Raw genomic sequence first — 53,124 nt, forward strand, 5'->3', positions numbered from 1 at the left:
TAGCAGTTTAAGCTACAATGAATGGATGTGGGTGAATAGTTTTATGGAATTTTCGGATAAAAACCTAGATACCGAACAGATGCCAGATGAATATGAGTGGTCGGTAAAAATCAATTGGTCAGAAGAATTCGACAAAAAATCCAAAGCCAGCTCGCTTGAAGCGTATCAACAAATAGATGCCGAGTATAAAAAAATTAAGGAATAAATAATGCCATCTAAATATCAACCGCAAGTGTCATGCTGGCGCGAAGATTTATACAAAGGGGTTTATACAACCCGCCATTATTTAAGTAATAATAAAAAATTACGTTATGCTAATGATGATTATTGTGAATTTTCTCGGCGATTAACGGGGATGGGAAGCTTATTAATTAGATGGATTCTTATTATTCTTTTCTTTATATGTGTATTGATGACAATTTCTGGGGTTGATAATCATCTGATTGATGAATGTTTAACAGCATTTGAAATTAAACGGTTGTAAAGTCGCAAAGGCTGTCCCTATGATAACGCAATTGCAGAAAGCACATTTAAAGCAATGAAAACAGAATTTGTGTCGAATACTATTTTTGATTCACTGACGCAACTTAAATTGGAATTTAATCATTATGTGGATTGCTTTAATTATAATTGACTTCATTTAACATTAAATTACCAGTCGCCGATTGAATACAAAAGAAATCGATGATCTTATCTTTTTGGTACTAAAAAGTGTGGACATACCAGGCTAAGTTGATTAACCAAACGAGCTTTAGCCAAAGGACTTTTACGTGATGTTATTACCCGCGCTATTGCCATTTATAGCGCACAATTTATGGCAAGAAGAGTTGTAATGCTTGGACTTGGCGTTTGGATTGGCTTGATTACTTTAATGATTGAAGGGTTAATCTGGTATATTACCGATAATGATCTCGAAAAATGGTTAAAATATAGTGCATTAGGTACTAAAAATAAGAGTCAAAATGCCTTTAAAAATGTGACTGAGCAAAAAGCCGAATTTAAAAAAACATTAAAAAACATGTTTTGTCTTGATGAATCCATATTATCACAGGTGAATAATCAAAATAATACACAACAAGCAGAACAAACTACTGATAATTCATTTTCTGAATATGATGCTTTATTACTGATTATAGATGATTATAATCGGCAAAAATAGTCTCTAATCACTCTATTAGCCGATGCTGTCACCCAAAAAGCCTTAGCAGAGCAATTTAAAAATCAGTACGAATATATCAATGTCAATGGTTATTCAATTGGTGATATCTTTAGTGGCAAAATGAATTAACAACGAGGTTTATAATGAATAAATATTTTCAAATTATTACTGGCAAAATCACCGAACTGCAAGTGATTGATACCAATTTATCTCTATTTGGTGACAATGCCTTAGCCAGTTTGCCGCTACTTGGGCAACAGTGCCGAAGCCGCTAGTCAACTTGGCATGGCAAGCGGTCAAGAAGAAGCTGTCGATTACTTTAACAGTGTGCAATACTTTCGCTGTAAATTGGGTAAATTAACCATACAAGGGATTTTTTGTCGGGCATTTTTTCGTAATATAGTTTTATTGATCTTGGAATGATGCAAAATTGTGTAATAATTTAGAAGGTGAATTAGGCAATAGTATTGATGGTGTGTTTGCCTGTTTTTAATTATCACAAATAGTGAAAAAAGATTTTAATAAATTGATTTTAAAGGATATATAAGTAATTATTTATCACTAACTCAACACCAATGATTTTTAAAAATCACAGCTATATAACGCTATATTTTATTGCGTATTTTAATATTTGCCTTTATATTATTGCCAATAATCTTATTCCAGTTTTACTCTAATCATTTATAAGCACAATTTATGCATAAAAAACGTCTTTCTTTGATTGTAGCGATCATTGCTGTTATTGCTATGGTTATTATTATATATTTTGCTAATCAACCGAGCACCATTATATTACAAGGAGAAGTTGAATCTAGCAGTGTTGATGTTGCAGCTAGAGTGCAGGGGCGAGTGGTTCAATTTAATTATGATGTTGGAGATAATGTTAAACAAGGTGATGAACTTCTTACCCTTTCAAATCCGGCATTATTAGCGCAGCTTGCAACGGCAGAAGCGCAATTAAAAGTGACAATGGCGAGCCGTGATAATACTTATAGTACTAGACCAGAAACCATTGATGTGCAAAAGGCACAGTTAGATAAAGCAAATTCAGATTTAGTTTTAGCACAAACGAGCTATGAACGTATTAATCGTTTAGCTAAAAATGGAACAGTTTCAAAGCAAAATTATGATGAATCTTTTAATCAATATCAAGCAGCGATTAAGGCCCATGAAGCCGCTAAAGCTAATTTAGAATTAGCCGAAAATGGTAATAGTATAGAACAGAAAAAATTAGCCGATGCGCAGGTGGAACAGTCTGAGGCCGCGTTGTTGCAAGTAAAAACGGATGTGAATGAATTAACTTTAGTTGCCCCTATTAGTGGTCAAATTACGACTCGGGTTGCCGAAACCGGACAATTGTATAATCCGGGCACGCCACTTTATTCTATTATAGATTTAAATGATATTTGGTTTACTTTTAATATTCGCGAGGATTTGCTAGGCAATCTTAAAGTTGGTGATACGTTTCAAGTAAAAGTGCCGGCATTAAATAATCAAGTTATTGATGTTAAAGTCACCGTATTAAATGCCTTAGGCCAATATGCAAATTGGCAAGCGACCAAAGCGACGGGGGACTTTGACCTAAAAACTTTTGAAATGCGTGCAAAACCAATTAATAATGTGGCTGGTCTTCGTCCAGGAATGAGTGTTACCACAAAGTGGCAATCTCACTAACATAAATAATATGGAGATTATACACAAAAGGAAAGGGCACTGATGTCTCAATCGCTATTAGAAGTGATTAGATGGGAACTTCGTAAATTAATTAAACAACGTTTTTTGTTTTTATTAGTTTTCATCTATCCTTTATTATTCATTTTTTTATTTCTTTATATGTATCATGCTGGTGTAATTACCCAGATACCTATCGCAGTTGTTGATCAAGATACAACTAAATCATCTCGTACATTAATTCAACAAGTGGCAGCTTCACCGCAGTTACAGGTCGCTGAACGTTATCAAGATCTTTCTTCAGCCAAACATGCGTTGATTAAGGGAAAAGTTTATGCTGTGCTTTTTATTCAACCCGAATTCGAAAAAGATCTTATCGCAGGGCATCAACCAGAAGTAATCGCTTTTTATAATAATCAGTATATGTCGGCAGGTACGATTATTTTTCGGGCGATGAGTTCTGCATTGAAAACAGCTAATAGCCAAATAGTACTGCAAGGATTATTAGAAAAAGGAATTGCTTCACCGGTAGCACAAAGTCAAATGCAAACTATTCCAGCTAGTTTACATCCTTTATATAATCCTACATTAAATTATCTTTATACCTTAATTAATGGTTTAATCCCCACGATTTTGCAGATCATTATTATGATGGCAATGGTTACTAGTGTTACTCGAGATCGCTTTGCTGCAACGAGTTATCAGCAAATCTTACAACTAGCTAATCAGAATATTTTTATCTTTTTATTAGGGCGTATTCTTCCATATTTTCTTTACTTTTTATTTTGTCTGATTTTATTTGATACAGTTTTAATCGCTTATTTTAATTTACCATTAAATGGGCATTTTATATTGCTGATGCTTGGTGGTATCGGGTTTACACTGACTTGTTGTTTATACGGGATTTTTTTTGGTTTAACTGGCTCAACCCTAGCACAAGCTTATGGCAGTGCAAGCTTAGTGGCATCGCCTAGTTTTGGGTTTACTGGTCTGATTTTTCCACGTCTTGCAATGAATACTTTTGCTTATATTTGGGGCGCTTTATTGCCTGTGACATGGTATATACAGATTCGTCTTGATCAAACATTACGAGCGCCAAATATGATGACTTCGTTAGAACCCTTTGTTTATTTATTGATCCAGTTTAGCGTTATGGCATTACTTATTACTCTTTATTTACGAAAAATCCGTAGGCGGTTAATATGATTAAATCTTTATTATTAATTTCCTATGAAGAACTAAAACGTATTTTCCAAAATAAAGCGATAGCCAGCGTTATGTTTGTGGGAATTTTTATCTATTTTTTCTTTTATCCACAACCTTATTTACATGAAGCGATACGAGATGTTCCGATTGCTGTTATTGACCAAGATAACACTAATTATAGTCGAGAGTTAGTTAGACAACTTGATGCCAATAAATCCATTAACATAAACTTACATATTGCGGATTTACAGACAGCTAAAAAATTGATTGAAGAGCGTAAAATCTATGGGGTAGTGCTGATCCCTTATCGTTTTCAGCAACATATTTTAGAGGGTAAAACGAGCCCTATCTCATATTATGGCGATGCGAGTTATATTTTAATTTATAGTAACGTTGCCACCGCGGTTAATACCGTTGCTAGCAATTTTGGTGCTAAAATTTCCATTTCGCGAAAGATAGCGCAAGGCGTTGATCCAGCTGTAGCAACCAATAGTGTTTCACCGTTTAATAGCCAGTTGATAAGTTTATTTAATCCTCAATCAGGCTATGCAACCTATGTTATTCCTGCTGCTTTTATTTTGATCTTATATCAAACATTGCTTATTGGTAGCATTTTATGTCGTCTATTTAGCAAAAACTCTGATTTTGAAATAACTTTTATTAACCAACAGAACGATGCGACATCTTCAGCATTATTACTACTTTTTGGCAAATTACTCACTTATCTAATGCTTTACCTGATCTATTTTATGATGTATACCGTATTTGCAAATTATTGGTATGATTTACCACGCCTAAGTCATCTTGTTGTTTCGTTGTCGTTTATTATTCCTTTTATTTTTTCTACTGCATTATTAGGTAAAGTTGTATCACATTTTGTGCATACGGTGAGTGATGTTTTTTGCTTAATTATACCGTCAAGTATGGTGATATTTTTTGTTACAGGATTATCTTGGCCAAAAGAATTAATGCCACCATTATTCCACTTGATTGGTGATATATTTCCAGTGGTACCAGCCATAATTGGCTCGGTAAAAATAAATCAAATGGGTGCAAGTTTTGCTGAATTCAGTCCACAATATTGGCATTTGTGGATATTAACGGTTGTTTATTTTGGTATTGCATTTATTCTTGAGAAACGAGCCATTCAAAAGGCAATGTCTGCAAATGTTAGGGAAGAAAAATAAAATAGGGTTGTTTTATTTATCATAACTAACCAAATTTAAGCAGGAATGTTTCAACGCCAATTATTAGGTTAGCCATGTATTATTGTATTGGATTATCCCGATTTATCTTTTAGCTTTATGATAAAATCTAATCATTTAAATTAAATATCGTCAATTATCTATAGATTCAAATATAAAATTTCAGTCTTCATCTTGAAGGCTTGTGGATATCGCTATATTATAGTCGGTCGACTAAAAACTTAGTTAACTAAAACAATAAAATAGAAAACAAAATTAAATATAAATGAGTTCCCATGTTAATCAATGCTAAAAACATTCTTGAAAAATTAAATCCACATAATAAAGTAAATTATGATTCTGTATTAAAAGAGGTGATTGCTAATTGGCAGGCAGAATCAGCGCGACCAAAGTTATTAATTCATAGCTGCTGTGCTCCGTGTAGTACTTATGTTCTTGAATATTTGGCTCAATATGCCGATATTACGATCTATTTTGCTAATTCTAATATTCATCCTCGAGTTGAATATGAATATCGTAGTGTGGTACAGCAAAAATTTATTGCTGATTTTAATCAAAAAACGGGGCATAACGTTCAATTTCTAGAAGCGCCTTATCAGCCAGCAGAGTTTATCAAAAAGGTTGAGCATTTGCGTGATGCGCCAGAAGGTGGTGAACGTTGTCATATTTGTTATAAAATGCGATTAGACTTAGCGGCAATTAAGGCTCAAGAACTAGGGTTTGATTATTTTGCTAGTGCATTAACCCTTAGTCCAAAAAAAAATAGCCAAAAAATTAATGAATTAGGATTTGAAATCCAAGAAATTTTTTCGGTCAATTACCTTCCTTCTGATTTTAAAAAGAACAATGGTTATAAACGTTCGATTGAACTTTGTAAAGAGTATGATGTGTATCGTCAATGTTATTGTGGCTGTATTTTTGCGGCTAAAGCACAAGGCGTTGATTTGAAAAACGTGATTAAGCTTGCTAAGCAAGGATTGCAAAAATAGCCATGAGTTGTTTTTACTGTTTGAATTTACACCATAAAATCATACTTCAAAAATTTGTATAACCTAAAACTTCTTGTAAATAGCATTGATTGAAAATAGAACCAATTTGCTATTTACTATTTTTAAAGGCATGCATAAATATAATAGGTTTGAATCGTATATCTATGTTATATTTATATAAATATAACATAGTGCATTAAACTGATAGGATTATAATGTGTTGTCAATTTATCAATTAAAACCTAAATTCCAAGCATTCCTTAGACCTTATGCAATTTATCTTCATGATGCCAATATTACTGCTAATCAGGTAACATTAGCGGCATGTTTTGGTTCTATCATTGTTGCTTTCTTTGTTGGATTATTGGCACAGTATCAATGGATTTTTGTATTGATTCCTTTATGGATGTTTATTCGTATGGCGCTGAATGCGATTGATGGGATGTTAGCTAGAGAATATCACCAAAGATCAAATTATGTAAATGAATATAAAAATCCCCATGTAAAAAATGAGCAAAACAGTTTAATTTATGATATAAATACAGATATTGTTTTAACGTTAAGATATAGATAAGGACTTTATTATGTTAAAAGAGCAAATGGTAGTAAAAAATTCAACCGGCTTGCATGCACGCCCTGTTACAACACTAGTTAAATTAGCTGGTCGTTATAAATCATCAATTGAGCTTGTCTATAATGATAAAGCTATCAAATTAAAAAGTATGATGGGATTACTTGGTGCAGGCGTAAAAGGTGGTTCAACTGTTGAAATCATCTGTGATGGTGAAGATGAACAAGCTGCAATGGACGAAATCCGTGAGTTATTCGCAACAGGCTTTGGCGAATAATTGCTGAGTTAATCTCGTAATCATTTTTAAGAAATTTATTCCGTCGACAATAGTCGACGGAATTGTAAAGAAGGCGTTAACTAAATACTTTATAGTAGACATATTTATCTAATTGAATGGTTAATCTTTGATAATCGAATGTAGTTCTTTATGATCAATCGAAGGTAACAAACGCGTAAATCCTCGAGTAAGATAAAGTAAATAAAGAAAACCCATTGCCAACCAAACTAAACCAACAATCATCGCTGTCGCATCAAGACTTGTCCATAACCATAGTGAGAGTAAAACGCCAATGGCAGGTAATAGCCCATATTTGAATAGGACAGAGACTGTTTTTGTCTTGGTGTCGCCTAAATAGCTTTTAATTACACATAAATTAACAAAGGTAAATGCAACTAAAGCACCAAAACTGATCATTGAAACAACCAAACTAAGATCTAATACCAATGACAGTAAAGAAAAACAGGCGACAAAAATAATCGACAAGTAAGGGGTTCTAAAGCGTGGATGAATCTTATAAAAGATTTGTTTAGGTAACACACCTTCACGCCCCATGGCATAGAATATTCTTGATACACTCGTTTGAGCTGTCATTGCCGATGCAAAGACACCAGTTAAATATGCCGCTTGGAAGAAATTATACATAAAATTACTTCCTAATTGGCTGAGATTACCAACTTGACGAACCACATCTAAACTTGCAGTATCTTTATTATCGATAAAATCACTCCATTTAGGATAAGCTAAGTGAGCACAATAAGAAACCACTAAAAAAATACAACCAGCAATAAGGACAGTCCAGATAATAGCTCTTGGAAGCGATTTTTGAGCATCGTTAGACTCTTCTGCCAAGGTGGCAATGGCATCAAATCCTAAAAAAGCAAGGCATAATATTGCTGCACCAGACATTAAACCACTAAAATCACTTGCATTGACTTGTAGTGGTTTTATCATTGCTTCAGGGGTTAAATCCACATTAACTAAAGTCAAAAATATAAATAACCCAATAAAAATCATCTGAACAATAATTAAGGTGAAATTTACCGAATTAATCAATTTAATACCCAGATAATTTAAGAGACTAACACCAATCAATGACCCAAGTACAAATACATACGCAGGAACGCTAGGAAATGCTTCGTTAAGGTAAATACCTAGTACCAAATAATTTAATATTGGTAAAAATAGGTAATCAAGGATTTGTGCCCAACCCACCAAAAATCCAATTTTTCCACCAAACGTATGTTGAACATACGAATAGGCAGAACCAGCAATTGGAAGCTTATTTGCCATTCGGCAATAGCTTAATGCTGTAAAAAAGATCATAGCTAGGGTGATAATATAGGCTATAGGTAAGTGACCGTTACTTAATACTGTCACTTCCCCATAAGTGGTAAAGATCCCTAAAGGAACCATATAAGCTAAACCAAATGCAATCAATGCAGGTGTGGTTAAAACTCGTTTCATTTTTATTGCGGACATGACTTTGCTCCTCTGTCCCAAAAAACAATAAAAAACTACTAAGTATAGTTTTGCCTTTTTACCCGCTTAAAGCGGCAGGGAATTCTGCCATATTGTGATAATTATGCAAGTTAATTTTTAGTAAAATGATACTAAAGCAAACAAATTATCACCTTTAAAGCATATTATTAATGGTTTTAGTCTAATTTAATTTAGAGTATTTGATTAAACGGTTGAGTTTCTATTTGCATATTTGTGATCCAAATCTATTATTTATTAGACAAAATAAGTGTCAGTGCAAATAAATTATTGTATATTTTATCTACAGTATATATAGAGTGAAAATTGAGTTATTGCAAATAATCTATTATCAGTAAGAGGATCAATTTATGCAGTCAATCCCTGTTTTACCGGTTGATTTAACGGGTGATGTTGTTACTCAAAAATCAACAGTTATCCATTTAATGGTTGAAGCTAGCCAAGCTTATTTAACTAATATTAAAACCTTTTTTGACGATGTTATGGCGCACGAACAAGAAATGGAAACCGATGTGTTACCTGATATTGCTTTACCACACGCTAAAAGTAATGCGGTTAAAACGCCATTTATTGTTGTTGGTAAATATGTCGATGGCATAATTTGGAATAATGGCAATAAAGTCAAATTAGTCATTTTAATTGGCGCGCCAGAACACGCCAATAAAGAGCACTTATCCATTATTGCGAAATTAGCATCGAATTTAGCTAATGATGATTTTGTCGAAGATTTGCTTAAAAGCGATATTCAATCTGTAGCAAATAAGATTAGAGGTTTATATGAGTAAAAAAAAGATTGTTGCGATTTGTGCGTGTACCGCAGGGATGGCTCATACTTATATTGCTAAGCAAAAAATTGAAAATGAGGCGAAAAAACGTGGTTGGGATTATAAAATCGAAACACAAGGTGCCGCAGGTATTGAAAATTCATTAACCGAACAAGATTTTAAAAGTGCCGATGTAATTTTATTAGCGACTGATATTTCAATTGAAAATGCCGATAGGCTTGAGCCTTATAAAAATGTCATAAAAGTGAGTACTGGTGAAGCAGTTAAAAATACTGCCAATATTTTTAATAATGCAGAAACTATGTCGACTAAAGTGGTTAAAGATAGTATTGGTAAAGAGATATTTAGAGCATTGAATACGGGTATTAGTAAGTTTTTACCCGTTATCATTGCATCGGGAATACTTTTTTCAATTGTGTTAATGACAGGTGAGGTAACAAACGATACTATTTTGCCAAGTAATCAATTCTTTATTGATTTAAAACAAGTTGCCTTATATGGCTTTGCCATGATGGTGCCTGTGCTTGCTGCTTATATGGCTTATTCCATTGGTGGTAATGCTGCTTTAGCGCCTGCATTTATTATGGGGTATGTGGTTAATAATCCAATTGGTTCTAACCAAGTCAGTACTGGATTTATTGGTGCAATGATTTTTGGTATTTTAATTGGCTATTTTGTTAAATGGTTCAAAACAGTTAAAGTTCATCCAGTGATAGCTTCGGTTATGCCTGTGATGATTATTCCAACTGTAACGATACTAGTGATGGCACCACTTTATATTTATGGGCTATCTTATCCGCTTGATTGGTTTGTTAAAGCTATGGTCGCAACTTTAAAAGGTATGTCAGAGGTTAATGCTGCATTTTTAGGTATTGGCATTGGTATATTAGCGGCGCTAGATATGGGAGGGCCATGTAGTAAAGCGGCGACTGCATTTACCTTAGCGGCAATGGCTGAGGGGGTTTATGGTCCAAATGGCGTATTTCGTATGTGCTGTGCTATTCCACCATTAGGTTTAGCTATGTCGTCATTGATTGTTTCACGCCCAAAATACACCAAAGAAGAGAAAGAGTTTGGCATTACCGCTTTCTTTTTATCATTGGCGGGTATTACCGAAGGTGCGATCCCTTTTGCGGCTAAAGATCCAAAGCGTGTTATTATTGCTATTGTTGTTGGCACTGCCATCGCAGGTATGCTAGGTATGATCAATGGGATTGAATCATTGGTAGCATTTGGCGGGTTAGTTGCATTAGGTGGGGTGACCAAAGCGACAGCGTGGTATGTCATTGATATGTTTATTGGTGCATTAATTATCGCCGCTATTTTACATTTCACGAAACCAACAGCAGTGGAAACCGAAGTAGTTGCTGATGTTGACTAAAGTCTAAATAATAACCAATGCTACACCAATCATGGTTGGTGTAGCAATTTGTAAATTAAAGACATAAAGTTTAAATTATGCTTGCTGATAAACGATTTTACCGCCTACAATCGTTGTTAATACCTTGACATTTTGCATATCGGTTGCTGGAATAGTAAATGGATTGCGATCTAAAATAATCAAATCAGCAAATTTACCTTTTTCAATTGACCCTATGTATTCATCTTGTTTTAATACATAGGCGGCATTAATAGTAGCGCTACGTAATGCTTCAATAGCGGTTAGATTGCGATCACTGTTTAACCGAGGATGATCGGCATCGATTTGTCTAGTCATTGCAATTTGGAAATCGTACCATTCATTTAATGGATCAATTGGCCAATCGCTACCAAAAGCACATGTTACACCTGCATCAATATATTGCCCGTGTGCTTCTAAACCGTTATAGCGTTCTGGACCAAATAGGGTTTGATATTGTTCAACCATTGCCGAACTACAACCAGCCCATTGGAATGAAAATACAACACATGCATTTAATTGTTTGTATCTGGTAAATTGGTGTAGTGCGCTTAGTTCGTTATGCGCAGTGCTTGGACGAATATCGGCATTAGGTAATGCCTTACGCATTTTTTCAATGGCATCAAGTACAACTTCGATAGCCCCTTCACCAACTGTATGCATATGCGGATGAAAACCAGCTTTTGCCGATTCAAGAATTAGAGCATCTAACATTTCAATGGAATAATAAAGATCACCGTAACGATCTTTTTCGTCGGCTAAATTGTACGGTTTAAGCAAGCGTGCGGTCATTAATGGTGCTTGCATTACACCATCTACAAATAATTTGGTATGCGAAATTTTAATGCCGGGCTTGGGTTGCCAGTTTTTATCGTCGTAACGAGCAGCGAACTGTTTAACTTTGTTAAGTAAAGTTGGAATTTCTTCTATTGAGGATACATCATCTGGCGGTAATTCACGTGCACCAAATAAGCGAATCGATAGTTGGTCTTGTTGTTGTAGCTTTAAAAATGCCTCGGCTTGGGTTTCGGTAATTCGAGCATCCATAACAGCAGTAACGCCTTGTTTATTAAGTTCTGCTTGTGATAATTTAGCAATGTTGACAGCTTGTTCATCGGTGAGCTTAGAAATGCTGTCAAACGCACGCATAGCCGGGGCATCTTCTAATATGCCATTTAATTCACCGTCATCAGTACGACCAATCTTTCCATCGGTTGGTTCAGGGGTGTTTCTATCTAAACCAAATTTCTCTAAAGCGATGCTATTGGCAACTAAAGTATGGCAGTCATTAGAAAACAAAATAACAGGGCGTTTTGTATTTAGTCTATCGAGATCAAAGCGCGTAATATCTGTGCCAATTGGTAAAACCTCTTGCCTTAGCCAGCCACGAACTTGTAACCAATGAGTATTATCACTGATAGAATCTTTATCTAAATATTGTTGTATAATAGCTAATGTATCATCAATAGTTAAGCTTTGATAATTTAAATTACACGACGATAATTGCATACCTCCCCAAAAAGTATGCAAATGCGAATCAATGATTCCTGGCATCATCGTTTTACCTTGCAGATCATAAATGGTTGTGTGATTATCAACATAGTGATTGTTATTTATCTCTTGCGTGCTACCAGTTGCAATAATATAGCCATTTTCGATTGCTATTGCCTCGCAGACACTATTTTGTTTGTCTGCGGTGTAAATATAGCCATTAATATAAATAACATCTGCTTTAGCCATTATGGGGATTCCTTAAATAAAGATCAAAATGAAAGGTCAACGATAGCAGATTTATAAAAAATTTGTCAAATGTAATAATTTTCTTTATTGTGTGAGCAGATTATGCTACAAATATTCCATTTTAGTTACAACGTCACAAGGTGAGCGGATGAAATACCAACAACTAGAAAACCTTGAATGCGGTTGGAAGTGGCACTATTTAGTAAAAAGGCATCTAGAGGGTGAACTAATTACTCGATATATTGAAAAAAGCGCCGCTGAGCAGGCTGTCAATGCATTATTGTTACTAGAACATAATCCAACAGGTGTCGTTGATTGGATAAAAGAGCATTTAAATCCAGATTTAGATAACCGCATGAAACAAACCATTCGGGCAAAACGAAAACGGCATTTTAATGCGGAACAGCAATATACTCGAAAGAAGTCCATTGATTTGGAATTTTTAGTCTGGCAACGATTAGCTAATTTAGCCAAACGCCGTGGATGCACATTGTCACAAACCATTACGCAACTCATTGAAGATGCAGAGCAGAAAGAGCAATATGCAACACAAGTAACAACAATTAAAGATGATTTACTATCACTCCTAAATGCGAAGCCAGATAGTAAAGAATACAAACAACAGAATAGAAAGGTTTAATTATGGGAAAATCCCTTGTTATTGTGGAATCACCAGCTAAAGCAAAAACGATTAATAAATATCTTGGTAAAGATTTCGTGGTTAAATCAAGTGTAGGTCATATTCGCGATCTACCCAAGAGTGGTAGTAGCCAACGAGCTGAAAAATCAACAAAAGAGACAAAAGACAAAGCCGAAAAAAAAGTTAAACGCTCCGAACAACAGATTTTAGTTGATCGGATGAGTGTTGATCCATACAACGGTTGGAAAGCGCATTACGAAATTTTACCTGGCAAAGAACGGGTGGTATCAGAATTAAAAAAACTGGCTAAAGATGCAGATATGATCTATCTCGCAACCGATTTGGATAGAGAGGGAGAAGCCATTGCTTGGCATCTTAAAGATGTCATTGGTGGCGATGAGAGTAAATACCGTCGTGTTGTGTTTAACGAAATCACCAAAACAGCGATCAAAAATGCCTTTAATGAGCCAGCTATGCTCGATATGGATCGGGTCAATGCTCAGCAAGCACGCCGATTTATGGATCGGGTTGTGGGTTTTATGCTATCACCTTTACTTTGGAAAAAGGTTGCTAGAGGCTTATCGGCTGGTCGTGTTCAGTCAGTTGCAGTGCGTTTAGTGGTTGAACGTGAACGTGAAATTCATGCTTTTATTCCTGAAGAATATTGGGATCTTTTTGCTGATTTAAACACAGCTCAAAAAGAGTCTTTAACCCTACAAGTTACCCATTATAAAGACGAAGCGTTTGAACCAAAAGATAAAGTTGCTATTGATATTGCGCTAGCAGGACTTAATCAAAATCAATATCAAGTAACGAATATTGAAGAAAAACCGACAAAAAGTAATCCAACTGCCCCGTTTATTACTTCGACTTTACAGCAAGCCGCAAGTACTCGCCTTGGTTTTGGCGTTAAAAAGACTATGATGCTAGCTCAGCGTTTATATGAAGCTGGTTATATCACCTATATGCGTACCGATTCAACTAACTTGAGTCAAGATGCATTAACTATGGTACGAGATTATATCGGCAACAAATTTGGCGATAAATATTTACCAAAATCACCTAATGTATATAGTAGTAAAAAGAATTCACAAGAAGCGCACGAGGCGATTCGCCCATCAGATGTTACTATTCTTGCTGATAATATTAGTGATATTGAAGCAGATGCGAGTAAATTATATCAACTCATTTGGCGTCAATTTGTGGCTTGTCAAATGACATCAGCCGAATATAACTCAACAACAATTACAGTTAAATCAGGCGATTTTACTTTAAAGGCCAAAGGTCGTACATTGCGTTTTGATGGTTGGACTAAAGTACAACCACAACTGGCAAAAAATAATGAAGATAAAATATTACCACCGTTATCAGTCAACGACAAACTCGATTTAATCAGTTTAAATCCAAATCAACACTTTACCAAACCACCTGCTCGGTATAACGAAGCATCACTGGTTAAAGAGCTTGAAAAACGTGAAATTGGACGCCCATCGACTTATGCAACCATTATTTCGACAATTCAAGATCGCGGTTATGTGCGTTTGGATAATCGTCGCTTTTATGCAGAAAAAATCGGTGAAATTGTTACTGATAGGCTCAGCGAAAACTTCAATGATTTGATGAGTTATGATTTTACCGCACGTATGGAGCATGCACTGGATGAAATCGCTCATAAAAAACAAGAATGGCGCGAAGTACTTGACCAGTTTTTCAGTGATTTTAGTCAGCATCTTGAGGTTGCCGAACAAGCGCCTGATAAAGGTGGTATGCAACTTAATCCATTAGTATTAACACCTGAAATTAAATGCCCTAATTGTAGTCGTGAAATGGGCATTAAAACTGCGGGTACAGGTGTATTTTTAGCCTGTTCAGGTTATGCGTTGCCACCTAAAGAACGTTGCAAACAAACCATTAACTTAATTCCTGAGCACGAAACTTTAAATATTTTGGAAGAAGCTGAAACAGCCGAAACCGATGCTTTAAGGGCACGTAAACGCTGTCCAAAATGCCATACAGCGATGGATAGTTATTTGCTTGATAACGAGCGTAAATTGCATATTTGTGGCAATAATCCGATTTGTGATGGTTTTATTGTTGAAAAAGGTAGCTTTAAAGTTAAAAGTTACGAAGGGCCAATTATTGAATGTGAAAAATGTGGATCTGAAATGCATTTAAAATCAGGACGATTTGGCTTATATATGGGCTGTACTAATCAAGATTGCAAAAATACGCGTAAAATCTTAAAAAATGGTGATGTAGCTCCACCTAAAGAAGATCCAGTCGATTTGCCTGAACTTAAATGTACAAAATCAGATGCACATTTTGTATTACGTGATGGTGCCTCAGGGATATTTTTAGCTGCCCATAATTTTCCAAAATCAAGAGAAACGAGAGCGCCATTGATTGAAGAGTTACAACGCTTTAAAGATCGCTTGCCAGAAAAGTTTATCTATTTGACCGAAGCTCCAAATAAAGATCCTGATGGTAATCCATCCATTGTTCGTTTTAGCCGTAAAAACAAACAACAATATGTTACCTCGGAAATTAATGGAAAATCGACAGGTTGGGTGATGCAATATGTGGATGGCAAATGGATCAATAATAAAAAATAGGTAAGCACACCTGAATTTTGTCAAAAAGTTTCAGGAAAGTATGCGTTTTAGTATAAAAATAATTATTTTTGTTTGTGCTAGGCTGTGAAAAGGTTTACCTTAACAATTCTCCCTTTTGTAATATGATTAAAAGGGAGAAAAGCTTACAGTTAAAGGAGCTTTTGTTTGTCATGAAATTGCAACAATTACGCTATATTGTCGAAGTCGTCAATAACGATCTTAACGTATCGTTGACATCCGAAAAACTGTATACTTCTCAACCAGGTATAAGCAAACAAATAAAATTATTAGAAGACGAGCTTGGCGTTCAGATATTTACCCGAGTAGGTAAGCACCTTTCAGAAGTGACGCCTGTCGGTGAAAAAATTATTGCGCTTGCTCGAGAGATCCTCAATAAATCGAGCGATATTAAAATTATTGCCAAAGAATTTAGTCAGCCAAATCAAGGTTCATTAACAATTACCACAACTTATACTCAAGCACGTTATGCCTTGCCTGCTGTGATCCAGCAGTTTATGCAACAATATCCAAATATTACTTTGCATATGGAGCAAGGATCATCACCACAGTGCATATCTCAAGCACAAGCAGGGCAGGCCGAATTGGCTATTGTGACCGACATTTCACAGCTTAGCGATGATATGATTGCTTTACCTTGCTATCACTGGAACCAAGCAGTGATTGTGATGAAAGATCACCCGCTTGCCAAAAGCAGCTTAATTACAATTGAAGATCTTTCACAATATCCATTAGTCAGTTACGATTTTTCTAATGATGGTTCAGATTTAAATCAAGCTTTTTTACGCGCTAATCAGTCGCCTAATATTGTTTTTAGCACAACAGACGCTGAGTTAATTAAAACCTATGTTAAATTGGGTGTCGGTATTGGCATTGTCGCCAAAATGGCGGTGAATAATGCTTCAGAGGATGATTTTGTTGTACTGAATGCTGGTCATATTTTCCCCTACAGCACAACCTATATCGTTTTTGCGCGTTCGTTATTTTTACGTAGTTATATGTATGATTTTATTCAGCAGTTTTCACCACATTTGCATCGACAAACTGTCGATAAACTCATGTTATGTGAAAATAATATCGAAGTATTAGCGATGTTTAATGGGGTAAAATTGCCTGTTTGCTAAGTCAATTTATTTTTTATCATAATAAAAAAATGTAAATCAAAGTGCGATATGATTCGCACTTTGATTATTTTTATTATTTATGCCTTGCTTTTAAAATGCCAATCACATCTTGTAGTGACAGATTTTGATCTTGGAGTAATACTAATAAATGATAAACCAAATCCGCAGATTCATTTTTTAACTCTTCTCGATCATGAACTGTCGCAGCAAGGGCGGTTTCAACACCTTCTTCTCCCACTTTTTGCGCTATTCGTTTTGTGCCATCATGATACAGTTTTGCCGTATAGGATGACTTAGGATCGGCATTTTTTCGTGCAGCGATTAATTGCTCTAATTCAAACAAAAATCCCCATTCGCTTTTAGTATTAGCAAAGCAACTTGTTGTGCCGGTATGGCAAGTTGGACCAACTGGATTCACTAAAATCAGTAACGTATCATTATCGCAATCAGCCGAAATACTCATGACATTTAAAACGTTACCAGAAGTTTCACCTTTGGTCCAAAGGCGCTGTTTGGTGCGTGAATAAAAAGTGACTTTACCACTACTTTGTGTTTGTATTAACGCTTCTTGATTCATATAACCAAGCATTAATACATCACCAGATACATAATGCTGAATAATGGTCGGCATTAAATTATCTACTTTTTGCCAATCAAGTTGTTGTAAATCTAATTGGGTATTGCAATTTTGAGTTAACATAATCGAATATCTACTCCATGTTGTGCCAAATATTGTTTAAGTTCACCAATATTAATGATTTGCTTATGAAAAATGGAGGCTGCCAATGCACCGTCAATTTCAGCTTGGTCAAATGCCTGTAAAAAATGCGCCATATTTCCCGCACCACCTGAAGCAATCAGCGGTACCTTGCAAATACCGCGAACCGCTTTCAGTTGCTCAAGATCATACCCATTACGAACGCCGTCTTGGTTCATCATATTTAGAACAATTTCGCCCGCACCACGTTTTTGCACCGCTTGTACCCAATCAAGCGTATTCCATTTTGTGGCAACAGTGCGTTTTTCGTCACCTGTAAATTGATAAACATGATAATTGTTTGATTCTTTGTCATACCAAGTATCAATACCAACCACAATACACTGCACACCATAACGATCTGCAAGCCTTGTAATTAAAGTGGGATCGGCAAGTGCAGGGGAATTGATCGAAATTTTATCGGCACCAAAGCTTAATATTTGCCCAGCATCTTCAACGGTTTTAATTCCGCCAGCAACACAAAAGGGGATATCAATAACTTCGGCCACTTTTGCAACCCAACTTTTATCAACCACTCTCCCATCTGACGAGGCGGTAATATCATAAAAGACCAATTCATCAGCCCCTTCTTGCGCATAGCGCTTTGCTAAAGGCACAATATCACCAATAACTTCGTGATTTCGAAATTGCACACCTTTAACCACTTGACCATCGCGAACATCTAAACAAGGAATTATTCTTTTTGCCAACATGAAATTGCCTCCTGAACAGTAAATTTTCCTTCAAGCAAAGCACGACCAACAATCACACCTGCTACGCCACTATTTTGTAGTGCTTTAACATCGTTTAACTGACCAATACCACCAGATGCTTGAAAAGCTATTTGTGGGTATTTTTGGCTGATTTCTTGATACAATTTAATGTTTGAGCCACTTAGTGTGCCATCTTTTGAAATATCAGTGCATAGTACATGTTGTAAACCGTAAGGTAAATAATCCTCGATCACTTGTTCTAATGTCTGCTTTGAATCTTCTTGCCAGCCATGAATGGCAACATATTTATTGCCTTGATTATCAATGCGAACATCCAGAGCCAACACTAATCTTTCTGCGCCATATTTTGTGAACCACAGTTTGACTAATTCGGGTTGTTTAACCGCTGTTGAGCCAATTACTACGCGAGCGGCACCGGCGGATAGTAATGATTGTATATCTTTTTCAGTACGAATGCCTCCACCAACTTGAATAGGCACTTGTACGCCATTAATCAACGTTTGTATTAACGAAATTTGGCGCGAGGTTGGATTTTTTGCTCCACTTAAATCAACAAGATGCAATAGTTTAGCGCCTTGTTTTTCATAATCTTGTAAACGCAAAAGGGGATGATTGCCATAATTGCGCTTTTGCGCATAATCACCTTGATGTAATCGCACAACGGATCCATCAATTAGATCAAGGGCCGGAATGATCATTGGAAAAGTTGTCATAGTTACATCTCCAAAAAGTTTTTGAGCAATTTTGCACCGGATGAGCCAGAACGCTCTGGATGAAATTGCACGCCGTAAAAGTTTTCTTTTTGTACGGCAGCGGTAAAGCTTTCGCCGTAATTGGTTTCTGCTATTGTTGCTGAGCATAGTGGCATCGCGTATCCATGTACAAAGTAAAAATAAGCACCATCAGGAATATCTCGAAAAAGATGATGGCCGGCTTTTGGGTAGACTTGATTCCACCCCATGTGTGGCAAAGGTAGACCATAATCAGGAATTTCAACAACGTTTTCAGGGATGATTCCTAAAGTATGCACATGCCCTTCATTGCTGTAATTTGCTAAAAGTTGCATACCAAGGCAGATCCCTAATACCGGTTGTGTACAAACTTTGATAAGCTCTATTAAATTGCGTTCTTTTAGTTTTTGCATAGCTGAACTTGCTGAGCCTACGCCTGGTAGAAACAGTTTGTCTGAACTTAGCACGACATCAGGATCAAGGCTAATTATTGGATCATAACCTAACCGTTGCACAGCATATTTGACCGATGAAAGATTAGCGCAGCCAGTATCAAGAATGACAATCTTCATTTATAGCACTCCTTTTGAACTTGGCAATCGATCACTTTCAATTTTGATTGCTTGCTTTAATGTACGCGCAAAGGCTTTAAACAAACTTTCAACTTTGTGATGATCATTATTGCCTTCGGTTTCAATATGTAACGTGATAGCCATAGCATAACTCAGTGAGTAGAAGAAATGCTCAACCATTTGTGTGCTCATATCGCCTACTTTTTGGTGAGTAAACTCGGCTTTAAATTTAAGATAAGGGCGCCCTGAAATATCAATTGCACACTTGGCTAAACACTCATCCATTGGAATAACAGATGCGTAACGCGTAATGCCACGTTTATCGCCGAGTGCTATTTTAAGTGCCTCGCCTAACGCCAGTCCAGTATCCTCGATGGTGTGGTGATCATCAATATGCAAATCACCTACTACTTGGATATTGAGCTTAATACTGCCGTGTGTAGCAATTTGATCGAGCATATGATCAAAAAAACCAATTCCCGTATTAATTTGACTACCACCTTGGCGATCTAGCCATACTTCGACTAATATTTTCGTTTCTTTAGTATTGCGTTCAACTTTAGCATAGCGATCAGCGGAGGTTAATCGTTGCGCAATTTCGTGCCAATTTAAATTTTCAGGATGATATCGTAACCCTTTGATTTGCATATTTTCAGCCAACTGAATATCAGTGACCCTGTCACCAATAACGTAGCTATTTTTTTTGTCCAATTTACCACTAGTAAGATAAGGTAACACTAATTGGATTTTAGGTTTACGACATTCGCAGTTATCCTCTAGAAAGTGAGGGCAAATTAGCACATCTTCAAAATTAATGCCTTGTGATTTAAAAATCTGCATCATTAGATTATGCGGTCCATCAAAATCTGCTTGTGGATAGCTGTTAGTACCCAGCCCATCTTGATTGGTGACCATCACTAATTTGTATCCTGCTGCTTGTAGTTTAAGCAGAGCAGGGATTACTTGAGGTTCAAATGCTAATTTTTCAAACCGATCAACCTGAAAATCAATCGGCGGTTCGGTAATTAATGTGCCATCTCGATCAATGAATAAGTATTTTTGTAACATTTTTGCTCCTATTTTATTGCTTTGAGCGCAGAAATTACTGCTTCACACTCAGCTTGGCTGCCAATGGTGATTCGAATCATATTATTTTGGCCAATCGACTTGCTTTGATCGCGTAAGATAATCCCTTTATTCCATAAGATATTAAACACGTCTTTATTATCTTGAAACTTCACACATAAATAGTTGGACGAACTCGGATAAATTTTTTCAACAACTGATAACTGTGCTAGTGAACTGGCAAATTTTTCTTTTTGTTTGTTTAAATTGATTACATGCAACTTCATAGCATTAATGCCATCTTTACTCAGCGCTTGTGCCGCAATATCGGCCACGGGCGTAGCGAGTGGATAGGGAGCAATGACTTTTTGTAATGAATCAATCACCGGTTTATTCGCAATCGTAAAACCACAACGTAATCCTGCTAAAGCAAATGCCTTTGATAGTGTGCGTAACACCACTAAATTAGAGTAGTTAGCAAGCCAACTCACCACCGTTGAGTTAGGGGAAAACTCAATATAAGCCTCATCAATCACCACTAAAGCACGATTGTTAGTAATATTGAGCAACGCCTTAATATCCTCAGGATCAATTAAGTTACCCGTTGGATTATTGGGTGAACAAACATAAATCAGTTTAACGCCATCAAGATGCTGCTCGATACCCTCAAGATCAAGCTGCCAATCGGCTTTGGTTGGGACTGTTTTGGTTTTTATGCCTAACGTTTCAGCACTCACTTGATACATGCCATAAGTTGGTGGGCAGTACAAAATGCTGTCTTTTTCAGGCTCGCAAAATGCACGCATTAATAATTCAATAGCTTCATCAGCGCCGCGGCTAACAATTAACTGATCGGGTTGTACACCTGCATATTGAGCATAACGCTGAATCACTTTTTCTGGTTGTGGCTCTGGGTAACGGTTTAAGGTTTGTTCGGTCAATTCAAAATGTGGGGCAACTGGGTATTCGTTGGCATTGAGCCACACATCACCATTACCACCAATCCGACGGGCGGATTGATAAGGCGTTAGTTTCTGTATATTTTTTCTAACTAATTTATTGATATCCATGTTATCCACCTATTTTTAACCCATTGAATTTAATGCCGCTAGGCGTAAAGTTACCGCGTGTTTATGGGCGGTGAGTTGTTCGGCTTCGGCCATAAGTTCGACAGCGTTTCCGATTGCTTTTAAGCCCTCTGGCGATAATTTTTGTACTGTCATTCTTTTTTGAAAATCAGCCAGCCCAAGGCTAGAATATGTTGCGGTATAGCCATATGTTGGCAGTACATGATTAGTCCCAGAAGCATAATCACCGACTGATTCAGGCGACCAATTGCCTAAAAATATTGAACCAGCACTGGTGATTTGTTCAACTAATTCATCCGCATTGGCTGTTTGAATAATTAAGTGTTCGGGACCATAACGATTGCTGATGTTAATGCACTGAGTTAAATCTTTCGTTACAATTAAGCGACTCTCTTTCAAAGCTTTTTCCGCAATCTCTTTGCGCGATAGTTGGGCAAGTTGCTTATCGACGGCGATTGATACCGCTTGCGCAATGACCTCGTCAGGGGTAAGCAGAATCACTTGCGAATCAGGGCCATGTTCGGCTTGTGATAACAGATCTGCAGCAATAAAATCAGGGTTTGCCGAACTATCAGCAATAACCAGCACCTCAGAAGGACCCGCAGGCATATCAATGGCGGCACCGTCAAGACGTTGACTTACTTGGCGTTTGGCTTCGGTAACGTAAGCATTGCCTGGACCAAAAATTTTAGCCACTTTAGGCACCGATTCAGTACCAAATGCCATAGCAGCAATCGCTTGAGCTCCACCAAGTTGATAAATCTCGGTAATGCCACAAAGTTCAGCTGCATATAATATTTCATCCGCAATCGGTGGCGGCGAACATAAAATCACTTTACGACAACCCGCAATTTTAGCTGGTATTGCCAGCATTAACACGGTTGATAATAAAGGGGCAGAACCACCCGGAATATACAGACCAACAGAATCGATTGGGCGAGTCACTTGCTGACATTTTATACCCGGCATTGTTTCAACTATAATGGCTTGTTTTACTTGTGCTTGGTGGAATTTTTCGATATTAGAAACAGCAAGTTGCATAGCTTGTTTCAATTCAGGATTAACTCGGCAAGTTGCAGCTTTAATTTCATCTTGGGTTAATTTAATTTGCGTGATCTGGACTTTATCGAACTTGTTACTAAGCGCTTTTAATGCTTCATCGCCATTTTGTTTAACTTGAGCCAAAATATCTGTTACTGATTTGCTAATCGAATCAGAGGCCGTGATAGCAGGGCGTGTTAATAGCGCTATTTGTTGTTCATTTGTACATTGTTGCCAATAAGAGAGTTTCATATTATTACTCCATCATTTTTTCAATTGGTAAGACCAGAATTGAGCTGGCGCCTAATGCTTTTAGTTTTTCCATAGTTTCCCAAAAGAGTGATTCACTGCTCACCATATGTAGCGCCACACGATTTTGTTCACCAGTTAAAGGTAAAATAGTTGGATTTTCTGCCCCTGGAAGCAGGGCAACTACATCTTCTAAAACGGCGGTTGGGGCGTGTAGCATAATATATTTGGATCCACGTGCTTGAATGACACCTTGAATTCGAGTCATGATTTTATCAATCAGCTCTTGTTTTACTGGTGGCATTTCGCCTTGGCGCTGGATTAAACAGGCTTTTGATTTATAGATAACTTCGATCTCTTTAAGACCGTTTGCTTCAAGTGTTGCGCCACTTGAAACCAAATCACAAATCACATCGGCAAGTCCTGCGCGCGGTGCAACTTCGACCGAACCATTAAGCAAGCAGGTTTTAAAGGTAACATTATATTGTGCCAGATAACGGCGTAGCAGGTGAGGATAGGTGGTGGCAATACGTAGGTCATTCAAACATTCAGGACCTGTATAAACAAAATCACGAGGCGCGGCTATCGATAAACGACAACCACCAAAATCTAAACTGCGTAATTTTTTGAATTGTGGATTTTCGCCTTCGGCTTGCCGGTCTAATACTTCTTCTTCTAATACATTCTCGCCGACAATCCCAATATCGACAACGCCATCAATCACCAGACCGGGAATGTCATCATCTCGAACTCGCAAGATATCGATGGGCATATTTTCGGCAAAAGCAATTAACCGTTGTTCTTGCAGATTAATCTTAATGCCACATTGGGCAAGTAACTTTTTTGACTCATCACTTAAACGACCTGATTTTTGCATCGCAATGCGTAAACGCGAATTATCCAACATATCTTTCTCCAAAGTTATCTAAAAATTTATAAACCACAAACAAAAAACCCTCGGAAGTTTGATCTTCCGAGGGTTCTCTGCTTGCTTTTGCGATATCACCGGAAGATCAACGTCTTCCAGCACCAATCGCCCGAAGACTATTCAGGAATGATGGTGATGATGATGTTTAGTCACAAAAACGCAAAAACAAATCATAAAATAAAAACCTTTAACTGAGTTAATAATTAAATCTATTGAACAAAATATAACAGAAATTGCCTACTCGCAACTGTTTTTTGTTTTTATATAAAAAATAGTAAACAAGTTTAGATGTAAATCTTTAAAATAGAGTTATCTAATCATTTTTGACTGATGACTAACCTTATAACGGCAATAGAGCTCAAGTTTGTCTAAAAAATGTGGTAAGTTTTGGTCTGTAAATTCACTTTTTATAAAATAACACCCATCGCCTGTGATTTTATAAAATTCGATGATTTCTTTAAACGACATGACCATGTTTTCGAACGAGGTGAATTGATTTGAATTCATATAAATCGTAATAAACTGAAGCTGATTTGTTTTTTCTTTAATAGTAAATTTTTCAATAATATGATTATTATACAATTCTTGAACTCGCTGTCCAACAGCCTGTCCTGACAAATATACTTTTTCGCCAATTTCTTTCCATGATTGACGACTATTTTTTTTAAGTTCATCTAAAATAGTGCGATCTTTTTTATCCATACTTGTTCATCTTTTTCATATTGAAAGTAGGTAAGTAATAATACTTTCAATTCGTTATGTAACAGATAGCGTAATTATCGCATAATTATCAACTCAAACATAATTTAAGGACAAAACAATGAAACAAGGGTTAATAATTATCGACGTACAAAATGACTATTTTCCAACGGGTAAATTTACTTTAAACAATACAGAATTAACTTTACAAAATACCTTAAAACTACAAAAACACTTTAGATCACAACAATTACCGATCTTTTATATTCAGCATATAAAGTCTGATCCTCATGCGAATTTTTTTGCTAACGGAAGTTTAGGCGCTGAAATTCATCCAAGTTTGTTACCGCTTGGTAACTTGCATGAGTATCTTGTCAAAAAAACATTCCCTAATAGTTTTTATCAAACTGAGCTACAAAAAAAATTACAACAAGAACAGATCCAACAGATTGTTATTTGTGGAATGATGAGCCATATGTGTGTTGACTCAACAACACGTCACGCATCCGAACTAGGTTATCAACCGATATTAATCCATGATGCTTGTACAACTTGTGATCTCGAATTTGATGGTAAAACGATTCCATCCCAAGTAGTACATAACAGCTTTATGTCTGCCTTAACCAATTTTGCATCGGTTGTAAGTTGTGAAATGTTCGTTCAAACCAAACAGACTGTTTTATAAATTATTGCATTGTAATTAAAAGATTATGGGTAATGAACACCCACAAGGCAAATAGCCTTATAACTAGACAATTTGGACGTCTAATTTATGTGTAAATACTCCAAACTTAGTACAAAATTCAAGTAGAAAATAATATTACTTGTTTTAGTGTTTTATACTCAATCGGCGTCATATTATTTAGTGCTTCATGCGGTCTTTCGGTGTTATAGCTGGTTAGCCATTCTTCGGTTACTTTTCTTACTTGTTCCAGATTATTAAATAAATATAAATCTAATACTTCTGTACGATAGGTGCGATTAAATCGTTCAATATACCCGTTTTGATAAGGGCTACCGGGCTCTAATATAATCAATGGCTATATTATGTAACTTTGGCCAATAAGTGAACGTATTTTCAGTGAATTCCGGTCCATTATCCACTCGTATTTTGAGTGGATATAGCCGAGCTTTCTGATGCGATTAAAACATTGGGGAAAGCCCCAGCGTAAATGCTTGTCAGTCATCGTACTGAGTACCGATATAATCGCCGAATCATCCGATAACTTAGGTTGATAATAGTAAGCACAGCGACTTAAGCCAACAATTGCGCAGCTCATGGCAATAGTAACAGAATGACTTTCTTGCAATTGCACTGCCCAAGCTTTACGTGCCTTTGTGGGCACTAAAGCTTTTTTATGATTTCCTCCTGAAGCTGAGTTTTTAAACTGAGCTGTGCAAACATCTGTTTAAGCTTACGATTTTCAGCTTCCAGTTCCTTTAAACGTTTAATATCAAAGATTTACATACCAACGTATTTTTCTCGCCATTTATAAAAAGTCGAGTTGCACATGCCATATTTACGACAAAGTTCTTTAACGGGAGTACCAGCCTCAGCTTTTTTTAATATCGATACGATTTGGTGCTCTGTCATCTTTTTCATGTTTCAATCCTCTTTTAATTTTATCATAGAGAATTTTCTACTTTTTTGCTGTACTATTTTAGGGGGTAGTTACAATTTTACGCTCCTTAAAAAAATAAAATTAATATTTTTTATCCGTAAAAAACTATTTTGCTATTTATTTAGCATTAAGAAAAGCCGAAAACTCAGCCCGACTAAAAAGAAATTTTATACTAAAACGCATAGTTACCTGAAAGTTTTTGACAAAAATTTCAACTCTTATTGTTTCCTTGCGATAGAAGACCACACCGTCCCGTAAAACCAAGGCTTTCAAGGGCAGTATTTTGACGAAGACAAAGGTAGGTACATCACCCAAGATCCGCTTGATATTTTAAGTGATATCAATCTATATCGATATGTGGGTAATAATCCTATTAGCGGAATAGAGCTATTAGGATTGGATTTTATAGAACTTAGAACAGGTATAATGCCTCCAACAACAGAAACTTCCATATCTCCAGTTTTAACATATTCGTCAAAATATAATGGAGTAACCGTAAAAATCGTTGTTAAACAAGGCACATTTTCTAAACTACAAGAAATAGGTATTGCAGCAAATTCTGCGGCAGCAAAAGTGTTTCCTACTATGTCGATTAAAACTGGAAAATGGATGAAAACAAATACACGTTTTAAAGTTGAAGGCGGACAAATGACAACCCAACTTGGACAAGGTAAAGGCATAGAAATTTTTAATGAAAATATTGTTCATTTTGAAAAAGAAAATAAAGGTAAAAATATGCTATTAAAGTTAGAAAATTCAAAAGTACCAATGAAAATGGTCTTTTTATTATCAGAGGAATTAAAAAATAATCCTGAAAGGGTCGCTTTGACACAAGCATTAACGTTAGACAAATCAAAACCAACAATGGGGCTTAAAGGTATCAATGGTCTTTTTGGTTCAAAAGAGTGGTGGAATAGTATTGAGCAAGGGAGAATCCCTTTATTATTTATTTCGGGAATAATTAAAAAAGCTTATGTAGCAGGACAAGATCCCTCAAATTTTAATAATACAGTTGATTTATTACTTGAAGATGGAACAATTCAATCTGTTGGTATTTATACAAATAAAAGAGTAGATTCCAAGCTATTTAAAATCGGCTATAGCGCAAGTATCGTTTATGCATTAGATGAAATGAAATTACAACCTGATTTTGATGGCAAAATAAATCGCTCTAAAACAGCTTTAGAAATGGCAGTTTCATTAGAGCCTGTAGAATAAGTTCCAATTTTAATTGTAGATAGATTGTATTTAACATATCAAATCAGCAAAGCAAGCTTAATAATTGATTTGCTTTGCTAGATTTTAATCATTATTGTATCGACTAACAGTAAAACTGAATACCTCTAGCCATCTAATGTTAGTGTTAATTTTATGATAAATTCTAACAAGTTAACTATGACCGCTTTGGTAATCTGATTGCCGAAAAACGCGGGAAAACACACAGCCTAGTCACCCATTATCAATATGACTGCCGGTACCGGTTAATCAACGTGATTAAGCCGGCAGGGCTAATTATCACCTACACTCATGATGCCTTTGATCGGCGTACTAGCAAAACGGTGGACAATAAAACCTCCGAATTTTTTTATTCGTCTCATCCATGAGACTCCCCTTGTAGAGCCAACGCTAAGGCGTTGTTCAAATTTGTTCTAGGCAAATTTGTGGCAAGGTAGCCAGCTTATTGCCGAAACCGATAATAATAGCCACTGGCAAACGTATCTTTACGAGCCAGTTTCCTAACATCTGTTAGCCCTTGCCCATGACAATGCCCAGCAAGATAATATCAAACTCTACTGGTACCAAAACGACCATCGCCCTCACCAGCAACATGGGTGCCCCCTCTATGAATGCCTGTATAATGCCTATGGGCAGATAATAAACGAAACCTACCATCAAGATTTAAAGTTGAAGGTGGGCAAATGACAACCCAACTTGCACAAGGCAGAAGCATAGAAATTTTTAATGAAAATATTGTTCATTTTGAAAAAGTAAAATTAAAGGTAAAATATGCTATTAAAGTTAGAAAATTCAAAAATATCAATGAAATTAGTTTATCTCTTATCTGAAGAGTTAAAGGCTAAACCTGAACAAATTACATTGACACAATCACTTACTCTTGATAAATCAAAACTATACATGGGATTAAAAGGTACCTATGGCCTTTTTGGAACCCAAGAATGGTGGGATAGCATTAACCAACGTCGAATGCCTTTACAGTATGTAACTGGAGTAATAACTAGAACTTACGTGGCAGGTCAAGATCCATCATCATTTGATAATAGTTTTAGTTTATTGTTAAACGATGGCTCTACGTGTGAAGAAAGCATTTATGATTATATTGGAAAAGAAGATAAGAAACTTTTTCAAATAGGTTCTAAAGTTGAAATTGTCTATGCTCATGATGAATTGAAAAGAAAAGGCAGTAATGGAGAAAAGTCTTACTTAGATATAGTATTAGAAATGGCAGTTTCGTTAGAGCCTGTAGAATAAAGTTCCAATTTTAATTTATAAGAATATTATTTAACATATCAAATTGGCAGTGCAAGTTTAATAATTAACCTAATTGCTGAAAGAATCATTAAAAAATATAGTTTAGTGCCTCACTTTATCTTCTGGACTTTGCCAAAAAATGCCCATCCGTGTGATTTTTATCGATCAGGGATTATTCAACAATGAGGCTAGCCCGAGCAGATTTTTAAATATCCGCAAAACGAACGTACTAAGCTGTTTTGAGTAAGGTGCTATAACCTTTAATATGGTTATTGCTGTTTTTAGGTGCTCTTTTTGTCAGTGGTAAGTTAGTCAGTGGCGTTGTTTTGTCAATAAAAACCGTTCATTACAGAACGGCTTTTTATGAATATCGTTAAATTTACTTATTAACCCTTGTATTTTTTCATAACAATTGAGGCATTTGTACCACCAAAACCAAAGCTATTTGACATGACTGTGGTAAGTTCACGCTCGGTTGGTTCGGTAATAATGTTCATGCCAATTGCTGCATCATCAAGTTCATCAATATTAATGCTTGGTGTAATAAAACCATGTTCTAACATTAATAATGAATAAATAAGCTCTTGTGCACCAGTTGCACTTAATGAGTGACCTGTCATTGATTTGGTTGATGAAATCGCTGGAATGTTATCACCAAATACTTGTTTGATTGCCCATAACTCTTTGACATCACCCACTGGGGTTGATGTGCCGTGGGTGTTGATGTAATCAACCGGAACATCTAAATCTTGAATAGCAAGTTGCATACAACGCATGGCACCTTCGCCTGATGGGGCAACCATATCATGCCCATCTGATGTTGCACCATAGCCAACAAGTTCACCATAAATATGAGCACCGCGCGCAAGGGCATGTTCTAATTCTTCAACAACAACCATGCCCGCACCACCTGCAATAACAAAACCATCACGATTTTTATCATAAGCGCGTGATGCTTTTTCTGGGTTGTCGTTATATTTGGTTGATAAAGCACCCATGGCGTCGAATTCGCATGACATTTCCCAGCACAGTTCTTCACCACCACCGGCAAAAACGATATCTTGCTTGCCAAGTTGAATCAGTTCTGCAGCGTGACCAATACAGTGAACTGATGTTGCACAAGCAGATGTCATTGAATAGCTAATCCCTTTGATTTTAAATGGGGTTGCTAAACAAGCCGAAATCGCCGATGACATTGATTTGGTTACAGCATAAGGACCAACACCACGTAGGCCTTTTTCTTTCATGCCAGCAACGACATTGTATTGTGTTTTGGTTGAGCCACCATAACCAGCAATTAAACCAGTGCGAGGGTTAGAGACTTGTTCTGGAGTCAATTTTGCGTCTTCAATGGCTTGTTGTAAAGCTAGATAACCATAAATAGAAGCATCATTCATGAAGCGAACAACTTTGCGATCAATCAGCCCTGTCGTGTCGAGCTTGACATTCCCGCATACATGGCTACGCATTCCGCTATCTTTCATTTCTTGGGAAAAGGTAATACCGCTACGACCGATTTTTAGTGATTCTAAAACTTCTTTAGTATTATTCCCAATACTTGAAAGAATTCCTAACCCTGTAATAACAACACGTTTCATTTACTATTTAGCTCCTAAGTTATCTGGCTTCATACAAAAAAGTGCGTTGATTATAGCGTACACTTGTAAGCTGAACAATACCTTGCCGTGTTTTTTATTTTGATCTTCTGATATTGATTTGATTATTTATATAAATAAAGCAATTAAATCAATTATAACCTTATAAAAAGTTGCTAAAAGTGGTATCGATGATCGTTGTTTTAGTCTGTAATATTTGCTTGCAAAGCTTTATATGATTGCTGTAAACTGTATAAATAAACAGTGTTTTTGGTGAGTTAAATATGTCCGAAAAAATGATAACCAAACTTGAGATATTAGCCGAATCAGCAAAATATGATATTTCTTGTTCGTCAAGTGGTGCATCAAGAAGTAATAAAGCTAAAGGTATCGGTAATGCACATAAATCTGGTATTTGCCATACCTTTACTGCCGATGGAAGATGTGTTTCGTTACTTAAAATTATGCTGACAAATTATTGCATGTTTGATTGCGCTTATTGTATTAACCGACAAAGTAATGATATTCCAAGAGCAGGCTTTACCCCGCGTGAGTTGGCTAATTTGACCATTGAATTTTATCGCCGTAATTATATCGAAGGCTTATTTATCAGTTCGGGGATTGTGAGAAGTCCAGATCATACTATGGAAAGAATGATTAGAGTGGTAAAAATTTTGCGTAATGAACATGGCTTTAATGGCTATATACATATGAAAGCGATCCCCGGTGCGAGTAATGATCTAATTAATCAAGCTGGCTTATTAGTTGATAGGATGAGTGTTAATTTAGAAATTCCAACCGAAGAAAACCTTAAATTACTTGCGCCTGATAAAGATCATCAAAGTATCTATCAACCTATGCGCCAAATTCATCAAAATGTGTTAGAAAATATTGAAGATCGCAAAAAATTTCGATCCACACCCAAATTTGTACCTGCAGGGCAAAGTACTCAAGTTATTATTGGTGCGACAGATGAGTCGGATAAGCAAATTTTGCAATTAACCTCCAAACTTTATAAGCGACCAAGTATGAAGCGAGTTTATTATTCGGGATTTATTCCGGTAAATGGCTACGACAGACGGCTGCCTGTTGTGCAAGAAGTACCAAGAGTGCGTGAAAACCGTTTATATCAAGCCGATTGGTTATTGCGTTTTTATGATTTTAATGTCGATGAAATCGTTAACGATCAATATCCAGATCTGGATTTAACGGTCGATCCCAAATTGGCTTGGGCAATCCGCAATCCGCAGTTTTTTCCGGTTGATGTTAATCGTGATAGTTATCAAAAAATATTACGAGTGCCAGGCATTGGAGTTAAGTCTGCCAAGTTAATTGTGATGGCAAGGCGTCATCGAAAGCTTACTCTTGACGCGCTTAAACGCATTGGCGTTGTTTTAAAACGTGCACAATTTTTTGTTGTTTGTCATGAGATGAGAAAATTCAAATTACTCAATTCATCGGCCGAATATATCCGACTTACGTTGCAAGATCGGCCTTTGCTAGAAGATAAACAGACAAATATTCCACAGCAATTAGTGATGGGTTGGTAAAACATGTTAGCGTTTTATTATGATAAGAGCTTTGAAAGCTTGCTTTGTGCTGTGTTTGATGCTTTTAAATTCAAAAAAATGCCTGAATGCTTATTAACCACAGGGCAGGTCGAACCGTTGTTAGTGTCTGATAGGCATCATGTCGAATTTTGCGATGTAAAATATGAACGAGTACGCGTAGCATTAATTAACAAGATTAGCAAAGTTGCGCTTCGTCATTTGATGTATGTTTGGCTATCGGAATTGCCTGAAAGTGATTTAATCGTTTTTCGTTACATTTGTAAGGTATTTAAATCATCTAAATCAATCGAAACAGATTTTGCCGATCAAGATGTGTTAACTGTGCATGATATTGCTAAAAAAGTGAGCCGAGAACGGCATCGTGTGATGCAATTTGTACGCTTTAATGCGATTAACAACCCGCTTAAAGATGTTGTTGAGCGTAACGATAGGGATGATAAAATTTATTTTTCGATTATTGCACCTATTTATAATGTTTTGCCGTTGGTGCTTAACTTTTTTAAAGAGCGCTTTGCTGATCAAAAATGGGCAATATATGACGAAAAGCGTGAATATGGTTATATTTATAATTTACACAGTATTGAACCAGTTTCGCTTATTAATAAAGAAGATTTGATTATCAACAGCCAAGTTAATCAACATTATCTAACCGAAGACGAAGCATTATTTCAAACCATGTGGTTACGCTATTGCAATGCGTTAACCATCAAAGAACGCATCAATCCTAAATTACAACGGCAACAAATGCCAAGCCGATTTTGGCATTATCTGCCAGAAATGAAACCAATATTGAAATAGATAGGCAAATAAAAGTGACTAATTAGCGTCATCATAAATAAAAGACCATAAATAAACCGCCAATTAATGGCGGTTTATTTATTAGCTCGATTTAACACAACAGCATAATTTAATTAAAGCTATTGTGAATCGATATCATTAATAACATCATTAATCGATTCTTCACGTTGCTTTTGCTTGCTTTCGTCCACTTTACCACCCGATGCTACAAAGTCATTACGTTGGAAGTAAGCGTTACGCATAAAGTTATAAGGGTCATCGCTATTTTTAATTAAATCTTCATACTCAATCGCCACTGCACGCGCTTCAATACCGTCAAATGCACCACGCACTAACGCCCACTGCCAATCTAACCAAACAAGCGGTGGATAAAGAGAGTCAACTACGCTACCACCTTCGTTTCTTAACGTTGCTGAACCATAAAACGGTAGCACAACATAAGGACCATAAGGCACTTCGTAATGACCTAAAACATCACCAAAACTCCGTTTGCCACCTTTTTGTAATTGAGGATCTGACATGCTAGCAACATCCATCAAACCCGCAAAACCGAAAACGGTATTTAAAAAGAATCGTGCTAAATGCGTGCCAGCTTTATGAACATCGCCTTGTAATAAGTTGTTCACCATTGAAGCGGGTTCAGAAAGGTTAGAGGAAAAGTTAACCACACCTGTACGAACAGGGGAAGGGACGTAATCTTTCCAAGCGACTGCCGTAGGACGCAAAATATAAGGATCAAGCGCATAGTAGTTAACATTAAACATGGTTTTGTTAAAGCCAGATAACGGATCACTATAGGAATTGTTTTCGGACTGATAAGAGGCGCAACCTGTGAGCGCCATTACCGAAAACATCATACCAACTATTCGTTTTTTCATAGTATCTTTGATTAAAAGTAATAAGGTTAAAGATGATGCGATTGTATCATGATTACTAAAAATAGAAAATTTTTCGTTATTTAAATGGCATTATCTTTTCAAATTTATTAGAATAAGTACTCCAATGACCTCATAGTTAAATGGATATAACAAGCCCCTCCTAAGGGCTAGTTGCAGGTTCGATTCCTGCTGGGGTCAAGATTAGTTAGAAGTGCACAATTAATTTTTATATATTGGTTTATAATGAGTTTTGATAAGTTGGATTAAAAACAATAAAGTCAAAATTCTACTCAACTATTTCTTAGTGGTTAAATTTACGCATTACTAAAAAATCTAAAATCCAGCTAACCCTTTTTTTATCAATAAATAAAAATAAATAAAAATAAATAAAAACAATAAATTAAAAGCAAGCTATAAAAAAGGGGTTTGTAAAACAAAAATCCTATTTGCCTTTTGCGAAATGGGATTATAGTATATTGGCTTCACCTCCGTGTAGGCGGTTTAAGACCAGTTTTTACACTTTACTCGTTTATATCCTCGAAGTTATCCCTCAAATTATTATTGAAATCATTCTCAAAAATCCTATTGGCGTTGATTCTGTTATTATTGCCGTATTAATGGAATTTGCAGGCATTAACCAGTAAAAATGTCCGAGTGGTTAATCGTAGTGATGCAATAATATTACCACCATCACCTATTATCAAATTTGTCAGACCTAACCTGAATTACGGCAAAAATACACAAGTTGGACCTGCTGACATATTGCATCCAAACAAAGGATTTTTTACGCAATCAGTCAACCCTGAATCATACGCCCTCAATTTTCCGACCACGGGAGCTAATGGATTATATTTTGATTTAGACATAGAGGGGATTGATCCAATTGAATTGACATGGGAGCTAGTTACGCATGAGGGGATCACCGCTACTGTGACAAGGAAAACAACCAGTAGTTATTGGGATAGTTGGCTTGATGGTTCAGAAGATGTGGCGCGAGTTACCTTAACTGGTCCTAAACCAAACGACGATGACTATGACGTTCGGCACAGCCACCATCTAACTTATTCAGATCTAATTTATAAGCCAAATTTACCACAGACATTCGAGTTAGTGGGTAGAGATAGATAGGGTAATGAAGTCGTAACATATGGATTTGTATTACAGAAGTGGTTCTTGATCCGTAGCACCTCGGTAATGGTAGGAGTTGATGGGACTCCTACCCATACCGATTGGTGTGATGATTTAGACTATCGACTTCCGCAAGTAAAAGACCTCAGCAATGGGGTTTGTCGTAATAAAGCTCTAGATGAAGATGATTGTAATGGTGTCGTCGGGGCTACGCCGTCATCAAGGGTAATCATTACCAGAGCCGATAACAGGCAATTGAGCTCAAATTATTGATAGATTTAGAAGCAAATTTATACTGGTTTGTTTTTAAGCATTTAGAATGGTAAGGTGATTGGTTGTTTGAGAACAAAAAAATAATATAAAATCAATAAACTAATGGATGGTTTTTTTTAGGCTATTACCGATCTTTATCATTTTCGTTATTTACAGTTGTTTACAATCCTTATTCCAACCACTACACTAGCCCATGTTCTCAACGGGGTGCCCAGTAGGGCTGAGAATGTTAGATAGACTAACGTAACCCGTCGAACCTGAACTGGATCATGCCAGCGGAGGGATTTGAGTTATTGTACTTGCTCAAACCTTTTGTCTTTTTTGGCTATTTTGGAGGCAAAATGTTTTGTAAAAAATTGTTATTATTTTTGGTCTTTTCTATTCCTTTCATGGCAAATGCTGCTGATGTAAAGCCTACCTTAACGGTTTATAGTTATAACTCTTTTATTTCAGAGTGGGGGCCTGGGCAAGAGATTGAAAAGGGGTTTGAAGCGCAGTGCGATTGCCAACTTGAAATTGTTGCATTAGGCGATGGCGTAGCGGTTTTAAATCGAATTCGCCTTGAGGGCGATAGAACCAATGCCGATGTGATCTTAGGGTTAGACAATAACCTTTTAGATCAAGCCAAACAGGCGGGTATTGTTATTCCTCATCAAATTAGCAAGCCTAATAATTTAAATACCGATTGGTGGGATAATGATTTTATGCCTTATGATTTTGGCTATTTTGCATTTATTTATAATCAACAAAAAATCAATCATCCACCACGGAGTATGCACGAGCTAGTTGATAATCAAGCCAACTGGAATATTATTTATGAAGATCCAAGAACCAGCACCCCAGGGTTAGGTTTATTATTTTGGGTGAAGAAGATATACGGTAATGATGCAGCATCTGCTTGGCAAAAAATAGCTAACAATACTGTGACTGTGACCAAAGGTTGGAGCGAATCTTATGGTTTATTTTTGAAAGGTGAGGCCGATTTTGTGCTTAGTTATAGCACTTCACCTGTTGCGCATATTATGAATGATAATGATCATCGTTATGCTGCGGCTATTTTTGATGAAGGCCATTACCGCCAAGTCGAAGTTGCGGGCATCACTAAGTACAGTCAGCAACCAGAGCTTGCACGTTCATTTTTGCGATATTTATTAACTCCTGAGGTACAGCGCCAATTTGCTGAAAAAAATTTCATGTATCCGATTATTAACATTCCATTACCCGAAGCTTTTCAGCAAATTAAGCCAGTCAATAAAGCGCTTGAGTTTGATGCCAAGCAAGTTGAACAGAATCAAAAAGCGTGGGTACGTGAATGGAAATCCACTATTAGTAAGTAGTTTTATTTAGCCTAATGTTGAAATTAAGAACATTACTTCCTGGTTTTAGCGCTGCAAGCTTCATCTTAATTGTATTAGGCACAGCGCTATGTGCACTTTGCTTGGTCGCTATCGAGTCTAATAATTTAACTGTCTATTTTGATAGTTATTTAATGCATTTGATTTGGATAACAGTATTTCAAGCAACGCTATCGACATTATTATCTATTTTATCGGCAATAGTAATGGCGAAAGCTTTATCAATGGTTAATTTTTGGGGTAAACGGTTATTGTTACGCATAATGCCTGTTACCTTTATTTTACCCACACTCGTTGTTGTAACGGGGCTGCTGTCTGTTTATGGGAAACATGGCTTATTGGCTGAGGTTTTCGATTATTTGGGATTGCCATTTATTACCTCTATTTATGGCTTGAAAGGTATATTACTTGCGCATGTGTTTCTTAATTTTCCGTATGCTTGTTGTTTATTTTACCAAACGTTAAATAACGTACCTGTCGCACACAAACAGTTAGCGACGCAGTTAAATTTTTCGAGTTTTACTTATTTTAAATTGGTTGAATGGCCACTACTACGTCGGCAATTGTTCCCGATGGCATCGCTTATTTTTATGCTTTGTTTTTCAAGTTTTGCCATAGTATTAACGCTTGGAGGTGGACCAAAATATTCCACAATTGAAGTGGCTATTTATCAATCTATTCGTGAGTTTGATTTGATGCAAGCTGTATTTTTAGCCTGTTTGCAGTTAGTTTGTTGCGTTAGTTTTATGCGATTGATGCAAAAAACAAATTATAATAAAAGACTTAGTGTGAACTACGTTAGGCAAAATTATTGTGTGCCAGTTTCGTTTCACTTAGTGTTGTTGAGTATGGTAATTATTGTTATTGGTGGGCTATTTATTGTTTTACCCATCATTACGATACTTATTGAAGGGATTTATTTTTTTAAGTGGTCATTTTTAACGGCCACTTTTCAACATGCTGTTATGTTTTCGGTATTAATTGCTTTGGGATCGGCAATGATTGCTATGCTACTTGCTTTATTATTACTTTATACCAACAGCCGCCTATTGATTAATCAGCAAACACAGTGGAGCAATCGATTAATGTTGGTTGGATCGCTGATTTTAATTATTCCAAGTATGGCACTAGCGTCAGGTATGTTTTTAATGTTATTTCCGTACGCGTATAGTTCTGTGCTTGTGTGTGGCTTAATTATGTTGTGTAATGGTTTTATGGCATTGCCCTTTTTATTAAAAAATCTTGCAGCGCCAATGTATGATGTGACATCACGTTACTGGCAATTAAGTCAATCACTAAATATTGATGGTTTGTTGCATTTTTATTTGATCGAATACAAAGCGCTAAAAAAATTAATCATTCAGAGCTTTGCTTTTTCAGCCATATTATCGTTAGGTGATTTTGGTATTATTGCGTTATTTGGTGGGCAGTCAGTCATTACGTTACCCTACTATTTATATGAGCAAATATCGCATTATTATTATCAAGAAAGTACCGTAACTGCTGCATTATTGTTAATATTATCTTTTAGTTTGTTGGTTGTGATAGATTATGATCGAACTGAATCACATTAATTATCAATATGATAATTTTAAAGTACATTTTGATATTGAGATAGCAGCAAAAGAACGCGTCGTTATTGTTGGGCCTAGTGGTGCAGGTAAAAGTACTTTATTAAATTTAATTGCTGGATTTATTCATCCAAAATCGGGCGATATCATTCTTAATAAACAATACGCAAATAACTTACTTCCTGGCAAACGCCCTGTATCAATGTTGTTTCAAGATAACAATTTATTTAGTCACTTAACCGTTGAACAAAACATCGCTTTAGGGCTTAAACCATCATTAAAGTTAACGGTAACTGAGCAACAGACTATTTGTGACATTTTAATTCAGGTGGGACTGGATGGATTTGGCAAACGATATCCAGAACAGTTATCAGGTGGGCAACGGCAGCGAGTGGCACTTGCGCGTTGTTTAATTCAACATCGGCCTATTTTATTATTGGATGAGCCTTTTTCAGCGCTTGATCAAGCTCTACGTTATGAAATGTTAGCATTAGTTAATCAAATTTGTGATAAATTTAGTTTAACCTTAATGATGGTATCGCATTATCTTGATGATTCGCTCAGTTATTTTTCGCGTTGTTTGGTCGTGGATAATGGGCAGATTGTTTTTAACGGGATGCCAACAGAGTTAAAACAACCAGAAAATAATCGCATTGCGAAAATATTGGGTTTTAATTTTTAATAAAAAGTGAGATTTAAACACTAAATAAAGCGCTTTGTCTATTCGTCTGTAATGCTTTAAAAAACACCGATTAATCGAAGAAATCATGATTTAATTTGCAGACATGTTTATTAATACTGAGTTATTAATAGTTTTGATCTTTAAATTAAAAAGCTTAAAGTATAAGATTTTATTACCCTCTTAAACGTATATGATTTGCAATTGCCAATAATAACAACGATTAATATTTACACAAAATATAAAGTACCATTTAAAACGATATATATGATGCCATTTATGCTTTGCAATCACCAACATGGGTGGCAACGCATCCGAATCATTATTAACATTATGTGGATCGCAAATTTAGTACGCAAGATTTGATTTACATGTGGTCTGATTTAGCGGGGTTAAGAGATAACTTATATGTTTCTGAAAAAGCATTGTTAATCCTAATTTTCATCAATCAACGCGTTCGATTGGTGACCCTTATGATAAAAATGGTTTAATTGATTTCGATAAATTGACTAAGTAACCGCAAAGATTATTTACACAATAGTTTAAGTTATGATATTGTATATTTATACAGTTGTATTTTAAGTGTTGTAAAACCGTTTATGCGAAAAATTATTCATGTGGATATGGATTGTTTTTATGCCGCCGTTGAAATGAGAGACAATCCCCGTTATCGCAATCTGCCTATTGCGGTGGGGGGCGATCCGCGTAAACGCGGTGTGGTTGCTACTGCCAATTATTTAGCTCGTCAATATGGTATACACAGTGCTATGTCAATGGCACAAGCTATTAAACTGTGCCCTAATCTTAAAATTATACCCGGTAGGCATGCGGTATATAAAGAAGTGTCAAAACAGATCCACCAAATTTTTAGGCGCTATACTGACTCTATTGAGGCACTATCGCTCGACGAGGCTTACCTTGATGTGACCGATTGCAAGCTTTGTTATGGTTCGGCTACCTTGATTGCTCAAGATATCCGTCACGCTATTTACAACGAACTTGAATTAACGGCATCAGCAGGTGTTGCTCCACTTAAGTTTCTTGCCAAGATAGCTTCAGATATGAACAAACCTAATGGCCAATATGTGATAACTCCCGATGAAGTAGACGGCTTTATTGAGGGGCTTCCCTTAAAAAAAATTCCGGGAGTGGGTAAAGTCACTGAAAAAAAACTAGCACAATTAGGGCTATTTACATGTAATGATGTCGTTAATTATGATGTTTCTAAATTACTCACTCAATTTGGTAAGTTTGGGCGAATATTATATGAAAGATGTCAAGGTATTGATGAGCGCGAAGTGTGTAACGACAGGCAACGTAAATCGGTTGGGGTAGAGCGCACCTTAACTGACGATATTCATAGTTGGGATGAGTGTTTATTGCAGTTTGACCCATTATTTGAAGAGATAGAAAAACGGTTAAGTAAAGTGCGTGCTGATTTGTCGATCGCTCGGCAGGGTGTCAAATTTAAGTTTGACGATTTTCAGCTGACAACACAAGAACATGTATGGTCTAAATTAGATAAAGCCGATTTGATTGAACAAGCGCATAAAGTTTGGTTAGAACGACGTAATGGTCGTGGTGTTCGGTTAATTGGTTTTCATGTAACGTTAATTGATCCACAAGTTGAAAAACAGTTAATTTTTCCGTTTTAGGTCTTTTTTGTCATAAAAAAAGAGGATGTAGACAAAACTTGAACGCATCCTCTTAATAAAATTTCTGTTAACTGATAATTATGATTTTAAACTTGCACCGTTGGTGCTAATCACTTGTTTATACCACTCAAATGAATCTTTTTTATAACGCTTCATGCTACCGTTACCAGCATTGTCACGGTCAACATAAATCACGCCATAACGTTTTTTCATTTCACCAGTAGTGAATGATACGACATCAATAATCCCCCATGCTGTATAGCCAATCACATCAACGCCATCATAATCCATGGCGGTTTGCATAGCTTTAATGTGTGCACCTAGATATTCAATACGTGGTTTGTCGTGCACTTGATTGCCATTTTCAAGTTCATCAATTGCACCAAAACCATTTTCCACAATAAACAGTGGTAATTGATAACGATCATACAAACGATTGAGTGTATAACGTAAACCTTCAGGGTCAATTGGCCAGCCCCAATCACTGCTTTTGATATAAGGATTTTCAACCGCATTAGGTAGTGCACCGTTAACGATATTATCGCGATTGTCATTTTTGGCATCCGCTTTTACAACTGTTGACATATAGTAGCTAAAACCAATGTAATCAACGGTGCCTTGTTTTAAGTAAGTCAGATCTTCATCGGTGATATCTAGCTTATAGCCTTCACGTTCAAACTCTTTTAAAGCATAAGCAGGGTAATAACCACGAACGTGAACATCAGGGAAGAAGAAGCGTTGATGCATAGCAATTTCTGATGCCATCATATCTTCAGGGTTACAAGAATATGGATAAATTGGCACATGTGACACCATACAACCAATTTGAAAATCTGGATTGATTTTTTTACCAGCAATCACTGCCTTAGCACTGGCTAATAGTTCATAGTGAGCAACTTGGTACAGGACTTCTTGCGGATTTTCGCCCGGTTTAACTTGTACGCCCGAGTTAGTCCAAAAGAAAATAGGGTTACTGGTATCCATTTGATTGTTGATTTCGTTAAATGTCATCCAGTATTTGACTTTATTTTTATAACGCTCAAAACATGCAGTGGCAAACCGTTCAAAAAATTCGACTGTTTTACGGTTTCTAAAACCACCATACTGGCGAGCAATGTGTAGTGGCATTTCAAAATGCGATAAGGTGATAACAGGTTCAATGCCATGAGCAATTAATTCATCAAAAACGTTATCATAAAAGCGAAGTCCTTCTTCGTTTGGTTTAAGCTCATCACCTTTTGGAAAAATTCGAGTCCAGGCGATCGAGGTACGTAAACATTTAAGACCTAATTCGGCAAATAGTTTGATATCGTCTTTATAATGATGATAAAAATCAATTGCAGTATGATTTGGATAAAATTTACCTGCTTCGATATCTTGGGTGATTTGTCTTGCAACGCCATGCGCGCCCGCAGTCATAACATCAACCACGCTTGGTCCTTTACCGCCTTCGTTCCAGCCACCTTCAAATTGGTGAGCGGCTAAAGCACCGCCCCATAAAAATGGTTTTTTAGTCATTTTTGATTCCTTGTTATTGCTTAATTTTAAATATGATATCATCAACTGTTACTTCTGTTTTATCGGTTAATGAAATGAATTGGTATTGATCGGTATTAACAATAATAATTGGGGTAATTAACGGGTAGCCAGCTTGCTTGATTGCCTCAGGATTGAAGCTGATGAGCAAATCACCTTTTTTCACTTTTTGGTGTAATTCAACGTGATATGCAAACTCATTATTGGTTAAATTAACCGTATCAATCCCCACATGAATGAGTAACTCAACGCCGTTATCTAATGTTAACCCAATGGCATGTTTAGAATTTTCAAATACCGCAGTTACCTCGGCAGCAAAAGGCGCATAAACGTGATTATCAGTAGGTTCAATTGCAATTCCTTCACCCATAAGTTTTTGTGAAAAAGCAGGATCGGGCACTTCACTTAATGGTAAAGCATGACCTGTCATTGGGCTTGTAATGTCAACTTCATCAAGAAGAATTTTAGGGTTATCATCTTCGATATTGATATTTTCTTGGTTATTAACTGTATCTTGTAAGGTTTCGCCTGTGCCCAGAATTTGGATTAAAACTACCGGTCCAAAAAAAGCAATAAGCGCACCAATTAAGACACCCATAAATGAATCTGGATTATTAGGACTAATCGCATTGACGATAGTTAAAGGACCTGGCAAACCTGCATAAGCGACATAGTGAGGAGCAACAAATCCAGCCACAATACCACCACAAGCAGCTGAGATACAACCATAAATAAATGGCTTTTTAAAACGTAAGTTAACGCCATAAATAGCAGGTTCGGTAATACCAAATAAGCCAGTGATAAAAGCGGATAACGAAATGCCTTTCATCTCTTGTGTTTTGGTTTTTAAATAAAAACCAAATGCTGCCCCGACTTGACCAATAACGGCAATAGTTTGAAACGCTTGGAAAGAGTCTTGACCATACTGTTTAAAGTTTTCAACGATAACAGGTGTGATCCCCCAATGCACGCCAAAAATAACAAAAACTTGCCACACGGCTCCGATAATCCCACCAGCTATTGAAGGTGCTAGACTGACAAACCAATTATAGCCATTGGCAATGTATTGTGCTCCATTTGCGGTTAATGGACCAACAACAAGTAATGTTAAAGGTACCATAATGACAAGACTAAACAATGGCAATAGAACCGGTTTTATAATGCTGTGTAGGCGAGGTTCTAAAAAGCGCTCTAAATAAGAGAGTAACCAAACTAAAAACAGTGGTGGTAAAACGGTTGAGGCATAGGTGGTTTTCGATAGCGCAATGCCAAATAGATCAATTTCTTGCCCCTCGCTTATTAGTTTTGCAAACTCAGCCCATGTCGGCGATAGCAGTGCTGCACAGCAAGCAACTGCGATATAAAGATTGCAACGGAAATGCTGTGAAGCGGTAATAGCAATAAAAATAGGCAAAAAGACAAAAGGTGCCCAAGAGATGAAATTGAATACCTCAAAGGTGCCTGTTTTTTCTAATTCAGGGCATGCCAATTTAAGTAAAATCAAGATGCCTTGCAAAATCCCAGATGCCGCTAAAATATAAACAAAAGGGGCAAATACGGCAGACATGGTTGCAATGATGCGATTTAATATGTTGCTATCATTTCCTGCTTCAACTTTATTGTCAATATTAACTAGTTGAGTAAAAGCGTTATAAACTTTATCGACATGCGTACCAATAACCACTTGGATTTGACCACCTTTTTCAACAACGGTAATCACACCCGGCAATTTAGCAATGTTCTCTTTTGCGTGCTCTGGTGTATGTTGGGTAACCAGACGGAGACGCGTTGCACAGCGAGAAACGGTGACAATATTCTTTTCACCGCCTAATTCATTTAAAATATCAACGGCTAGTTTGTTATAATCTCTAATTTTTGATGACATCCATAATACTCCTAAAAGCAATTTAGTAAGGTTATCTTATAGACAATTTCAAAATTGTTAATGACCAATTATATTGTTTGTGATCTAGATCGACTTTTTATATCATTTAATTTAAAAGTTAACCTAATCTGTATAAAATAATAGTTAAATTACTTATTCAATAAAAATATATATAAATGATTAAATATCAAGATGTTGCCCAAAAAATTAAACAGATGATTTATCAGCAGCAATTAGCTAAAGGCACTCAACTTGCCAATATTGAGGGGTTGATTAATCAGTATCAGGTGAGCCGTAGCACAATTATTAAAGCGCTCAATTGTCTGGAACGACAAGGCGTTATTTATCAAGTGCAAGGCAGTGGCATTTTTGTTCGTGAACGCAAAAAAAGAGGCTACCTCAATTTTTTACAAAGTCATGGTTTTACCGTTGATTTAGAAGATGTTTATGGCTCATCGACAGTTTTTAATGTTGATATTATCAAGCCCTGTTCCAAAGTGAAAGAGAATCTGCAATGTGATGATCAGGAAGAAGTTTATTTTATTAAACGACTACGTTACGTTGAAGGTAAATTATATGGTTTAGAGCAATCGTATTATCGCAAAAAGTTAATTTGTTATTTAAATAAAGAGATCGTTGAAAATTCAATTTTTAATTATATTCAAGAAAATTATAATATTAATATTGGCTTTTCTGATAAGTATATGCAAGTGATAAAGCTTGATGCTGAAATGGCGCAATATTTAGGACTGCAAGCCGGTGAGCCAGCACTTTGTGTTGAAGAAATATTTTATACTTCATCAGGTGAACCTTTTGATTTTTCAAAAATCATTTATCATTATGAACATGCAAGATTTTGTATACAAAATCACTCAAAGTAAGCTTGAGTGATGAGTTATTAGGAAGATGAATAAGAAATCGATCATTCATCTTCCTTTAATTATTAGCGAATTTAACTGTTAACAATTAAATTCTACCACCAACGCCCTTAAATTTTTCAACCAATGCGGCGATTTTTTCAAAGACACGGCTCTTTTTAATTAAATATTGAGGATTAAGTGGACTCATTTTAGGTAGAATCTCGTTCAGCTCTGTGCCATTTTCAGTTGCATACTCTCGCTTTAACGACGAGGCAATATAGCGTTTTGTGGCTGCTTCGTTCAAATTTTCTTCTTCGATTAAGGTATTTAGTTCTACCTGTAACTCTTGCTGTGCATATAAGAAAAATGCATCAATAATCGAGGCCTTATCTGGAATAGCGTCAAGATCAGTTTGTTTTATAAATTCAACAACTAGCTCTTCTTTAGCGCGATTTTCTAAACTTGACCGAATTAATCGCTGAGCATCTTCAACAATGTCTTGTTTGGTTTTTTCTTGCTTGTTTTGTTCATAAATTAACTCAAGAATATAATCCAAATTGATCTCTTGTGATTTTAATAGATCAATTTCGAAAACCACATCATCCCAGTCAAATCTTTGCTGATCTTGTTGATTGGCTTCTTTTTCTCGGCGTAGCCAATCACGAATATCATTATAAGTTGAACGATAATTTTGAATGGCGCGATCAGTTGGTAGTTTAAAAGCTTGCATTTTTTGCAGATCTTCATCAGTCACATAATGCTTGTTTTTAAACGTTAAAACCGCTTGCTCATCAGTCATATCTAATTGTTGGAAATCTTTTAATGCAACAAATTCATCATAATTTTGTAATATATTGTCAGCACGCAAGTACTCGCCAAATAATTTAACAAATGCTTTTTTATCTTTGTCGGTAATAATTTCGTCAGGACGTGGGAATTGGTCTTGCAATTCAGCAACAATAGCTAAATAGCCATGGTGCAATTCGCCTGAGTTTTTATCAGTAAACCCTTCCATGTATTCCTTAAAGCTTTTTTCTAACACCACTTCACGAGTATTGCTTTTACCAAATGTTTTTATCGCATCAATGGTAGCTTGTTCTAAATCACGGAATGCCACAATATTGCCAAAGGTTTTAGTGGCATTATAGATACGATTGGTACGTGAAAAGGCTTGAATTAACCCATGATATCGTAGGTTTTTATCGACAAATAACGTATTGAGCGTTGGCGCATCAAAGCCAGTTAAGAACATGCCAACGACAATTAATAGATCGACTTCTTGATTTTTTACTTTTAAAGACAGATCACGATAATAGTTTTGAAATTGATCGCAACTAACATCAAAGTTGGTTTTAAACATCTGATTATAATCTGCTATCGCAGCAGCTAAAAACTCTTTAGCACTTTGATTTAAGGCATCGGTTTCAAAACTTTCATCGGCAAAATTACCCTGTGCATCTTGTTCTTCATTGGCAGAATAAGAAAATATGGTGGCTATTTTTAATGGCTGATTGGCATTTTTTTGTAATTTTTTGAATGATTCATAATAGAGTTTAGCCGCATCGACACTACTTACTGCAAACATGGCATTAAACCCTTTACCTTTGCCCATTAAGCGGTGGGTTTTTTGTTTAAAATTATTCAAAATATATTGTGTGATTTGCTCAATACGGTTTGGGTGGAGCAGTGCTTTTTTATTTTCAGCAGCGCTAAGTTTTTCGAGATCTTGTTCTTGCTCTATCGATTTAAAATTAGGGCGCACATCATTATAGTCAACTTTAAATTTTAGTACCTTTTCGTCACGAATTGCATCGGTTAATACATAAGCGTGCAGTTCACGACCAAAAACATCTGCTGTGGTTTGTGTTCCGATTGCGTTAGTATACATAATCGGCGTGCCAGTAAAACCAAATTGGTAATACTTTTTAAATTTACGCTTTAAGTTTTTTTGCGCTTCGCCAAACTGGGAGCGGTGCGCTTCGTCAAAAATAAATACCACATGTTTATCATAGATAGCTAAACTATCGTCGCTTTTCATTAAATTATTAAGCTTTTGAATCGTTGTGACAATAATTTTATTATCGGTTTTCTCAATATTGCGCTTAAGCCCAGCGGTACTATTTGAGCCATTGACACTATCTTTTGAAAATTTTTGATACTCTTTCATGGTTTGATAATCTAGATCTTTACGATCCACCACAAAAAAGACTTTATCAATAAATTCTAATTCGGTTGCAAGGCGCGCCGTTTTAAAACTGGTTAATGTTTTGCCTGATCCTGTTGTGTGCCAAATAAAACCGCCACTTTGTAAGCTACTCCACTTTTTGGCATGATAAGCGCTAATGATTTGCCACAATATACGCTCGGTGGCGGCAATTTGGTAAGGGCGCATAATTAACAATGTGTCATTCACATCAAGCACCGAATAAGTCAGTAACACATTTAACAGCGTGCGGCTGGCAAAAAAGGTGGCAGTAAAGTCTTTTAGATCTTTTATCGGTTCATTTTTAACATTGGCCCAATTCATTGTAAAATCAAAGCTGTTTTTATCGCGCTTAGTGGTGTTAGCAAAATAGCGCGTGTCAGTGCCATTTGAGATAACAAACAGTTGTAAATATTTAAACAGTGAATTGTCTTGATTAAAACTCTCTTTACTGTAGCGATGCACTTGATTAAAGGCCTCACGAATGGCAATACCTCGCTTTTTTAATTCAACTTGAACAAGTGGCAAGCCATTCACTAAAATCGTCACATCATAACGATTTGCATAATTGCCAGTTTGCTGAAATTGACGGATAACTTGTAATTTATTATTGGCGACATCTTTTTTATCTAACAGCTTGATATTTTGGATATGACCATCATCAAAAACAAAATCATAAATATGATCGTGGTGGATTTTGCGACTTTTATCGATCATCGATTCATTGGGTTTATCTAAATACTCTAATACAAAACGTCGCCATTCATCATCGGTAAATTGCATTTTGTTTAGTGTTTGCAATTGCTCGCGAATATTGGCTAATAATTTTTCATGCGTATTTAAATTCGGTAAATATTCATAGCCTTGTCGAGTTAAATCATGAATAAATTCGTTTTCTAAATCCGTTTCAGTCTGATAAACAGCCGCTGTCTCTTCAAGCTTGTTGTAGTTATCTAAAATAATGTAGCTATTGGTTTCGGCAATTGGTTTTGTATAAGTCGTCATATTCTATTCCAACTATTTAAAATTATAATTTTTAAGTAAATGATTAAGTAAAAAGGCAACAATCTGCTTTTCAGGCTCGGAAGGTTCAGGGGGCATTTCATTGGATAATTTTGAATGACTTGTAAAATTGATAATCCGTGTTAAGTAAAGTTTTTTATCGCCAGGCAATAAGTCTGACCATTGCGGATAGCCTAAAAAACTGGCGGTTTTTTCATATAAGTTACGTAATAGGGTAAAATGATATTTTTCAATTTTATTTTCCTTAACCGCTTCTTGCAGCAACTGTTTTAAATAAAGATGATAGGAAAAACTACGGTTTGAATCGCCTTTTTTCTCTTCTAATGCAAATTTGCCGTCCTCAAATCGTCTTAAAATATAACTATCTTTTGAAGTTAATTCATTATAAAGCACATTATAAAACAGCGGGTTATGGGTCGTAATAATAAATTTAATGTCAGTTCTACTGGATTCGAATTCACTGGATTCGATTAATTGGGCAATATCTACCGCCAATTGAATAAGATGATTCTCGTCCAATGAACTGACGGGGTCATCAATAAAAATATAGCGTAAATGGTCAAATTCATTAGTCGAACGTTCGCTTTTGTCTGTAATATTGCGCTCTGCAATAACTAAGTTAATCAGTGTAAAAAAAATACTCCAAATTAAATTGTTTTCTTCGCCTTTAGAGATTTTAATATTATCAATACGCTGATCATTATCGCCTGCTAGCGAAAAAGTAATAGCAGAAAAATCCTCGTTGAAATGTGGCAGTAATCTTTGATAAGTATAGGATTGAAAGTAACGAACAATATTTTGGTCTTGTCCTTGGTCTTTTAAAATCCAGTCAGTAAATGAGTTAGGTTGAATGATTAATTGATGTTCACCCTCTTGGTGTTTATCATTATTCCAAGCAAATAAATCCTCAGTAAAAGCGTTATAGTACAGGATATTGTGCCTTGTTAAGGCTGCATTATTCTCTTTATCATCTTTACACTGCGATATAATTAAATTCTTAAAAGCTTGAGATAAACGTGTTTTACCAGTGCCGTTAAAGGCATAGATTAATTGGACTTTTCTATTGTTTTTATCCAGCTTTTCAGCAATATTCCTTAATGTGGCATTCATTTTTTTATAACTCTATCTTATTATTCTTGCACTTTCGGAAAGTTTAATAATAAATTCCGATAATATTCATATTGTTTTTGGCGTAAGGCAATCTCACGCGGTAAACCCTCGGTGATTGAGTTGGTAAGCGCATCGAATTTATCTAAGATTTCGACAATACGAGCTTGTTCCTTGAGTGGGGGAATGGGAAATTTAAATTTTTTAAAGCCATTCATATCTACGGAAGAAAAATTTGATACTGTAGTATTCTTTTTACACCAATTACATAAAATAAAACAATAATAAAAAACAAATTTGATATCAAAATGATCTTGATATTCTTCCTTTAAACTTATATTTGTAAATCTTTGATTTGATAAATAAGGAACGGTAACTAAAGCATGCTCACCTATAGTTGCTGATGTAGAAATAATAATTGAATTCTCAGAAAATAACTTTCCACCTTTTACAGCTATTTTATTGATTTTTTGTAATGCATCATTTAAAACTCGCCCATTTTCTCGAATATCTTCCATCCTAAACCAAGGAATATCACCATTTTCCCAAAATTTAGATTCTGATTTGCTTGGTGTGTATCCATTTTTTAAATAGAAAATCTCCCCTAAAGTCTTCCACTCAACCTCATCCTCTTTAAAGGTCAACAATTTATCACGATAATAGTTGTATTGTTTTTGCCGTGTAGTAAGCTCTGCTGTGAGGGCTGTAAATGTGTCTAAAATACGGACGATTTCGGTTTGAACGTGTAGAGGGGGGATGGGGATTGGAAACTCTTTAAAACCTTTCATATCTACCGATGCAAAACTTGATTTTGTAATGTTTTTCTTGCACCAATCACTTAATAAAAAGCAATAGTAAAAAAGAAACTTAATATCAAATGTTTCTTGGTATTGAACATTTAAACTTAAATTGGTAAATCTTTGGTTAGATAAATATGGAACAGTAATTAAAGCATGCTCACCTATTGTTGCAGATGTAGCTATTATAATTGAATTTGCAGGAAATAACTTTCCTCCTTTTATAGCACATTGGTTAATTTGTTGAAAAGCATGATTAAGTATTTTTCCATTTTCACGGATATCTTCCATCCTAAACCAAGGAATATTACCGTCTTCCCAATATTCTTCTTTCGCTTTACTTGGGGTATAGCCATTTTTTAAAGTAAAAATATCCGCAACAGTTTTCCATTCCACAGCGGAATTCCTAAGTAGCTTTTTCATAATGCTAGAGTTCATCCCTCAATCTCCGCCACAATTGCGTCAATTTGAGAGCGTAAGCTATCAATTGTAGCTACCGTATCTTTTATTTCGGCATTAAGCTGGGTGATATCAATCACTTCACGGGTATCTTTGGCTTCAACATACGAACTGACTGATAGATTATAGTCATTTTGCGCAATGGTTTGATTATCGACCGATTTAGCAAAATATTCGATATCTTGCTTGCTATCAAATACTTGCATAATTTCTTGAATATGATCATCCGTGAGGACATTATTATTGGTCTCTTTTTTAAACAGTTTGCTGGCATCAATAAATTGTGTCGTTTTGACGGTTTTATTTTTGGCAAGCACCAAAATATTAACCGCAATCGATGTTCCATAAAATAAGTTGGGTGCGAGCGAGATTACAGTTTCAACAAAATCATTATCGACCAAATATTTGCGAATTTTTTGTTCTGCACCACCACGATAAAATATCCCCGGGAAGGTAACAATCGCAGCTCGTCCACACTCGGACAGGTAACTTAGTGCGTGCATAATAAAGGCAAAATCAGCTTTCGATTTTGGTGCTAGTACGCCAGCGGGCGCATATCGGTCATCATTAATTAAGGTTGGATCGTCACTGCCAATCCATTTAATTGAATAGGGTGGATTAGAAACGATTGCATCAAATGGTTTTTCGTCGCCAAACTTTGGATTAAGTAACGTGTCGCCTAAAGCAATTTCGAATTTATCATAGTTGATATTGTGTAAAAACATATTCATTCGAGCAAGGTTATAGGTGGTATGATTAATCTCTTGACCGAAGAATCCATCCTCAATGATATGTTCATCAAACTGTTTTTTCGCTTGTAATAATAAAGAACCCGAACCTGCCGCTGGGTCATAGATTTTATTGACCTTTGTTTGCTTGTGTAAGGCTAATTGTGAGATCAATTTCGACACATTCGGTGGCGTAAAAAATTCACCACCAGATTTACCAGCATTCGAGGCATAATTAGAGATCAAAAACTCATAAGCATCGCCAAACAGATCGATTTGATTGTCGGCAAAATCACCAAAATCCAGTTCGGCCACACCATTAAGTACCGCCGCTAACCGTTTGTTTTTATCGGCAACGGTATTACCTAATCGGTTACTGGTAGTATCAAAATCGGCAAATAATCCTTTAATATCGCTTTCTGACGGGTAACCATTAGCTGAGCTTTCAATCGCATTAAAAATATTGGCCAAATCAGTATTTAAACTTGAATTGGTATTGGCTTGAGCTACAATTTTACAAAATAATTGGCTAGGATAAATAAAATAGCCTTTGGTTTTTATTGCGTCTTTTTTAACTTCATCGGTAATGACATCATCGGATAATGTGCTGTAATCGATACCTTCTTCACCACCTTCAATATAATTGGCAAAATTTTCACTAATAAATCGGTAAAATAATGAACCTAAAACATATTGCTTAAAATCCCAACCATCAACAGCACCGCGAACCTCGTCGGCAATTTTCCATATTTGGCGTTGTAGTTGATCGCGTTGTTGCGTTCCGGTCATTGATTGGGCGTTATTAGAAGTCATATTTTCAAAATTCCTAAATAAAAAATAGGTGTTGCTTAATGAGAAAGTAATCGATTTTTACTTCTTTATTAGTCATTTTATCGCTAACTGTTATAGGTGCTATATCATAGCTGATTTGTTGTTAATTTTCTATCTGCGGGCTTTTTTATTGCTTTATTTTGAATAAATCTAAGGTTAATAATTTCTTCCATTTTTCACATATCAAAAAACATCGATCTGGTCGCGCTCCTTGATTCTATTTGTCTTGATAATCCTAAATATTGACATAGTTTTGTTATGCTATAACGATGTCGATTTGCTTTTAGGATAGCGATTTTCGCCCTATTATCAGTGCTGCTTGCTTTAGAATATCGTTTTCCATACGGAGTTGTTTAAGCTCTTTGCGCAAAGCGATTAACTCTTGTTCTTGTGGACTACGATTATCTTTTGTTTTAAATAAGCCACTTTGGCTTGCTTGCGTTATCCAACGGTCCAATGCTGATGGTGTCAAATCCTATTGTGCAACGATTTCACTACGTGATTTACCATGTTGATAAAGACTGACCATTTGGTGTTTAAAATAATCAGTGAATGTTCGTCTTTTGTGTTTAATCTTATTCATATTTGTTCCTTTTTTAGTTGTGATAAGTTTACCTTACCCCTTAAAAAAGTTGTATGAATTAGTGTAGCCGATCCATTAATGAGTTTTTGCTTTATTTGAAATTTATCACTCTTCTTAAACAAATTAAAATAGATTAATTTTGTAAAAAATATTCAGGAGTCTATACCGTTTCAGAATAAAATTATTTTAAATTTAATAAGTTAAATTTTTTATCGATAAAGCCTAACGTTGCTTAAATCGCTTGTTTAATAAAGGGATTAAACCGCTATCAGTTACCGTTTTAACTAACTGAAATTATTCATATTAAATAAAGATATTGATTAAAAAAGTTAAATTTTGCGTTAAAATCGTTTATACTCTGTTTGCATTATCGCTTACATTGAAAATAGTCAGCATAAAAATAATGATATAGCGATAAACCAATCGCATAATAAAAAGTAGACGGTATTAATTTTAGAAATAACAGGGGGGAAACATGTCAAACGAACTTAATCGTCTTTTGGGTCAACTCGGTGGCGGGTTTAGCGATTTAATGGCGGGCTTAGATGGCGTTAGTCATAATCGCTATACCTTAACGGTTGACGGGCTGGAAGCGCCGATGTCGGTTTTGCATGTCGACGGTGATGAGTCGTTAAACCAGCCTTGGCGTTATGTTATCTCCTTTACTAGTACTGACAAAACCTTATCGCCTGATTCCTTTCTTAATCAAAAATCGACTTTCTCCTTTAATCCCGTTA

Annotated in this window: 48 protein-coding genes, 1 tRNA gene, 5 pseudogenes, 1 riboswitch and 1 other annotated feature; of the genes and pseudogenes, 30 read left to right on the forward strand and 24 right to left on the reverse strand. The window is 36.0% G+C overall.

Going from position 1 to position 53,124, the window contains the following annotated elements; all coding sequences use genetic code 11:
• From ACYIAL_RS10290 to ACYIAL_RS10340, 11 genes and pseudogenes are all read left to right on the forward strand, one after another.
• A pseudogene (locus tag ACYIAL_RS10290) lies at positions 1–205 on the forward strand (hypothetical protein); the annotation flags it as partial.
• A gap of 3 nt (positions 206–208) precedes the next feature.
• Positions 209–484 carry a hypothetical protein gene (locus ACYIAL_RS10295; RefSeq protein ID WP_174797192.1) on the forward strand — a complete coding sequence of 92 codons (276 nt, stop codon included), beginning with the start codon at positions 209–211 and terminating at the stop codon, positions 482–484.
• Between the two features lie 15 nt (positions 485–499).
• Positions 500–634 (forward strand): annotated as a pseudogene (locus tag ACYIAL_RS10300) (IS3 family transposase); the annotation flags it as partial.
• Between the two features lie 180 nt (positions 635–814).
• Entirely contained in the window at positions 815–1,159 is a 345-nt protein-coding gene (locus ACYIAL_RS10305; protein ID WP_483751615.1) for a hypothetical protein, read from the forward strand.
• A gap of 143 nt (positions 1,160–1,302) precedes the next feature.
• Positions 1,303–1,434 (forward strand): hypothetical protein, encoded by a 132-nt coding sequence (locus ACYIAL_RS10310; RefSeq protein ID WP_483751616.1) that lies wholly within the window; start codon positions 1,303–1,305, stop codon positions 1,432–1,434.
• Between the two features lie 421 nt (positions 1,435–1,855).
• Positions 1,856–2,833 (forward strand): HlyD family secretion protein, encoded by a 978-nt coding sequence (locus ACYIAL_RS10315; protein WP_483751617.1) that lies wholly within the window; start codon positions 1,856–1,858, stop codon positions 2,831–2,833.
• 42 nt (positions 2,834–2,875) lie between these two features.
• Positions 2,876–4,036, forward strand: a complete 1,161-nt coding sequence (locus ACYIAL_RS10320) for an ABC transporter permease (protein ID WP_174797188.1) — start codon at positions 2,876–2,878, stop codon at positions 4,034–4,036.
• Positions 4,033–5,223: an ABC transporter permease gene (locus ACYIAL_RS10325; protein ID WP_483751618.1), complete on the forward strand. Its 1,191-nt coding sequence runs from the start codon at positions 4,033–4,035 to the stop codon at positions 5,221–5,223. Before ACYIAL_RS10320 ends, ACYIAL_RS10325 begins: the two co-directional genes overlap by 4 nt.
• Positions 5,224–5,516: 293 nt before the next feature.
• Positions 5,517–6,230 (forward strand): epoxyqueuosine reductase QueH, encoded by a 714-nt coding sequence (locus ACYIAL_RS10330; protein WP_174797186.1) that lies wholly within the window; start codon positions 5,517–5,519, stop codon positions 6,228–6,230.
• Between the two features lie 220 nt (positions 6,231–6,450).
• A pseudogene (locus ACYIAL_RS10335) lies at positions 6,451–6,717 on the forward strand (CDP-alcohol phosphatidyltransferase family protein); the annotation flags it as partial.
• A gap of 97 nt (positions 6,718–6,814) precedes the next feature.
• Entirely contained in the window at positions 6,815–7,078 is a 264-nt protein-coding gene (locus ACYIAL_RS10340) for an HPr family phosphocarrier protein (RefSeq protein ID WP_034913021.1), read from the forward strand.
• Positions 7,079–7,198: 120 nt separating this feature from the next.
• Here the strand turns inward: ACYIAL_RS10340 and ACYIAL_RS10345 are convergent, their stop codons facing one another.
• On the reverse strand, positions 7,199–8,560 hold the full coding sequence (locus ACYIAL_RS10345; protein WP_174797185.1) for an APC family permease: 1,362 nt from the start codon (positions 8,558–8,560) through the stop codon (positions 7,199–7,201).
• Between the two features lie 368 nt (positions 8,561–8,928).
• Here ACYIAL_RS10345 and ACYIAL_RS10350 point away from each other — a divergent pair, with 368 nt between their 5' ends.
• Together ACYIAL_RS10350 and ACYIAL_RS10355 are read left to right on the forward strand one after the other, a co-directional pair.
• A complete protein-coding gene (locus ACYIAL_RS10350; protein WP_483751619.1) occupies positions 8,929–9,363 on the forward strand; it encodes a PTS sugar transporter subunit IIA in 435 nt (144 codons plus the stop codon).
• A complete protein-coding gene (locus tag ACYIAL_RS10355; protein ID WP_483747872.1) occupies positions 9,356–10,744 on the forward strand; it encodes a PTS fructose transporter subunit IIC in 1,389 nt (462 codons plus the stop codon). Before ACYIAL_RS10350 ends, ACYIAL_RS10355 begins: the two co-directional genes overlap by 8 nt.
• A 75-nt stretch (positions 10,745–10,819) precedes the next feature.
• Here ACYIAL_RS10355 and ACYIAL_RS10360 read toward each other — a convergent pair whose 3' ends face one another.
• Positions 10,820–12,502: an amidohydrolase gene (locus ACYIAL_RS10360; RefSeq protein ID WP_483751620.1), complete on the reverse strand. Its 1,683-nt coding sequence runs from the start codon at positions 12,500–12,502 to the stop codon at positions 10,820–10,822.
• A gap of 148 nt (positions 12,503–12,650) precedes the next feature.
• On the opposite strand from ACYIAL_RS10360, the gene matP reads away from it, so the two are divergent.
• The 3 genes from matP to cysB all read left to right on the forward strand — a co-directional run bounded on the left by matP (position 12,651) and on the right by cysB (position 16,896).
• Complete coding sequence (gene matP / locus ACYIAL_RS10365) at positions 12,651–13,142, forward strand: macrodomain Ter protein MatP (RefSeq protein WP_483751621.1); 492 nt, start codon at positions 12,651–12,653, stop codon at positions 13,140–13,142.
• Between the two features lie 2 nt (positions 13,143–13,144).
• The gene (topA, locus tag ACYIAL_RS10370) at positions 13,145–15,754 is read left to right on the forward strand and encodes a type I DNA topoisomerase (RefSeq protein ID WP_174797181.1); all 2,610 of its coding nucleotides are present in this window, start codon (positions 13,145–13,147) and stop codon (positions 15,752–15,754) included.
• 170 nt (positions 15,755–15,924) lie between these two features.
• On the forward strand, positions 15,925–16,896 hold the full coding sequence (gene cysB / locus ACYIAL_RS10375) for an HTH-type transcriptional regulator CysB (protein WP_483751622.1): 972 nt from the start codon (positions 15,925–15,927) through the stop codon (positions 16,894–16,896).
• A gap of 73 nt (positions 16,897–16,969) precedes the next feature.
• Here cysB and hisIE read toward each other — a convergent pair whose 3' ends face one another.
• The 9 genes from hisIE to ACYIAL_RS10420 form a co-directional block, all read right to left on the reverse strand.
• Complete coding sequence (gene hisIE / locus ACYIAL_RS10380; protein ID WP_483751623.1) at positions 16,970–17,596, reverse strand: bifunctional phosphoribosyl-AMP cyclohydrolase/phosphoribosyl-ATP diphosphatase HisIE; 627 nt, start codon at positions 17,594–17,596, stop codon at positions 16,970–16,972.
• Positions 17,590–18,366 carry an imidazole glycerol phosphate synthase subunit HisF gene (gene hisF, locus ACYIAL_RS10385; protein WP_483751624.1) on the reverse strand — a complete coding sequence of 259 codons (777 nt, stop codon included), beginning with the start codon at positions 18,364–18,366 and terminating at the stop codon, positions 17,590–17,592. The genes hisIE and hisF overlap by 7 nt, the downstream gene beginning before the upstream one ends.
• Complete coding sequence (gene hisA, locus ACYIAL_RS10390; protein ID WP_483751649.1) at positions 18,348–19,085, reverse strand: 1-(5-phosphoribosyl)-5-[(5-phosphoribosylamino)methylideneamino]imidazole-4-carboxamide isomerase; 738 nt, start codon at positions 19,083–19,085, stop codon at positions 18,348–18,350. The genes hisF and hisA overlap by 19 nt, the downstream gene beginning before the upstream one ends.
• A gap of 17 nt (positions 19,086–19,102) precedes the next feature.
• The gene (gene hisH, locus ACYIAL_RS10395) at positions 19,103–19,690 is read right to left on the reverse strand and encodes an imidazole glycerol phosphate synthase subunit HisH (RefSeq protein WP_483751625.1); all 588 of its coding nucleotides are present in this window, start codon (positions 19,688–19,690) and stop codon (positions 19,103–19,105) included.
• Positions 19,691–20,758, reverse strand: a complete 1,068-nt coding sequence (gene hisB, locus ACYIAL_RS10400) for a bifunctional histidinol-phosphatase/imidazoleglycerol-phosphate dehydratase HisB (RefSeq protein WP_483751626.1) — start codon at positions 20,756–20,758, stop codon at positions 19,691–19,693.
• 8 nt (positions 20,759–20,766) lie between these two features.
• Positions 20,767–21,825, reverse strand: coding sequence for a histidinol-phosphate transaminase (gene hisC, locus ACYIAL_RS10405; protein ID WP_483751627.1), 1,059 nt, complete (start codon positions 21,823–21,825; stop codon positions 20,767–20,769).
• Positions 21,826–21,840: 15 nt separating this feature from the next.
• Complete coding sequence (hisD, locus tag ACYIAL_RS10410; protein WP_483751628.1) at positions 21,841–23,136, reverse strand: histidinol dehydrogenase; 1,296 nt, start codon at positions 23,134–23,136, stop codon at positions 21,841–21,843.
• Between the two features lie 4 nt (positions 23,137–23,140).
• Positions 23,141–24,040 (reverse strand): ATP phosphoribosyltransferase, encoded by a 900-nt coding sequence (gene hisG / locus ACYIAL_RS10415; protein ID WP_065587293.1) that lies wholly within the window; start codon positions 24,038–24,040, stop codon positions 23,141–23,143.
• 38 nt (positions 24,041–24,078) lie between these two features.
• Positions 24,079–24,203 (reverse strand) — a sequence feature (His leader region).
• Between the two features lie 167 nt (positions 24,204–24,370).
• Positions 24,371–24,763, reverse strand: a complete 393-nt coding sequence (locus ACYIAL_RS10420) for an AsnC family transcriptional regulator (protein ID WP_483751629.1) — start codon at positions 24,761–24,763, stop codon at positions 24,371–24,373.
• Between the two features lie 118 nt (positions 24,764–24,881).
• On the opposite strand from ACYIAL_RS10420, the gene ACYIAL_RS10425 reads away from it, so the two are divergent.
• A complete protein-coding gene (locus ACYIAL_RS10425; RefSeq protein WP_483751630.1) occupies positions 24,882–25,445 on the forward strand; it encodes a cysteine hydrolase family protein in 564 nt (187 codons plus the stop codon).
• Between the two features lie 118 nt (positions 25,446–25,563).
• Here the strand turns inward: ACYIAL_RS10425 and ACYIAL_RS10430 are convergent.
• The 3 genes and pseudogenes from ACYIAL_RS10430 to ACYIAL_RS10440 all read right to left on the reverse strand — a co-directional run.
• Positions 25,564–25,879, reverse strand: a pseudogene (locus ACYIAL_RS10430) (transposase); the annotation flags it as partial.
• Positions 25,801–26,106, reverse strand: coding sequence for a hypothetical protein (locus tag ACYIAL_RS10435; protein WP_483751651.1), 306 nt, complete (start codon positions 26,104–26,106; stop codon positions 25,801–25,803). The pseudogene ACYIAL_RS10430 and the gene ACYIAL_RS10435, both read right to left, overlap by 79 nt.
• A 116-nt stretch (positions 26,107–26,222) precedes the next feature.
• The gene (locus tag ACYIAL_RS10440; protein ID WP_483751631.1) at positions 26,223–26,363 is read right to left on the reverse strand and encodes a transposase; all 141 of its coding nucleotides are present in this window, start codon (positions 26,361–26,363) and stop codon (positions 26,223–26,225) included.
• Positions 26,364–26,670: 307 nt separating this feature from the next.
• Here ACYIAL_RS10440 and ACYIAL_RS10445 point away from each other — a divergent pair.
• Positions 26,671–27,600: pseudogene (locus ACYIAL_RS10445) on the forward strand (RHS repeat-associated core domain-containing protein); the annotation flags it as partial.
• 565 nt (positions 27,601–28,165) lie between these two features.
• On the opposite strand, the gene ACYIAL_RS10450 reads toward ACYIAL_RS10445, so the two are convergent.
• Positions 28,166–28,333, reverse strand: a complete 168-nt coding sequence (locus ACYIAL_RS10450; RefSeq protein ID WP_483751632.1) for a hypothetical protein — start codon at positions 28,331–28,333, stop codon at positions 28,166–28,168.
• Between the two features lie 56 nt (positions 28,334–28,389).
• Here ACYIAL_RS10450 and ACYIAL_RS10455 point away from each other — a divergent pair, with 56 nt between their 5' ends.
• Positions 28,390–28,872, forward strand: coding sequence for a hypothetical protein (locus ACYIAL_RS10455; protein WP_483751633.1), 483 nt, complete (start codon positions 28,390–28,392; stop codon positions 28,870–28,872).
• Between the two features lie 386 nt (positions 28,873–29,258).
• Here the strand turns inward: ACYIAL_RS10455 and fabB are convergent, their stop codons facing one another.
• Positions 29,259–30,470, reverse strand: coding sequence for a beta-ketoacyl-ACP synthase I (gene fabB / locus ACYIAL_RS10460; protein ID WP_174797173.1), 1,212 nt, complete (start codon positions 30,468–30,470; stop codon positions 29,259–29,261).
• A gap of 281 nt (positions 30,471–30,751) precedes the next feature.
• Between fabB and ACYIAL_RS10465 the strand changes: the two genes are divergently transcribed.
• A complete protein-coding gene (locus ACYIAL_RS10465) occupies positions 30,752–32,017 on the forward strand; it encodes a putative DNA modification/repair radical SAM protein (RefSeq protein ID WP_483751634.1) in 1,266 nt (421 codons plus the stop codon).
• Between the two features lie 3 nt (positions 32,018–32,020).
• Complete coding sequence (locus ACYIAL_RS10470) at positions 32,021–32,836, forward strand: TIGR03915 family putative DNA repair protein (protein WP_483751635.1); 816 nt, start codon at positions 32,021–32,023, stop codon at positions 32,834–32,836.
• Positions 32,837–32,955: 119 nt separating this feature from the next.
• On the opposite strand, the gene ACYIAL_RS10475 is transcribed toward ACYIAL_RS10470, so the two are convergent.
• Positions 32,956–33,714 (reverse strand): MlaA family lipoprotein, encoded by a 759-nt coding sequence (locus ACYIAL_RS10475; RefSeq protein WP_174797170.1) that lies wholly within the window; start codon positions 33,712–33,714, stop codon positions 32,956–32,958.
• Positions 33,715–33,840: 126 nt separating this feature from the next.
• On the opposite strand from ACYIAL_RS10475, the gene ACYIAL_RS10480 reads away from it, so the two are divergent.
• The 7 genes from ACYIAL_RS10480 to dinB all read left to right on the forward strand — a co-directional run bounded on the left by ACYIAL_RS10480 (position 33,841) and on the right by dinB (position 40,375).
• Positions 33,841–33,912 (forward strand) — tRNA-Arg (locus ACYIAL_RS10480).
• A gap of 426 nt (positions 33,913–34,338) precedes the next feature.
• On the forward strand, positions 34,339–34,842 hold the full coding sequence (locus ACYIAL_RS10485) for a hypothetical protein (RefSeq protein ID WP_483751636.1): 504 nt from the start codon (positions 34,339–34,341) through the stop codon (positions 34,840–34,842).
• A 66-nt stretch (positions 34,843–34,908) separates the two neighbouring features.
• Complete coding sequence (locus ACYIAL_RS10490; protein ID WP_483751637.1) at positions 34,909–35,115, forward strand: hypothetical protein; 207 nt, start codon at positions 34,909–34,911, stop codon at positions 35,113–35,115.
• Positions 35,116–35,308: 193 nt separating this feature from the next.
• A riboswitch (TPP riboswitch) is annotated at positions 35,309–35,417 on the forward strand.
• Between the two features lie 39 nt (positions 35,418–35,456).
• Positions 35,457–36,452, forward strand: a complete 996-nt coding sequence (gene thiB / locus ACYIAL_RS10495) for a thiamine ABC transporter substrate binding subunit (protein ID WP_483751638.1) — start codon at positions 35,457–35,459, stop codon at positions 36,450–36,452.
• Between the two features lie 14 nt (positions 36,453–36,466).
• The gene (thiP, locus tag ACYIAL_RS10500; RefSeq protein ID WP_483751639.1) at positions 36,467–38,044 is read left to right on the forward strand and encodes a thiamine/thiamine pyrophosphate ABC transporter permease; all 1,578 of its coding nucleotides are present in this window, start codon (positions 36,467–36,469) and stop codon (positions 38,042–38,044) included.
• Positions 38,022–38,723, forward strand: a complete 702-nt coding sequence (gene thiQ, locus ACYIAL_RS10505; protein ID WP_174797165.1) for a thiamine ABC transporter ATP-binding protein ThiQ — start codon at positions 38,022–38,024, stop codon at positions 38,721–38,723. Before thiP ends, thiQ begins: the two co-directional genes overlap by 23 nt.
• Positions 38,724–39,319: 596 nt before the next feature.
• Positions 39,320–40,375: a DNA polymerase IV gene (gene dinB / locus ACYIAL_RS10510; RefSeq protein ID WP_483751640.1), complete on the forward strand. Its 1,056-nt coding sequence runs from the start codon at positions 39,320–39,322 to the stop codon at positions 40,373–40,375.
• Positions 40,376–40,453: 78 nt separating this feature from the next.
• On the opposite strand, the gene ACYIAL_RS10515 is transcribed toward dinB, so the two are convergent.
• Positions 40,454–41,893, reverse strand: coding sequence for a 6-phospho-beta-glucosidase (locus ACYIAL_RS10515; RefSeq protein ID WP_483751641.1), 1,440 nt, complete (start codon positions 41,891–41,893; stop codon positions 40,454–40,456).
• Between the two features lie 13 nt (positions 41,894–41,906).
• Positions 41,907–43,796: a glucose PTS transporter subunit IIA gene (locus tag ACYIAL_RS10520; protein ID WP_483751642.1), complete on the reverse strand. Its 1,890-nt coding sequence runs from the start codon at positions 43,794–43,796 to the stop codon at positions 41,907–41,909.
• Between the two features lie 176 nt (positions 43,797–43,972).
• Here ACYIAL_RS10520 and ACYIAL_RS10525 point away from each other — a divergent pair, with 176 nt between their 5' ends.
• Positions 43,973–44,677, forward strand: a complete 705-nt coding sequence (locus ACYIAL_RS10525) for a GntR family transcriptional regulator (protein WP_483751643.1) — start codon at positions 43,973–43,975, stop codon at positions 44,675–44,677.
• An 85-nt stretch (positions 44,678–44,762) separates the two neighbouring features.
• Here the strand turns inward: ACYIAL_RS10525 and ACYIAL_RS10530 are convergent, their stop codons facing one another.
• From ACYIAL_RS10530 to ACYIAL_RS10550, 5 genes are all read right to left on the reverse strand, one after another.
• A complete protein-coding gene (locus ACYIAL_RS10530; protein WP_483751644.1) occupies positions 44,763–47,864 on the reverse strand; it encodes a type I restriction endonuclease subunit R in 3,102 nt (1,033 codons plus the stop codon).
• Positions 47,865–47,876: 12 nt separating this feature from the next.
• Positions 47,877–48,992: an anticodon nuclease gene (locus tag ACYIAL_RS10535; protein ID WP_483751645.1), complete on the reverse strand. Its 1,116-nt coding sequence runs from the start codon at positions 48,990–48,992 to the stop codon at positions 47,877–47,879.
• Positions 48,993–49,012: 20 nt separating this feature from the next.
• Positions 49,013–50,224, reverse strand: coding sequence for a restriction endonuclease subunit S (locus ACYIAL_RS10540; RefSeq protein WP_483751646.1), 1,212 nt, complete (start codon positions 50,222–50,224; stop codon positions 49,013–49,015).
• A complete protein-coding gene (locus tag ACYIAL_RS10545; RefSeq protein WP_483751650.1) occupies positions 50,221–51,762 on the reverse strand; it encodes a type I restriction-modification system subunit M in 1,542 nt (513 codons plus the stop codon). Before ACYIAL_RS10545 ends, ACYIAL_RS10540 begins: the two co-directional genes overlap by 4 nt.
• A 325-nt stretch (positions 51,763–52,087) precedes the next feature.
• Positions 52,088–52,276 carry a transposase gene (locus tag ACYIAL_RS10550; protein WP_483751647.1) on the reverse strand — a complete coding sequence of 63 codons (189 nt, stop codon included), beginning with the start codon at positions 52,274–52,276 and terminating at the stop codon, positions 52,088–52,090.
• A gap of 586 nt (positions 52,277–52,862) precedes the next feature.
• Here ACYIAL_RS10550 and ACYIAL_RS10555 point away from each other — a divergent pair.
• A partial coding sequence (locus tag ACYIAL_RS10555) for a hypothetical protein (RefSeq protein WP_483751648.1) occupies positions 52,863–53,124 on the forward strand: 262 nt, incomplete at its 3' end.

Source organism: Gilliamella sp. X-57 (genome assembly GCF_057063565.1).

What these genes read in the sequence shown, in the direction of transcription:
- hisF (WP_483751624.1), bottom strand. Translation starts at nt 18,366, where the DNA reads ATGTTGGCAAAAAGAATAATTCCTTGTTTAGATGTTCGCGATGGTCAA.
- ACYIAL_RS10355 (WP_483747872.1), top strand. Translation starts at nt 9,356, where the DNA reads ATGAGTAAAAAAAAGATTGTTGCGATTTGTGCGTGTACCGCAGGGATG.
- topA (WP_174797181.1), top strand. Translation starts at nt 13,145, where the DNA reads ATGGGAAAATCCCTTGTTATTGTGGAATCACCAGCTAAAGCAAAAACG.
- ACYIAL_RS10450 (WP_483751632.1), bottom strand. Translation starts at nt 28,333, where the DNA reads ATGCTTCTGCCTTGTGCAAGTTGGGTTGTCATTTGCCCACCTTCAACT.
- ACYIAL_RS10520 (WP_483751642.1), bottom strand. Translation starts at nt 43,796, where the DNA reads ATGTCATCAAAAATTAGAGATTATAACAAACTAGCCGTTGATATTTTA.
- ACYIAL_RS10305 (WP_483751615.1), top strand. Translation starts at nt 815, where the DNA reads ATGGCAAGAAGAGTTGTAATGCTTGGACTTGGCGTTTGGATTGGCTTG.
- dinB (WP_483751640.1), top strand. Translation starts at nt 39,320, where the DNA reads ATGCGAAAAATTATTCATGTGGATATGGATTGTTTTTATGCCGCCGTT.
- hisG (WP_065587293.1), bottom strand. Translation starts at nt 24,040, where the DNA reads ATGTTGGATAATTCGCGTTTACGCATTGCGATGCAAAAATCAGGTCGT.
- ACYIAL_RS10320 (WP_174797188.1), top strand. Translation starts at nt 2,876, where the DNA reads ATGTCTCAATCGCTATTAGAAGTGATTAGATGGGAACTTCGTAAATTA.
- ACYIAL_RS10330 (WP_174797186.1), top strand. Translation starts at nt 5,517, where the DNA reads ATGTTAATCAATGCTAAAAACATTCTTGAAAAATTAAATCCACATAAT.
- ACYIAL_RS10465 (WP_483751634.1), top strand. Translation starts at nt 30,752, where the DNA reads ATGTCCGAAAAAATGATAACCAAACTTGAGATATTAGCCGAATCAGCA.
- ACYIAL_RS10540 (WP_483751646.1), bottom strand. Translation starts at nt 50,224, where the DNA reads ATGAACTCTAGCATTATGAAAAAGCTACTTAGGAATTCCGCTGTGGAA.
- ACYIAL_RS10340 (WP_034913021.1), top strand. Translation starts at nt 6,815, where the DNA reads ATGTTAAAAGAGCAAATGGTAGTAAAAAATTCAACCGGCTTGCATGCA.
- hisIE (WP_483751623.1), bottom strand. Translation starts at nt 17,596, where the DNA reads ATGTTAACTCAAAATTGCAATACCCAATTAGATTTACAACAACTTGAT.
- ACYIAL_RS10440 (WP_483751631.1), bottom strand. Translation starts at nt 26,363, where the DNA reads ATGAAAAAGATGACAGAGCACCAAATCGTATCGATATTAAAAAAAGCT.
- ACYIAL_RS10475 (WP_174797170.1), bottom strand. Translation starts at nt 33,714, where the DNA reads ATGAAAAAACGAATAGTTGGTATGATGTTTTCGGTAATGGCGCTCACA.
- ACYIAL_RS10545 (WP_483751650.1), bottom strand. Translation starts at nt 51,762, where the DNA reads ATGACCGGAACGCAACAACGCGATCAACTACAACGCCAAATATGGAAA.
- thiP (WP_483751639.1), top strand. Translation starts at nt 36,467, where the DNA reads ATGTTGAAATTAAGAACATTACTTCCTGGTTTTAGCGCTGCAAGCTTC.
- hisD (WP_483751628.1), bottom strand. Translation starts at nt 23,136, where the DNA reads ATGAAACTCTCTTATTGGCAACAATGTACAAATGAACAACAAATAGCG.
- ACYIAL_RS10470 (WP_483751635.1), top strand. Translation starts at nt 32,021, where the DNA reads ATGTTAGCGTTTTATTATGATAAGAGCTTTGAAAGCTTGCTTTGTGCT.
- hisC (WP_483751627.1), bottom strand. Translation starts at nt 21,825, where the DNA reads ATGGATATCAATAAATTAGTTAGAAAAAATATACAGAAACTAACGCCT.
- thiB (WP_483751638.1), top strand. Translation starts at nt 35,457, where the DNA reads ATGTTTTGTAAAAAATTGTTATTATTTTTGGTCTTTTCTATTCCTTTC.
- ACYIAL_RS10310 (WP_483751616.1), top strand. Translation starts at nt 1,303, where the DNA reads ATGAATAAATATTTTCAAATTATTACTGGCAAAATCACCGAACTGCAA.
- ACYIAL_RS10315 (WP_483751617.1), top strand. Translation starts at nt 1,856, where the DNA reads ATGCATAAAAAACGTCTTTCTTTGATTGTAGCGATCATTGCTGTTATT.
- ACYIAL_RS10425 (WP_483751630.1), top strand. Translation starts at nt 24,882, where the DNA reads ATGAAACAAGGGTTAATAATTATCGACGTACAAAATGACTATTTTCCA.
- ACYIAL_RS10420 (WP_483751629.1), bottom strand. Translation starts at nt 24,763, where the DNA reads ATGGATAAAAAAGATCGCACTATTTTAGATGAACTTAAAAAAAATAGT.
- fabB (WP_174797173.1), bottom strand. Translation starts at nt 30,470, where the DNA reads ATGAAACGTGTTGTTATTACAGGGTTAGGAATTCTTTCAAGTATTGGG.
- hisA (WP_483751649.1), bottom strand. Translation starts at nt 19,085, where the DNA reads ATGATCATTCCGGCCCTTGATCTAATTGATGGATCCGTTGTGCGATTA.
- hisH (WP_483751625.1), bottom strand. Translation starts at nt 19,690, where the DNA reads ATGAAGATTGTCATTCTTGATACTGGCTGCGCTAATCTTTCATCGGTC.
- ACYIAL_RS10525 (WP_483751643.1), top strand. Translation starts at nt 43,973, where the DNA reads ATGATTAAATATCAAGATGTTGCCCAAAAAATTAAACAGATGATTTAT.
- ACYIAL_RS10295 (WP_174797192.1), top strand. Translation starts at nt 209, where the DNA reads ATGCCATCTAAATATCAACCGCAAGTGTCATGCTGGCGCGAAGATTTA.
- thiQ (WP_174797165.1), top strand. Translation starts at nt 38,022, where the DNA reads ATGATCGAACTGAATCACATTAATTATCAATATGATAATTTTAAAGTA.
- ACYIAL_RS10530 (WP_483751644.1), bottom strand. Translation starts at nt 47,864, where the DNA reads ATGACGACTTATACAAAACCAATTGCCGAAACCAATAGCTACATTATT.
- matP (WP_483751621.1), top strand. Translation starts at nt 12,651, where the DNA reads ATGAAATACCAACAACTAGAAAACCTTGAATGCGGTTGGAAGTGGCAC.
- hisB (WP_483751626.1), bottom strand. Translation starts at nt 20,758, where the DNA reads ATGTTACAAAAATACTTATTCATTGATCGAGATGGCACATTAATTACC.
- ACYIAL_RS10350 (WP_483751619.1), top strand. Translation starts at nt 8,929, where the DNA reads ATGCAGTCAATCCCTGTTTTACCGGTTGATTTAACGGGTGATGTTGTT.
- ACYIAL_RS10345 (WP_174797185.1), bottom strand. Translation starts at nt 8,560, where the DNA reads ATGTCCGCAATAAAAATGAAACGAGTTTTAACCACACCTGCATTGATT.
- ACYIAL_RS10515 (WP_483751641.1), bottom strand. Translation starts at nt 41,893, where the DNA reads ATGACTAAAAAACCATTTTTATGGGGCGGTGCTTTAGCCGCTCACCAA.
- ACYIAL_RS10455 (WP_483751633.1), top strand. Translation starts at nt 28,390, where the DNA reads ATGCTATTAAAGTTAGAAAATTCAAAAATATCAATGAAATTAGTTTAT.
- ACYIAL_RS10535 (WP_483751645.1), bottom strand. Translation starts at nt 48,992, where the DNA reads ATGAATGCCACATTAAGGAATATTGCTGAAAAGCTGGATAAAAACAAT.
- ACYIAL_RS10490 (WP_483751637.1), top strand. Translation starts at nt 34,909, where the DNA reads ATGGTAGGAGTTGATGGGACTCCTACCCATACCGATTGGTGTGATGAT.
- ACYIAL_RS10360 (WP_483751620.1), bottom strand. Translation starts at nt 12,502, where the DNA reads ATGGCTAAAGCAGATGTTATTTATATTAATGGCTATATTTACACCGCA.
- ACYIAL_RS10325 (WP_483751618.1), top strand. Translation starts at nt 4,033, where the DNA reads ATGATTAAATCTTTATTATTAATTTCCTATGAAGAACTAAAACGTATT.
- cysB (WP_483751622.1), top strand. Translation starts at nt 15,925, where the DNA reads ATGAAATTGCAACAATTACGCTATATTGTCGAAGTCGTCAATAACGAT.